55 protein-coding genes (2 of these 55 cut by a window edge) are annotated in these 54,860 nt (G+C 66.7%); 37 read left to right on the forward strand and 18 right to left on the reverse strand.

All coding sequences use genetic code 11. The features are described 5' to 3' along the window. From recO to G0Q01_RS21455, 5 genes are all read left to right on the forward strand, one after another. A protein-coding gene (gene recO, locus G0Q01_RS21435; RefSeq protein WP_164197630.1) for a DNA repair protein RecO crosses the window boundary here: on the forward strand, window positions 1–61 show its 3' portion. The gene continues 668 nt to the left of window position 1, outside the view; only the last 61 of its 729 coding nucleotides appear in the window; its start codon lies beyond the left edge, outside the window; its stop codon occupies window positions 59–61. A gap of 55 nt (window positions 62–116) precedes the next feature. After that, on the forward strand, window positions 117–782 hold the full coding sequence (gene pgsA / locus G0Q01_RS21440; protein ID WP_164197631.1) for a CDP-diacylglycerol--glycerol-3-phosphate 3-phosphatidyltransferase: 666 nt from the start codon (window positions 117–119) through the stop codon (window positions 780–782). Then, window positions 782–1,027 carry a molybdopterin converting factor subunit 1 gene (moaD, locus tag G0Q01_RS21445; RefSeq protein WP_095884164.1) on the forward strand — a complete coding sequence of 82 codons (246 nt, stop codon included), beginning with the start codon at window positions 782–784 and terminating at the stop codon, window positions 1,025–1,027. The genes pgsA and moaD overlap by 1 nt, the downstream gene beginning before the upstream one ends. A 4-nt stretch (window positions 1,028–1,031) precedes the next feature. Continuing rightward, a complete protein-coding gene (locus tag G0Q01_RS21450; RefSeq protein WP_164213848.1) occupies window positions 1,032–1,478 on the forward strand; it encodes a molybdenum cofactor biosynthesis protein MoaE in 447 nt (148 codons plus the stop codon). A gap of 97 nt (window positions 1,479–1,575) precedes the next feature. Then, entirely contained in the window at window positions 1,576–2,346 is a 771-nt protein-coding gene (locus G0Q01_RS21455) for a FadR/GntR family transcriptional regulator (RefSeq protein WP_164197633.1), read from the forward strand. Window positions 2,347–2,438: 92 nt separating this feature from the next. Here the strand turns inward: G0Q01_RS21455 and G0Q01_RS21460 are convergent, their stop codons facing one another. Next, window positions 2,439–2,813, reverse strand: a complete 375-nt coding sequence (locus tag G0Q01_RS21460) for a rhodanese-like domain-containing protein (RefSeq protein ID WP_164197634.1) — start codon at window positions 2,811–2,813, stop codon at window positions 2,439–2,441. 157 nt (window positions 2,814–2,970) lie between these two features. On the opposite strand from G0Q01_RS21460, the gene G0Q01_RS21465 reads away from it, so the two are divergent. The 8 genes from G0Q01_RS21465 (at window position 2,971) to G0Q01_RS21500 (ending at window position 9,898) form a co-directional block, all read left to right on the forward strand. Further along, a complete protein-coding gene (locus tag G0Q01_RS21465; protein WP_164197635.1) occupies window positions 2,971–4,026 on the forward strand; it encodes a bifunctional transcriptional activator/DNA repair enzyme AdaA in 1,056 nt (351 codons plus the stop codon). Window positions 4,027–4,065: 39 nt separating this feature from the next. Then, window positions 4,066–4,416 carry a YigZ family protein gene (locus tag G0Q01_RS21470; RefSeq protein WP_164197636.1) on the forward strand — a complete coding sequence of 117 codons (351 nt, stop codon included), beginning with the start codon at window positions 4,066–4,068 and terminating at the stop codon, window positions 4,414–4,416. Then, window positions 4,413–4,775 carry a DUF4186 domain-containing protein gene (locus G0Q01_RS21475; protein ID WP_164197637.1) on the forward strand — a complete coding sequence of 121 codons (363 nt, stop codon included), beginning with the start codon at window positions 4,413–4,415 and terminating at the stop codon, window positions 4,773–4,775. Before G0Q01_RS21470 ends, G0Q01_RS21475 begins: the two co-directional genes overlap by 4 nt. Then, the gene (locus G0Q01_RS21480) at window positions 4,772–5,248 is read left to right on the forward strand and encodes an aminoacyl-tRNA deacylase (RefSeq protein ID WP_164197638.1); all 477 of its coding nucleotides are present in this window, start codon (window positions 4,772–4,774) and stop codon (window positions 5,246–5,248) included. Before G0Q01_RS21475 ends, G0Q01_RS21480 begins: the two co-directional genes overlap by 4 nt. 63 nt (window positions 5,249–5,311) lie before the next feature. Beyond that, window positions 5,312–7,294: a DNA mismatch repair endonuclease MutL gene (gene mutL / locus G0Q01_RS21485; protein ID WP_164197639.1), complete on the forward strand. Its 1,983-nt coding sequence runs from the start codon at window positions 5,312–5,314 to the stop codon at window positions 7,292–7,294. Beyond that, entirely contained in the window at window positions 7,291–8,430 is a 1,140-nt protein-coding gene (locus tag G0Q01_RS21490; RefSeq protein ID WP_164197640.1) for a DNA recombination protein RmuC, read from the forward strand. Before mutL ends, G0Q01_RS21490 begins: the two co-directional genes overlap by 4 nt. A gap of 30 nt (window positions 8,431–8,460) precedes the next feature. Next, window positions 8,461–9,477 (forward strand): hypothetical protein, encoded by a 1,017-nt coding sequence (locus G0Q01_RS21495; protein ID WP_164197641.1) that lies wholly within the window; start codon window positions 8,461–8,463, stop codon window positions 9,475–9,477. Window positions 9,478–9,568: 91 nt separating this feature from the next. After that, on the forward strand, window positions 9,569–9,898 hold the full coding sequence (locus G0Q01_RS21500) for a DUF3775 domain-containing protein (RefSeq protein WP_108964367.1): 330 nt from the start codon (window positions 9,569–9,571) through the stop codon (window positions 9,896–9,898). Window positions 9,899–9,900: 2 nt separating this feature from the next. On the opposite strand, the gene G0Q01_RS21505 is transcribed toward G0Q01_RS21500, so the two are convergent. Next, window positions 9,901–11,154: a DNA polymerase IV gene (locus G0Q01_RS21505; RefSeq protein WP_164197642.1), complete on the reverse strand. Its 1,254-nt coding sequence runs from the start codon at window positions 11,152–11,154 to the stop codon at window positions 9,901–9,903. 75 nt (window positions 11,155–11,229) lie between these two features. Here G0Q01_RS21505 and G0Q01_RS21510 point away from each other — a divergent pair, with 75 nt between their 5' ends. Further along, window positions 11,230–11,631: an NUDIX domain-containing protein gene (locus G0Q01_RS21510; protein ID WP_235940312.1), complete on the forward strand. Its 402-nt coding sequence runs from the start codon at window positions 11,230–11,232 to the stop codon at window positions 11,629–11,631. A gap of 30 nt (window positions 11,632–11,661) precedes the next feature. Here G0Q01_RS21510 and G0Q01_RS21515 read toward each other — a convergent pair whose 3' ends face one another. Beyond that, window positions 11,662–11,970 carry a hypothetical protein gene (locus G0Q01_RS21515; RefSeq protein ID WP_164197643.1) on the reverse strand — a complete coding sequence of 103 codons (309 nt, stop codon included), beginning with the start codon at window positions 11,968–11,970 and terminating at the stop codon, window positions 11,662–11,664. 249 nt (window positions 11,971–12,219) lie between these two features. Between G0Q01_RS21515 and G0Q01_RS21520 the strand changes: the two genes are divergently transcribed. Both G0Q01_RS21520 and G0Q01_RS21525 read left to right on the forward strand, forming a co-directional pair. Beyond that, window positions 12,220–13,116, forward strand: a complete 897-nt coding sequence (locus G0Q01_RS21520; protein ID WP_164197644.1) for an SPFH domain-containing protein — start codon at window positions 12,220–12,222, stop codon at window positions 13,114–13,116. Then, a complete protein-coding gene (locus G0Q01_RS21525) occupies window positions 13,113–13,379 on the forward strand; it encodes a hypothetical protein (RefSeq protein ID WP_108964362.1) in 267 nt (88 codons plus the stop codon). The genes G0Q01_RS21520 and G0Q01_RS21525 overlap by 4 nt, the downstream gene beginning before the upstream one ends. 35 nt (window positions 13,380–13,414) lie before the next feature. Here G0Q01_RS21525 and trpS read toward each other — a convergent pair whose 3' ends face one another. From trpS to G0Q01_RS21540, 3 genes are all read right to left on the reverse strand, one after another. Further along, the gene (gene trpS, locus G0Q01_RS21530; RefSeq protein WP_370457331.1) at window positions 13,415–14,416 is read right to left on the reverse strand and encodes a tryptophan--tRNA ligase; all 1,002 of its coding nucleotides are present in this window, start codon (window positions 14,414–14,416) and stop codon (window positions 13,415–13,417) included. A 252-nt stretch (window positions 14,417–14,668) separates the two neighbouring features. Continuing rightward, the gene (gene pyrF / locus G0Q01_RS21535; protein ID WP_108964361.1) at window positions 14,669–15,400 is read right to left on the reverse strand and encodes an orotidine-5'-phosphate decarboxylase; all 732 of its coding nucleotides are present in this window, start codon (window positions 15,398–15,400) and stop codon (window positions 14,669–14,671) included. 126 nt (window positions 15,401–15,526) lie between these two features. Next, window positions 15,527–17,776, reverse strand: coding sequence for a transglycosylase domain-containing protein (locus G0Q01_RS21540; protein WP_164197645.1), 2,250 nt, complete (start codon window positions 17,774–17,776; stop codon window positions 15,527–15,529). A 274-nt stretch (window positions 17,777–18,050) separates the two neighbouring features. On the opposite strand from G0Q01_RS21540, the gene G0Q01_RS21545 reads away from it, so the two are divergent. Both G0Q01_RS21545 and amt read left to right on the forward strand, forming a co-directional pair. After that, a complete protein-coding gene (locus G0Q01_RS21545; protein ID WP_066103691.1) occupies window positions 18,051–18,389 on the forward strand; it encodes a P-II family nitrogen regulator in 339 nt (112 codons plus the stop codon). 34 nt (window positions 18,390–18,423) lie between these two features. After that, entirely contained in the window at window positions 18,424–19,761 is a 1,338-nt protein-coding gene (amt, locus tag G0Q01_RS21550; protein WP_164197646.1) for an ammonium transporter, read from the forward strand. A 272-nt stretch (window positions 19,762–20,033) separates the two neighbouring features. On the opposite strand, the gene G0Q01_RS21555 is transcribed toward amt, so the two are convergent. Further along, a complete protein-coding gene (locus tag G0Q01_RS21555; RefSeq protein ID WP_164197647.1) occupies window positions 20,034–21,434 on the reverse strand; it encodes an aspartate aminotransferase family protein in 1,401 nt (466 codons plus the stop codon). A 105-nt stretch (window positions 21,435–21,539) separates the two neighbouring features. Next, window positions 21,540–22,193 carry a GntR family transcriptional regulator gene (locus tag G0Q01_RS21560; RefSeq protein ID WP_164197648.1) on the reverse strand — a complete coding sequence of 218 codons (654 nt, stop codon included), beginning with the start codon at window positions 22,191–22,193 and terminating at the stop codon, window positions 21,540–21,542. Window positions 22,194–22,346: 153 nt separating this feature from the next. On the opposite strand from G0Q01_RS21560, the gene G0Q01_RS21565 reads away from it, so the two are divergent. From G0Q01_RS21565 to cobA, 14 genes are all read left to right on the forward strand, one after another. Continuing rightward, a complete protein-coding gene (locus tag G0Q01_RS21565; protein WP_108967473.1) occupies window positions 22,347–23,432 on the forward strand; it encodes a polyamine ABC transporter substrate-binding protein in 1,086 nt (361 codons plus the stop codon). Window positions 23,433–23,496: 64 nt separating this feature from the next. Then, window positions 23,497–24,618 (forward strand): ABC transporter ATP-binding protein, encoded by a 1,122-nt coding sequence (locus G0Q01_RS21570; RefSeq protein ID WP_164197649.1) that lies wholly within the window; start codon window positions 23,497–23,499, stop codon window positions 24,616–24,618. 3 nt (window positions 24,619–24,621) lie between these two features. Next, complete coding sequence (locus tag G0Q01_RS21575; protein WP_108964355.1) at window positions 24,622–25,512, forward strand: ABC transporter permease subunit; 891 nt, start codon at window positions 24,622–24,624, stop codon at window positions 25,510–25,512. Between the two features lie 70 nt (window positions 25,513–25,582). Further along, the gene (locus tag G0Q01_RS21580) at window positions 25,583–26,401 is read left to right on the forward strand and encodes an ABC transporter permease (protein WP_108964354.1); all 819 of its coding nucleotides are present in this window, start codon (window positions 25,583–25,585) and stop codon (window positions 26,399–26,401) included. A 13-nt stretch (window positions 26,402–26,414) separates the two neighbouring features. Then, window positions 26,415–27,737, forward strand: a complete 1,323-nt coding sequence (locus tag G0Q01_RS21585; RefSeq protein ID WP_164197650.1) for an FAD-binding oxidoreductase — start codon at window positions 26,415–26,417, stop codon at window positions 27,735–27,737. Window positions 27,738–27,932: 195 nt separating this feature from the next. Continuing rightward, a complete protein-coding gene (locus G0Q01_RS21590) occupies window positions 27,933–28,520 on the forward strand; it encodes an ANTAR domain-containing response regulator (protein ID WP_108964352.1) in 588 nt (195 codons plus the stop codon). After that, on the forward strand, window positions 28,517–29,692 hold the full coding sequence (locus tag G0Q01_RS21595; protein WP_164197651.1) for a CmpA/NrtA family ABC transporter substrate-binding protein: 1,176 nt from the start codon (window positions 28,517–28,519) through the stop codon (window positions 29,690–29,692). The genes G0Q01_RS21590 and G0Q01_RS21595 overlap by 4 nt, the downstream gene beginning before the upstream one ends. 272 nt (window positions 29,693–29,964) lie before the next feature. Further along, a complete protein-coding gene (locus tag G0Q01_RS21600; protein ID WP_164213849.1) occupies window positions 29,965–31,326 on the forward strand; it encodes a CmpA/NrtA family ABC transporter substrate-binding protein in 1,362 nt (453 codons plus the stop codon). Between the two features lie 111 nt (window positions 31,327–31,437). Next, on the forward strand, window positions 31,438–32,520 hold the full coding sequence (locus G0Q01_RS21605) for an ABC transporter permease (protein ID WP_164197653.1): 1,083 nt from the start codon (window positions 31,438–31,440) through the stop codon (window positions 32,518–32,520). Between the two features lie 5 nt (window positions 32,521–32,525). Next, a complete protein-coding gene (locus G0Q01_RS21610; protein ID WP_164197654.1) occupies window positions 32,526–34,208 on the forward strand; it encodes an ABC transporter ATP-binding protein in 1,683 nt (560 codons plus the stop codon). Between the two features lie 5 nt (window positions 34,209–34,213). Continuing rightward, window positions 34,214–36,649, forward strand: coding sequence for a nitrite reductase large subunit NirB (nirB, locus tag G0Q01_RS21615; RefSeq protein WP_164213850.1), 2,436 nt, complete (start codon window positions 34,214–34,216; stop codon window positions 36,647–36,649). Continuing rightward, window positions 36,646–36,978 (forward strand): nitrite reductase small subunit NirD, encoded by a 333-nt coding sequence (nirD, locus tag G0Q01_RS21620; RefSeq protein ID WP_164197656.1) that lies wholly within the window; start codon window positions 36,646–36,648, stop codon window positions 36,976–36,978. The genes nirB and nirD overlap by 4 nt, the downstream gene beginning before the upstream one ends. Continuing rightward, complete coding sequence (locus G0Q01_RS21625) at window positions 36,978–39,617, forward strand: nitrate reductase (RefSeq protein ID WP_164197732.1); 2,640 nt, start codon at window positions 36,978–36,980, stop codon at window positions 39,615–39,617. The genes nirD and G0Q01_RS21625 overlap by 1 nt, the downstream gene beginning before the upstream one ends. Window positions 39,618–39,627: 10 nt before the next feature. Then, entirely contained in the window at window positions 39,628–40,431 is an 804-nt protein-coding gene (cobA, locus tag G0Q01_RS21630; RefSeq protein ID WP_164197657.1) for a uroporphyrinogen-III C-methyltransferase, read from the forward strand. Between the two features lie 28 nt (window positions 40,432–40,459). Here the strand turns inward: cobA and G0Q01_RS21635 are convergent, their stop codons facing one another. From G0Q01_RS21635 to G0Q01_RS21655, 5 genes are all read right to left on the reverse strand, one after another. Beyond that, window positions 40,460–41,098, reverse strand: a complete 639-nt coding sequence (locus G0Q01_RS21635; RefSeq protein ID WP_164197658.1) for an aspartate/glutamate racemase family protein — start codon at window positions 41,096–41,098, stop codon at window positions 40,460–40,462. Beyond that, on the reverse strand, window positions 41,098–41,937 hold the full coding sequence (locus G0Q01_RS21640) for an ABC transporter permease (protein ID WP_164197659.1): 840 nt from the start codon (window positions 41,935–41,937) through the stop codon (window positions 41,098–41,100). Before G0Q01_RS21640 ends, G0Q01_RS21635 begins: the two co-directional genes overlap by 1 nt. 3 nt (window positions 41,938–41,940) lie before the next feature. Beyond that, entirely contained in the window at window positions 41,941–42,804 is an 864-nt protein-coding gene (locus tag G0Q01_RS21645; protein ID WP_164197660.1) for an ABC transporter permease, read from the reverse strand. 129 nt (window positions 42,805–42,933) lie between these two features. Further along, window positions 42,934–44,199 (reverse strand): PotD/PotF family extracellular solute-binding protein, encoded by a 1,266-nt coding sequence (locus G0Q01_RS21650; RefSeq protein ID WP_164197661.1) that lies wholly within the window; start codon window positions 44,197–44,199, stop codon window positions 42,934–42,936. 92 nt (window positions 44,200–44,291) lie between these two features. Next, window positions 44,292–45,275, reverse strand: coding sequence for an ABC transporter ATP-binding protein (locus tag G0Q01_RS21655; RefSeq protein ID WP_164213851.1), 984 nt, complete (start codon window positions 45,273–45,275; stop codon window positions 44,292–44,294). A 261-nt stretch (window positions 45,276–45,536) separates the two neighbouring features. Here G0Q01_RS21655 and G0Q01_RS21660 point away from each other — a divergent pair, with 261 nt between their 5' ends. Both G0Q01_RS21660 and G0Q01_RS21665 read left to right on the forward strand, forming a co-directional pair. Next, a complete protein-coding gene (locus G0Q01_RS21660; RefSeq protein WP_164197663.1) occupies window positions 45,537–46,250 on the forward strand; it encodes a GntR family transcriptional regulator in 714 nt (237 codons plus the stop codon). An 11-nt stretch (window positions 46,251–46,261) separates the two neighbouring features. Then, window positions 46,262–47,074 (forward strand): GNAT family N-acetyltransferase, encoded by an 813-nt coding sequence (locus tag G0Q01_RS21665; protein ID WP_235940314.1) that lies wholly within the window; start codon window positions 46,262–46,264, stop codon window positions 47,072–47,074. A 16-nt stretch (window positions 47,075–47,090) separates the two neighbouring features. Here G0Q01_RS21665 and G0Q01_RS21670 read toward each other — a convergent pair whose 3' ends face one another. Both G0Q01_RS21670 and G0Q01_RS21675 read right to left on the reverse strand, forming a co-directional pair. Then, window positions 47,091–47,306, reverse strand: coding sequence for a DUF2945 domain-containing protein (locus G0Q01_RS21670; protein ID WP_203595120.1), 216 nt, complete (start codon window positions 47,304–47,306; stop codon window positions 47,091–47,093). 58 nt (window positions 47,307–47,364) lie between these two features. After that, window positions 47,365–48,873, reverse strand: coding sequence for an MORN repeat-containing protein (locus G0Q01_RS21675; protein ID WP_164197665.1), 1,509 nt, complete (start codon window positions 48,871–48,873; stop codon window positions 47,365–47,367). Window positions 48,874–49,063: 190 nt separating this feature from the next. Here G0Q01_RS21675 and G0Q01_RS21680 point away from each other — a divergent pair, with 190 nt between their 5' ends. Then, window positions 49,064–50,722: an NAD+ synthase gene (locus tag G0Q01_RS21680; RefSeq protein WP_164213852.1), complete on the forward strand. Its 1,659-nt coding sequence runs from the start codon at window positions 49,064–49,066 to the stop codon at window positions 50,720–50,722. A gap of 5 nt (window positions 50,723–50,727) precedes the next feature. Next, window positions 50,728–51,783, forward strand: a complete 1,056-nt coding sequence (locus G0Q01_RS27410; RefSeq protein ID WP_164197667.1) for a glycosyltransferase family 4 protein — start codon at window positions 50,728–50,730, stop codon at window positions 51,781–51,783. A gap of 12 nt (window positions 51,784–51,795) precedes the next feature. On the opposite strand, the gene G0Q01_RS21690 is transcribed toward G0Q01_RS27410, so the two are convergent. Continuing rightward, window positions 51,796–52,185, reverse strand: coding sequence for a metallopeptidase family protein (locus G0Q01_RS21690; RefSeq protein ID WP_164197668.1), 390 nt, complete (start codon window positions 52,183–52,185; stop codon window positions 51,796–51,798). A gap of 182 nt (window positions 52,186–52,367) precedes the next feature. On the opposite strand from G0Q01_RS21690, the gene G0Q01_RS21695 reads away from it, so the two are divergent. Then, complete coding sequence (locus G0Q01_RS21695; RefSeq protein WP_108964333.1) at window positions 52,368–52,919, forward strand: 2OG-Fe(II) oxygenase; 552 nt, start codon at window positions 52,368–52,370, stop codon at window positions 52,917–52,919. A 45-nt stretch (window positions 52,920–52,964) separates the two neighbouring features. Here G0Q01_RS21695 and G0Q01_RS21700 read toward each other — a convergent pair whose 3' ends face one another. Together G0Q01_RS21700 and G0Q01_RS21705 are read right to left on the reverse strand one after the other, a co-directional pair. Beyond that, window positions 52,965–53,894 (reverse strand): MBL fold metallo-hydrolase, encoded by a 930-nt coding sequence (locus tag G0Q01_RS21700; RefSeq protein ID WP_164197669.1) that lies wholly within the window; start codon window positions 53,892–53,894, stop codon window positions 52,965–52,967. Window positions 53,895–54,062: 168 nt separating this feature from the next. Further along, window positions 54,063–54,860, reverse strand: the 3' portion of a protein-coding gene (locus G0Q01_RS21705; protein ID WP_164197670.1) for a 1-phosphofructokinase family hexose kinase. 156 nt of this gene lie beyond the right edge of the window; only the last 798 of its 954 coding nucleotides appear in the window; its start codon lies beyond the right edge, outside the window — the gene reads right to left on this strand; it ends in the stop codon at window positions 54,063–54,065.

The following is a 54,860-nucleotide window of genomic DNA, read 5'->3' on the forward strand; positions in this document are numbered from 1 at the left end:
CAGGCCCCTGCCGCAGGCCCGCGCCGCCTATGTCGAGAGATTTCGTCGCAGCACCGTGTGAGCTCTCCCGCGTGAGGCGTCTTTCCCCTCCTGAAAAAGCGCGCTACGTAAGTCGCATGCGCTGGAACCTGCCAAATATCCTCACCGCCCTCCGCCTGATCGCCGCACCCGGCGTGGCGGTGATGTTCCTGTACTTCTCGCGGCCGCTCGCCGACTGGTTCGCGCTGCTGCTCTTCGTCGGGGCCGCCGTCACCGACTGGTTCGACGGCTACCTTGCCCGCCTCTGGGGACAGGAAAGCAAGATCGGCGCCATGCTCGATCCCATCGCAGACAAGGCGATGGTGGTGATCGCGCTGATGGTGATCGTCGGCTATTCGTCGATGTCACCCTGGCTGGTGCTGCCCGCCACGATGATTCTCTTCCGCGAGGTGTTCGTCTCGGGGCTGCGCGAGTATCTCGGCGACACCGCGGGCACGCTCAAGGTGACCAAGCTGGCGAAGTGGAAAACCACCTTCCAGATGATCGCCATCGCCACGCTCTTTTCACAGGGCGTCTTCGAGCATTACCTTGCTCTCAGCGTCGAGGCGCTGGACCGGCAGACCGTGGCCCAGGCGCTCGACAGCGGCGGCGCCGATCCGCACGGGCTGCGCTGGCAAGAGACCGGGATGATCTGGACCGGGCACCTTGGCCTGACGCTGCTGTGGATCGCCGCCGCGCTGACACTGATCACCGGCTGGGACTACTTCGTGAAGGCCCTGCCGTTCCTGAAGGACGAGAAGTGATGGATCTGCTCTATTTCGCCTGGGTGCGCGAGCGCATCGGCCTGCCGAAGGAGCGCTACGAGACCGAAGCCGCCACGGTCAACGATCTTATTGAGGAGTTGCGTGGCCGCGAGGAGCGCTATGCCATGGCCTTCTCCGATCTTTCGGCCCTGCGCGTGGCCTTGGACCAGGAACTCTCCGAGTTCGACGCACCGCTTGCCGGCGTGCGCGAAGTCGCCTTTTTCCCGCCGATGACCGGGGGCTGAGACCATGTCGATCCGGGTGGTCGTGCAGGAAGAACCCTTCGACTTCGGTGCCGAGGCCGACACCTTCGCCGCGGGCCGCACCGACATGGGCGCCGTGGTGACCTTTACCGGCGTGGTGCGCGACGTCTCGGGCACGCTTGAGACGATGGAAATCGAGCACTACCCCGGCATGACCCAGAAGGCGCTCGAGGCGATCGCCGCCGAGGCCGAGGCACGCTGGGATCTCGGCGAGGTTCTGGTGATCCACCGCTACGGCCGCATGGGTCCGGGCGAGCGCATCATGATGGTCGCCACAGCCTCAAAGCATCGCGGCCATGCCTTCGAGGCCGCCGAGTACCTGATGGACTACCTCAAGTCCCGAGCGCCCTTCTGGAAGAAGGAAAGCGGCAGCGGCGGCACCTCCTGGGTGGCCGCCAAGGACGAGGACGAGGACGCGCTGTCGCGCTGGTGAGCGCCTCTTGCTATGCACCACTGTCCTCTTGTCGCGCTTGAGCCACGGCACGCGTGGTCATATGATATGACCAATTCCCGCCTGTCAGGACCCATTCATGCCCTTCCGCCCCGTGCAGTCCGAGAAACTATCCAGCGCCGTGGTGCGGCAGATCGAAGAGCTGATCCTGCGCGGCATCCTGCGACCGGGCGAGCGCCTTCCTGCCGAGCGCGAGCTGTCGGAACGGCTGGGCGTGTCGCGCCCAAGCCTGCGCGAGGCGGTGGCAGACCTGCAGGACCGCGGCCTCTTGGAGACCCGGGCCGGGGCCGGTATCTTCGTCACCGAGGTACTCGGATCGGCATTTTCCGACGCATTGATCCAGCTCTTTTCCAAACATGACGAAGCTGTGTTTGACTACCTCAGCTTCCGCCGGGACATGGAGGGTCTGGCGGCGGAGCGCGCGGCGCTGCAGGGGACGCCCTCGGATCTGAAGGTCATCGAGGCGCTCTTCGCAAAGATGGAAGCGGCGCATATGAAGCGCAACCCGGCCGAGGAAGCGCGGCTCGACGCCGACTTCCACCTCGCGATCATCGAGGCCAGCCACAACGTCATCATGCTGCACATGATGCGCTCGATGTATCAGCTGCTGCGCGAGGGAGTCTTCTACAACCGCTCGATCATGTTCAAGCAGCGCACCACCCGCGAGGCCCTGCTCGAGCAACACCGCGCCATCAACGCCGCGCTCCAGGCGCGCGACCCGGCGGGCGCAAAGGCGGCGGTGCAGGCGCACCTCGGCTACGTCGAGGCGGCGCTGATCGCCGACCGCAAGGCCGAGCGCGACGAGGACGTGGCCCGGCAGCGCTTCGACCGGGTGACCGGGCGGGGCTGAGGCACGCAAGGTGGCGCTGCCCCTCTTGGCCTGCGGCCAATTCACCCCCCAGCGTATTTTGACAGAGAAGAAGGCCCGGGGACGGAGACCGCTCAACTGATCGGGGTCGGAGCGCCGGTGGCCATGTTGGTGCCGATGTAGGGCTTGTGGCTGCCCTTCCACGCGCCGAAGCCGCCCTCCATATGCGCGACTCGCGCGAGACCGGCAGCGATGGCAGCGCGGGCGACCCGCTCGGAACGCGCGCCCGAACCGCAGTGGAAGACGATCCGCTTCTCGCCCTGCCCCGGCAGCTTCTCGGGCTTGAAGAAGGCCATGGGCATCAGCAGCGCGCCCTCGATGTGCTCGAACATGTATTCCTGCGGCGTGCGCACGTCGATCAGCACGATCTCGTTGCGATCAAAGGCCTCGGCGACCTCGTCGACGGACCACGTCTCCAGCAGGGCGGCGCCCACTTCCTCGGTCTTCATCGTTCGGCTCCTTTCATATATCGAAATTGCGATCTTTTATCACATGTGGGCTCGCCCGCCGCCTTGGCAAGAGCGGCGCGGCACTGCGCCGCCGGGAATGTGAATAGCCGCCCGATTTCCGGCGGCATGCCACACGCGGATCGGCTAGAGTCGGACCATGCTGTTTGCCCTTCCTGACCCCGACAAGCTCTACCGGGCGCTGCTCGACCGCGACCCGTCCTACGATGGCCGGGCCTTTGTCTGCGTCGCCTCGACCGGCATCTTCTGCCGGCTGACCTGCCCGGCGCGCAAACCGCTGCGCGCGAACTGCACCTTCCACGAGACCGTGGGGGAGTGCATCGCCGCCGGTTTCCGCCCGTGCAAGCGTTGCCATCCGCTGAACCCCATGGCCCAGAGCGACCCGGTGATCGCGCGGTTGCTGGACGCGCTGGAGGCGCGCCCCGCCTTCCGCTGGTCCGAGCCGGATCTCGTCGCGATGGGACTCGATCCCTCGACCGTGCGGCGCGCTTTCAAGCGGCAGTTCGGCATGACTTTCCTCGAAATGGCCCGGCAGCGGCGGCTGCGCGAGGGATTCACCGCGCTGGCCTCGGGCGCGCCGGTGATCGAGGCGCAGCTCGATGCGGGCTTCGAGAGCGCCTCAGCCTTCCGCGCGGGATTTGCCCGGGCGCTCGGCGTGGCGCCGGGGGCCTTGAAAGCCGATGCACTCCTGCGGGCGGACTGGATCGCCACGCCGCTCGGCGACATGGTCTCGGTCTGCTCGAAGAGCCACCTGCACCTGCTGGAGTTCATGGACCGCAAGGCGCTGCCACGCGAGCTCGAAAAGCTGCGCAAGGGCGCGGGCGGCGAGATCGGGGTCGGAAGGTTCGCGCCGTCCGATCAGATCCGCGCGGAGCTGGCGCGCTTCTTTGCCGGGGAGAGCGCGCAGTTCGACACGCCGCTGGCGCTGCATGGCTCGGAGTTCACCACCGCGGTCTGGCGCGCCCTGCGCGAGATCCCGGCGGGCGAGACGCGCAGCTACGGCGCTCTGGCGCAGGCGCTGGGGCGGCCCTCTGCGGTGCGGGCGGTGGCGCAGGCCAATGGTGCCAACCAGATCGCGCTGGTAATCCCCTGCCACCGGGTGATCGGTGCGGACGGGTCGCTCACCGGCTACGGCGGCGGGCTCTGGCGCAAGCAGCGGCTCTTGGAAATCGAGCGGGGCCATCTCGGGGGCTGAAGGCTTGCGCGCTGGCGCGGCGCGGCTTACCCCTCTGGCATGCGCATTCTCGAGAATATCATCAGCGACCGCGGCTCGAAATACGCGGTCTCGGGCGGACCTTGCACTTCGGAGCAAGAGGCCAAGGCCTTTCTCAAGGAGCTCAAGCGCAACAAAAGATTCGCCAAGGCAACGCACAACACCTGGGGCCTTCTGACCGACGAGGCGCCGATCAAGAACGACGATGGCGAGAGCGGCGCGGGAATGGTGATCCTGCGGATGCTGGAGCGCGAGGAGGTGCGCAACCACATCATCGTGGTGACCCGCTGGTACGGCGGCAAGCACCTTGGCGGCGACCGCTTCCGCCACGTTCAGGACGCCGTACGCACCTATCTCAAGAGCATGGAATGACAGCTCTGGATCAGCTGTTCGAGCGGCTGGCCCGCTCCAAGTTTCGCAGCCGATTCCGGCTTGGACCGAAGGAACGGGACTATGCCAACGCCAAGGGCCGCGCGGTGATCCTGTCGCATGCGCGGGATTTCATCTCCGAGCGGCTCGCCCCGGCAGAGCCGAGAAACGACGGCAAGCAGACACCCATGCGGGGCCACCCGGTTTTCGTCGCGCAGCACGCCACGGCGACCTGCTGCCGGGGCTGCCTTGCGAAGTGGCACGGGCTGGCGGCGGGGCGCGCTCTGAGCGACGACGAGCAAGCGCAAGTGGTAGCGGTCATCCTCACCTGGATCGACCGGCAGATGGGATATCGGGCATGAGCAAGGGCACACCGGCCACGCAGGCGCTGACGCGCGCCAAGGTGAGGTTCGAGCTGCTGGAGTATGACTACGTCTCCGGGCAGGCGCAGATCGGGCTGCATGCGGCCGAGCAGATCGGCTGGCCGCCGGAACAGGTGCTGAAGACGCTGATGGTCGAGGTCGATGGCAAGCCCTGCTGCGCCGCCATCCCCTCGGGCGCCACGCTGTCGATGAAGCGCGTCGCCAGCGCCTTCGGCGGCAAGTCGGCGCAGATGATGGACCCGGCCAAGGCCGAGCGGCTCACAGGCATGCACACCGGGGGAATCAGCCCCTTCGGTCAGAAGAAGCGCGTGCCCACGGTCTTCGAGGCGGCGGCGATGGCGGCCGAGCAAGTCGTGCTCAACGGCGGCAGGCGCGGATTGATGGTGGTGGTCACCCCACGGGACGCGCTAGAGGTTTCCGGCGGCAGGGCGGCCCCGCTGGCTGCGGACTGACCGCGCTGCGCTGCTTGGCGCTATCCGTTCCAGAATCGCGAAATCCCTGCTAGGTATGGTGGCATGAACACCCACAGCCCCAATATGCGTCCCGTCATCCGGCAGCTCGACGAGGCGGCCATCAACCGCATCGCCGCCGGCGAGGTGGTCGAGCGCCCGGCCTCGGCGGTCAAGGAACTGGTGGAAAACGCCATCGACGCCGGGGCGACTCGCGTCACGGTGGAAATCGCCGACGGCGGCAAGACGCTGATCCGGGTGAGCGACGACGGCTGCGGCATGGGGCCGGACGAGCTGCCGCTGGCGCTGTCGCGCCATGCCACTTCGAAGATCGACGGCTCGGATCTTCTGAACATCCACAGCTTCGGCTTCCGCGGCGAGGCGCTGCCCTCGCTGGGCGCCGTCGGGCGACTGAGCATCCAGAGCCGCGTCGCCGGGCAGGACGGAGCAGAGATCGCAGTCTCGGGCGGGCAGATGGGCGCGGTGAAGCCGGCAGCGCTGAACCCCGGCACCGTGGTCGCCCTGCGCGATCTCTTCTTCGCCACCCCGGCGCGGCTAAAGTTCCTGCGCACCGACCGCGCCGAGATGATGTCGATCTCGGACGTGATGAAGCGGCTCGCCATGGCCGAGCCTTCGGTGGGCTTCACCCTGCGCGACGTCTCGCAGGGCAAGGACCGGGTGAGCTTCCGCGCCGACGCCGTCTCGGGCGATCTCTTTGACGCGCTCCGGGGCCGGCTGGCGCAGGTGCTGGGCGCCGAGTTCACCGACAATGCGCTGGCCATCGACGCCGAGCGTGACGGCTTCCGCCTGACCGGCTACGCGGCTCTGCCGACCTATTCGCGCGGCTCTTCGGTGGCGCAGCATCTCTTCGTCAATGGCCGCCCGGTGCAGGACAAGCTGCTCTTCGGCGCGCTGCGCGGGGCCTATGCCGATTACCTCAGCCGCGACCGGCATCCGGCGGTGGCACTGTTTGTCGACTGCGACCCGCATCTCGTCGACGTGAACGTGCACCCGGCCAAATCCGAGGTGCGGTTCCGCGAGCCGGGCATCGTGCGCGGGCTGATCGTCTCAGCCTTGCGCCACGCGCTTGCCGACGCTGGGCACCGCGCCTCGAGCACCGTGGCCGCCGACACGCTGGCGGCCCTGCGCCCCGAGTTTCCGCGGCAGCTCGACACCGGGCAAGTCCCGCTGCACCAGCAACCCTCGCGCGACAGCACCTTCGGCGCCTACGGCGGCGGCGCGCCGCTCGGCGCGGCCCCGGCGGCAGCGCCCCACGCCCGCGTCTACCAGATGGACCGCCCCTCGGCGGGCGCGCGCAGCGCCGCCTATGCCGCGCAGGCGCCCGACCCCAATTTTGTCCCGGCGCCGCCGCGCGTCCCTCCGGCGCAGACGCAGGGCTTCGCCGAGATGCAGGGCAGCTGGTCGGGCCGGGTGGTCGAGGACGCTCCGGTCGAACCGGAGGCCGCACAGCTGCCGCTTGGCGCGGCGCGGGGCCAAGTGCACGAAAACTACATCATCGCGCAGACCGAGACCGGCATCGTGATCGTCGACCAGCACGCGGCGCACGAGCGGCTGGTCTATGAAAAGCTGAAACGCCAGATGGCCGAGCGCGGAGTCGCGGCGCAGGCGCTTCTGATCCCCGAGATCGTCGAGTTGTCGCAGGACGACCTGTCGCGAATCCTCGACATCTCCGACGACCTTGGCCGTATGGGCCTGTCGGTCGAGCCCTTCGGCGGCTCGGCGCTGGCGGTGCGCGAGACCCCGGCAATCCTCGGCGAGGTCAACGCCGAGGCGCTGATCAAGGACATCCTCGACGAGCTCTCGGACTACGGCAGCTCGCAGCTTGTGCAGGAGAAGCTCGAAGCGATCCTGAGCCGCGTCGCCTGCCACGGCTCGATCCGCTCGGGTCGCCGGATGCGCGCCGAGGAAATGAACGCGCTCCTGCGCGAGATGGAGGCGACGCCCCACTCCGGCCAGTGCAACCATGGCCGCCCCACCTACGTGGAGCTGAAGCTTTCGGATATCGAGAGGCTCTTCGGCCGCACATGATCGAGATCGCCGGGCAGACCATCGGCTTCGACGACCCGCGCCTCTGGGCCGCCGCGGGTGCAGCCGTGCTCGCGCTTCTGATGATCCTCGCGATCCGCGCCTCGAACCGCGCCGCAAGGCTCGGCTACCCGCTCAGCCAGCTCTCGCAGCGGGTGCAGGCGCTCTCCGAGGGGCAGGAACGGCTCGCCGGCGGGCTGCACCACGTCTCCGAGGCCCAGGTGAAAAGCCAGAATGCCATGCTGCAGCTAATGGAAAAGCGGTTGGCGCAGGTGCAGCAGAACATGTCCGAGAACCTGCACGGCACCGCGCGCCGCACCGCCCATTCGCTGGGCCAGTTGCAGGAGCGTCTGAAGACCATCGACGAAGCGCAGGAGAACATCACGAGGCTCTCGGGCGACGTGCTGTCGCTGCAGGACATCCTGTCGAACAAGCAGACCCGCGGCGCCTTTGGGGAAATCCAGCTCAACGACATCGTCTCGAAAGCGCTTCCGCCCGACAGCTATAAGATGCAGGCGACGCTTTCGAACGGGCGCCGCGCCGATTGCCTGATCAAGCTGCCCGAGCCTCCGGGCCATATCGTCATCGACGCCAAGTTCCCGCTTGAGGCCTACGAGATGTTGCGCCGCGCCGAGACGCCCGAGGGCAAGCAGCGCGCCTCCCAGGCCTTCCGCATCTCGGTGCGCAAGCACCTTCGCGACATTTCGGACCGCTACATCCTCGACGGCGAGACCGCCGACAGCGCGCTCATGTTCCTGCCCTCCGAAGCGGTCTACGCCGAGTTGCACGCCAGCTTTCCCGAGGTGGTGCGCGAGGGCTTTTCGCTGCGGGTCTGGATTGTCTCGCCGACCACCTGCATGGCGACGCTGAACACCCTGCGCGCGGTGCTCAAGGATGCCCGCATGCGCGAACAGGCCGGGGCGATTCGCCGCGAACTTGGCCTGCTGCACCAGGACATCGAGCGCCTTGAAGGCCGGGTCGAGAACCTTGACCGTCATTTCGGCATGGCCGCTCGGGACCTTTCGGAAATCCGCATCAGCGCCGAGAAAGCGGGCCGACGTGCTCAAAAACTCGACAATTTTGATTTTGAAGATCTGGCGCCCGAGGGGCGTATCGTGCCATTGCCACGGCAGACCTGACTTTTCGACCGACTCGCCAAGGAAAATCGGATGCTTGCCCGCCTGACCGGCCTCGCGCTTGCGGCCCTTCTTGCAGTTCCCGGCCATGCCGCGGGCGACAAGACCGGTGTCGGGGTCAGCAGCATGATCCGCCCAGAGGCGAACTTTGGCCGCGGCGTGTCGATGACCATCTGGTATCCCGCGCAGACCGGCGGCGGCGCCTCGGAACTGGTCGGCCGCAACGCCGTCTTCGAAGGCACCCCCGCGCAGCGCGAGGCCTCGCCGCTTCCTGGAAAGCTGCCTCTGGTTCTTCTCTCGCACGGCGGGCGGCGCTCGTCCGAGCAGAGCGGCGCCTGGCTGGCCGCGCGGCTGGCCGAGGGTGGCTATATTGTCGCCGAGGTGAGCGGCCAGCGCCCGCGCGATCCGGCCACCGCGCTCGGCGAGATCTGGCGCCGCCCGGCGGAGCTGGGGCAGGCGCTCGACCTGCTGCTCAACGATCCCGACTGGCAGATGCGCATCGACGAGACCCGTGTGGCGGTCGCCGGCGTGGCGCTCGGCGGCACCGCGGCGATGATGCTGGCCGGCGGCATGATCGATGAGGGCGCCTATGCGCGCAATTGCTGGACGGCGCATCCCTCGACGGACTGCGAGTGGTTTGCCTCCGGCGGCATCGATCCCGCGAGTGTCGACCCGCAGGCCCTGACCCTGTCCCGACAGGATCCACGGGTGCGCGCGGTCCTGGCCATCGCGCCCGAGTATCTTGCCGAGTTTCGCGCCGCCAGCCTGGCCGAGCGCGGCGCCCAGATGACGATCTTCGGCCTCGACCAACCCGCCCCGGGCGAGGCACGTCTCGCCGCCCAGGCCGGCATCGAGGTGCTGCCGCTGGAGGGCGCCGATCTTTACGATCTCTTCGCCCTCTGCACCCCCGGCGGTGCCAAGCTGCTGGAAGAGGAAGGCGGCGATCCGGCGCTCTGCGGCAGCACCGCCGAGGAACGCAGCGCCGTGCACGAACAGCTCGCCGAGAGCGCGCTCGACGTGCTTGGCCGCGCGCTGCTGCTTCCCTACTGACCTTCCGTTCCCGTCCACGCGCTTCTTGTCGCAGATCAAGGTCGGGGTGTACGCTTCTCGCCATGGTGTGTGGGACGAAAGGAGACGCGCCATGGAAGAAATCAGCGTCCGCACGGTTGCCGCCGTGATCCTGATGGCCCGCGAGATTGATCGGGCCGAGGGCGAGTTGCGCGGCTTCATCGACCGCATGAGCGAAGAGGAACAGGCCGCGCTGGTCGCGGTGATGTGGATCGGCCGCGAGGCCTTCGACGCCGACGAATGGGGTGAGGCTTACCGCACCGCCCTCTCGGAAGCCTCCACCCCGACCGCCGACTACCTGATCGGCACGCCGCATCTGGCCGACAACCTCGAGGCCGGGCTGGAGGCGCTCGGCTATGATCCCGAGGACGAAGAGGACGAGCTGCTGAGCCGCGGCAGCTGAGCTCAGCGCAGCGCCCGGCCTTTGACGATCGCCGTATCGCCGAAGCGGGCGCGGATCGCATCCGTCGCCCGCTCCGCCGCCGCGCGCTTGCCGGCGTCCGGGTCCAGCAGATCGCCCCCACGGTCCGCCTGCTCGGAGCTCACAAGCTCGGATATCCCCGCCCCCAAAAGCCGCCATGGGCCCTGCCGCTCCAGCCCGTCGAGCATACCCCGGGCCACGCGGTAGATACGGTCCGCCATCTGCGTGGCATCGCCGAGTGACTGCCGCCGGGTGATCAGCTTGAAGTCCGACCGCTTGACCTTCAGCGTCACCACCCGCCCCGCCAGCGCCTTGGCCTTGGCCCTGTCCGCGACCTTCTCGCACATCCGCCACAGATGCCCGTCGAGCAGGTCGTGATCGCCGGTGTCCTCGTTGAAGGTGGTCTCGTTCGAAATCGACTTGATCGGCGCGTTGCGCATCACCCTCCGCGTGTCCTCACCCCGGGCGAGGTGGTAGAGCCGCTGCCCCATCGAGCCGAAGCGCGCGATCAGATCGCGCTGCTCCCAGCGCAGCAGGTCCTCGAAGATGCGGATTCCTGCGCGCTCCAGCGCCTCCTGCGAAGCCATGCCGACCCCCCAGATCATGCGTACCGACTTCGGGCGCAAAAACTCCGCCGTCTCCACCTTGCCGATCACCGAAAACCCGTGCGGCTTGTCGAGATCCGAGGCGATCTTGGCGAGGAACTTGTTGTGAGAAAGTCCGACAGATCCTGTCACGCCCAGCTCTTCGCGCATGCGCTTTACAAGCCGCGCCATCATTACCGCCGGCGGGTGACCATGCAGCCGAGCGGTGCCGGTGAGATCGAGAAAGGCCTCGTCCAGCGACAGCGGCTCGATGGAGGGGGTCAGCTCCTCCATCAGCGCGCGTATCTGCCGCGAGACCTCGACGTAAAGCTCCATCCGCGGCTTGATGACCACCGCGTCGGGGCAGAGCTTCAGCGCCTGGAACATCGGCATCGCTGAGCGCACGCCGCGAATGCGCGCGACATAACAGGCGGTCGAGACCACCCCGCGCTTGCCGCCTCCGACGATCACAGGCTTGTCGGCCAGTTCGGGATTTTCGCGTTTCTCCACCGTGGCGTAGAAGGCGTCGCAATCCATATGCGCGATCGAAAGGTCCCAAAGCTCGTCATGGCGCACGATCCGCGGGCGTCCGCAGTTCGGGCAGCGCGTTCCGTGTTCGAATTCGGCGAGGCAATCGCGGCAAAGCGCGGGCATGGGTGGCAATTCCGGCAACAGGTGTTACCTCGGCACTATAAGCCTTCCCCAGTAGCAGTGCCATTGCCCGGAGACATGATGGAATTCAGAGGCGCCAAGCTCATCCTCTTTCTCGGCAGCGATCTGCTGATCCTGCGGCGCGACCATACCGAAGGCATCCCTTGGCCCGGCTATCTCGACTTTCCCGGCGGCACACGCGAGCCCGGCGAGACCGGTCTCGAATGCGCTCTGCGTGAGACGGTCGAGGAGGTCGGGCTCGACCTTCCCCCCGGCGCGGTGAGCTGGGAGCAGCTGCACGACGGCCTGTGGTACTACGCGGCACATTTGCCCGCCGAACTCGCCCGCGACGTGGTTTGGGGCGGCGAGGGCGAAGGCTGGATGATGATGCCCCCCGAGGAGTTCATCTCCCGCGAGGATGCCATCCCGCATTTCCGCGCTGTACTGCGCCGCTACATGGAGAGCCACGCCGCCGAGTGACGGCATCAGCCCGCGCGCGGTGCCAAGATGTCAGGCTGCGCGGAACAGCGACAGCCAGCCCGGCCTCGCCCGCTGCAGCGCCACGTCGCGCGGGCGCCGCACCCTCTCCGACGGCAGGGGCGGCGTACGCGCCATCAGAGCGTCATTGCGATCGAGCAGCGCACGGGCGCGCGAGACGAGCACCTGCTCGGCAACGTCGGGCTGGGTGGTCACCGGTGCCTTGAAGCTGCTGGCCACACGGGTGCGCCCGGCGCTTGAATGAAAGGTCACAAGGGCTTCGAATTGTTCCTCGGCGGCGTTGTAGCGCATCTCGCCGATCTGTGTCTGCATCTCGGTCATGGCATGTCTCCTGTTGGGCAAGAAACGCAAACATCCGCCGCGCAGTTCCCCGCCCGGCCCGGCACGGTCCCGTGCAAACCCCGTGAGCGCTGTCTGCGCGTGCGCTTTCCAAGCCCCTTTCCCAGCGGCAGAGGCCGGGGCATAGTCGGCGCAAGGCGCTCTGTTCTGTGCGGAATTTTCGCGGGGACGAGGCGCAGCGGCGCCGGTCATGCGGCGGCCTAGCATGCAGGAAGGAAAAGGGGACGTGCAGTGAGCCTGGACGAGTTGTTGCTGGATCTCATAGGTGGAAATCTCGTGGTGTTATTGCTCGCGGGCTTCCTGGTTCTCTGCGTGCTGCTCGGCGTGCGCATCGTACCGCAATCCGAGAAACACGTGGTCGAGCGTTTCGGCCGACTGCGCGCGGTGCTCGGGCCGGGGATAAACTTCATCGTGCCCTTCCTCGACCGGGTGGCGCACAAGGTCTCGATCCTCGAGCGGCAACTGCCCAATGCCAGCCAGGATGCGATCACCGCCGATAACGTGCTGGTGCAGGTCGAGACCTCGGTCTTCTACCGCATCCTCGAGCCGGAGAAGACCGTCTACCGGATCCGCGACGTTGACGCCGCCATCGCCACCACTGTCGCCGGTATCGTCCGCGCCGAGATCGGCAAAATGGAGCTCGACGAAGTGCAGTCGAACCGAGCGGCGCTGATCTCCACCATCAAGGGCAATGTCGAGGACGCGGTAGACAACTGGGGGATCGAGGTGACGCGGGCCGAGATCCTCGACGTGAACCTCGACCAGCAGACCCGCGATGCCATGCTGCAGCAGCTCAACGCCGAGCGTGCCCGCCGCGCGCAGGTGACCGAGGCCGAGGGCCGCAAGCGCGCCGTCGAGCTGGCCGCCGACGCCGACCTCTACGCCACCGAGCAGGCGGCCAAAGCGCGCCGCGTCTCAGCCGAGGCCGAGGCCTATGCGACGCAGGTGGTGGCCGAGGCCATCGCCAAGAACGGGCTCGAGGCGGCGCAGTACCAGGTGGCCCTAAAGCAGGTCGAGGCATTGGTGGCGCTTGGTGCTGGGGACGGCAAACAGACCATCGTGCTGCCCGCAAATGCGCTCGACGCCTTCGCCGACGCCTTCACCCTGCTCACGGGACGCAAGCCATGATTCAGCTCTGGTGGGTCTGGATGGCGGCCGCCCTGGTCCTGCTGGTCCTCGAGGTGCTCAGCCCGGCCTATGTCTTTCTCGGCTTCGCCATCGGCGCGGGGGTGGTGGGTGTGCTGCTACTTTTCGGCCTTTCCACCGGCTGGCCAATGCTGCTCTTGATCTGCGCCGTGGTCGCCGCCCTCGCCTGGGCGCTGCTGCGGCGCGTCATGGGGGTGCGCAAGGGCCAGACCAAGGTCTGGACCCGCGACATCAACGAGGACTGAGGGGGGCCTCCCCCGCCCCTCACCCCCCACCTTGCTCAGAGCCGGAACAGCCCCAGCGCGTCCATCACCTCGCGCTTGGTCGCCTCGGTGACCTCGCGCGCGGCCTGTGTGCCCTCTGCAATGATCCGGTGCATCTGCGCAGGATCGGCGGCCGCCTCGGCCCGCCGCGCCCGAATCGGTGCCAGCAGCGCCTGCAGAAGGTCCTCGAGCCGCCGCTTCAGCACCGCATCGCCAAGCCCACCCCGGCGGTATTGGTCCTTCAGCGCCGCCACCTCGGCTTTCTCCGAGTCGAAGGCGTCGAGATACGTGAACACCACATTGCCCTCGACTTTGCCGGGGTCCTCCACCCGCAGGTGGCCCGGATCGGTGAACATGGCGCGCACCGCCCGGCTGATCTCGTCCTCCGAAGCGGACAGGGTGATCGCATTGCCGCCCGACTTGCTCATCTTGGCGCGCCCGTCGATACCCGGCAGGCGGCCTGCCTCGGGGATCAGCGCCTCTGCCTCCGGCACCACCTCACGCCCCGCCGCCGCGTTCACCCGGCGGGCGATCTCGTTGCATTGCTCGATCAGCGGCGCCTGGTCCTCGCCCACCGGCACCACGGTGGCCTTGAAGGCGGTGATGTCCGCGGCCTGCGCGGCGGGATAGCAGAGGAACCCGGCGGGAATGTCGCGGCCGAAGCCGCGGGCGCGGATCTCGTCCTTGATCGTCGGGTTGCGCTCGAGCCGGGCGACGGTGACGAAATTGAGGTAGAGCATCGACAGTTCGGCCAGCGCCGGCAGGTGCGACTGCAGGCAAATCGTTGTCTTGGCGGGGTCTATGCCGACGGCTAGATAATCGCAGGCGACTTCGAGCACGTTGCGCCGCACCTTGCCGATGTCATGGGCGTTGTCGGTCAACGCCTGCGTGTCGGCGAGCAACAGGAACTGTCGGTGCGTGTCCTGCAGCGCCAGCCGGTTCTTCAGCGAACCGGCGTAATGGCCGATGTGCAGCGGGCCGGTGGTGCGGTCGCCGGTGAGGATGACCGGCTTGGCCACAGCAGTCATGTCGGTCTCGGGGCGGGTCAGGGTGGTCTGGTCCATGGGGATCTCCTTGTCTGGACAGGAGGTCGCCGCATGGGGAAGTTGATGGGTATTTTCATCAAATAAGGCCGCCCGATGCGGCGGCCTCATTGGAAAACATGATACGTCGGGCCGCCTATGTCAGGCGGGCCACCAGAGAGTCGCAAGGGGCATCGGACGTATCATGTCGTCTGGTTAGCCCCCCGCGGGCCCCGGATCAAGCCCGGATCACCCCCTGTTCGGGCGCTGCGCCTGCGGCGAGGCCAGCTCTGCATTGATCGCCAGCGCCGCAGCGCGCGGCGAGGGCGCGCGCCAGACCGGCCGACCGACGACGATGTGATCGGCGCCCGCGGCAATGGCGCTGGCCGGAGTCGCGATCCGCTTCTGGTCGTCATCGGCGCTGCCCGCCGGGCGGACGCCGGGAGTGACGATGAGCTTTCCCTCGGCCTCGGGCAGCGCGCGGATACGGGCGGCCTCGTTGGGCGATGCGATGATGCCGTCGGCCCCGGCCTCGAAAGCACGGGCCGCGCGCTCCACCACCAGATCATCGATATCGCCGGGCAGGATCAGGCTGGCATCGAGATCGCCACGGTCGAGCGAGGTGAGGATGGTGACCGCAAGGATTTTCAGATCCTTGCCCGCGGCACCCTCCTTTGCGGCGCGCACCACATGCGGGTCGCCATGCACCGTGAGAAAGTCGAGATCGAACTGCGCGATGCCGCGCACCGCGTTCTCGACCGTCTGGCCGATGTCGAAGAACTTCATGTCGAGGAAGATGCGCTTGCCGTGCTCCTGCTTGAGCTCATTGGCCAGCGCCAGCCCGCCGCCCGTCAGCATGCCAAGACCGATCTTGTAGAAGGAGACGGCGTCACCGATCTCCTCGGCAATTCTCAGCCCCTCGAGGGCATTGGGCACGTCAAGGGCAACGATCAGGCGGTCGTCGGACACGGCTGCGGACATGGGGGCGTCTCCTTTTGCGGGATTTCGCCTCTCATGTCCGCGCCGGGCGCTCAGGTCAAGCCTAGGTGCAAAAGCGGTCGAGGGCTTTTGCGCCTTCGTTCGCAGGAAGGTGTCGCCCCCCGCGCGTCATCCGCCCCCGAGCAAGTCGCGGATGACCTGTTGGATGATGTTGTCGCGGCGCTGCCGCTCGGGCTGGCGTTGCGGCTGGGGCTGGGGCTGCGCCACCTGTCGCGGCGGCTCCGGCGCGATGGCGGGCAGTGGCTTGGCCTCGGTGCCCTCGGTGACGCGCAGCATGGTCTCGCGCCAGATTTCCGCCGGCAGACCGCCGCCGGTCACCCCGGTGAGCGGCGAGTTGTCGTCATTCCCCATCCAAACACCGACCACGTAATCGGCGGTGAAGCCGATGAACCAAGCGTCGCGCGCGTCATTCGAGGTGCCGGTCTTTCCCGCAACCTCGCGGTCAGGCAGTTTTGCCCGCCCGCCGGTGCCACCATTGACCACATCCTCCATCATCCAGATCAACTGGCCGGCCGCCTCGGGCTGGATCACCCGCTCGCGGATGCCGCCGCCGGTGCCCATGAGCACTTCGTCGTCGCCCTTCAGCCGTAGGTCGACCAGCCCGTAGGGGGTCACCGCCGAACCGCCGTTGAGGATGCCCGCATAGGCACCGGTCATCTCGAGCAGCGACGCCTCGGAGGTGCCAAGCGCCATGGCCGGCGAGCTGTTCACCTCGGATTTGATGCCGAAGCCCGTGGCCACCTTGGCAACGAGGTCGCGCCCGACGGATTCCGAGATCTTCACCGCCGGGATGTTCAGCGAATGCGCCAGGGCATCGGTCAGCGTGACCTTACCCTTGTAGTTCCTCGAGTAGTTCTGCGGGCACCATTGTCCCGATCCCGGCACGTTCATGCAGAAGGGCTCGTCCACAACGGTATCATAGGGCGAATGGCCCAGCTCGAGCGCCGTGGCGTAGATGAAAGGCTTGAACGCCGATCCGGTTTGGCGCTTGGCCTGTGTCGCCCGGTTGAACACCCCCGACACGCCGGTCTTGCGCCCGCCGACCATGGCGCGGACAGCACCATCCGCAGACATGACGACGATCGCCGCCTGCGCCTTCGAGCCTTCCTTGACCTTGTTGGCGTAGACCTCGTTCATCGCGTCCTCGGCCGCCTTCTGCAGCTTCGGATCAAGCGTGGTGCGGATCACCACGTCTTCCATCGTGTCGCGGGTGAAATATTCCGGCCCGGTCGACATCACCCAGTCGGCGAAATACCCGCCGGTCTTGCTTTGTGCCTCCTCCGAGAGGGTCGCGGGATGCGCCTGCGCCTGCTGCTCTTCGGCGGCGCTAAGGTAGCCCTGGTCGCGCATCAGCCGCAGCACCGTCGCGGCGCGGTTTTGCGAGCGCTCGAGATCGCTGGTCGGCGCCAGGGTCGAGGGCGCGGTCAACAGCCCGGCCAGCATCGCCGACTCCTGCGGGCTGAGCGTGGCCGAATGCTTGCCGAAATAGCGCTCTGCCGCGGCCTCTGCACCGTAGGCACCGCCGCCCATGTAGGCGCGGTTGAGGTAGATCGAGAGGATCTCGTCCTTGGTGTATTTCAGCTCCATCGCCATGGCGTAGAGCGCTTCCTTGCCCTTGCGCGCCAGCGAGGACTCGCGGCAGTCGGCCACGTAGTCGGCCTCGGACTTCCAGACCTTGGGGTCATACTCGACGCCAATGCAGAGCAGCTTGGCGGTCTGCTGGGTGATCGTCGAGCCGCCATGGCCCGAGAGCGGCCCCCGCCCCTCGGCAAGGTTGATACGGACGGCGCTGGCCACACCGCGCGGCGAGACGCCGAAATGGTGGTAGAAGCGCTTGTCCTCGGTGGCAATCACCGCGTTCTTGAGGTGCTTGGACACGCTGGTCGCGGTGACCGCACCGCCAAACTGGTCGCCACGCCAAGCAAAGATGGCGCCATTGCGGTCGATCAGCGTGACCGAACCGCGCGCGCGCCCGTCCAGCAGTTCGGTAACCGGTGGCAGCTTTGTATAGAAATAGCCCACCCCGAGGGCGAGAAGGAGCGCCACCACCGCGGTCACCCGCCACGTGATGCGCCAGACGATGCTCAGCATGAAAGACACGACGCCCAACACGAAGGCGACGAGAAAGTTCCGCTTCTTCGCCGGTCGGCGCGCAGGTTTGCGCGGCGCGGTGCGGCGGCGTCCCTGTGTGCTTCCATGTTTGCCGCCGTGACCGCTGCCATTTCCTGAGCCGCTTCCGCCTCCGGAGACGGGTTTCCCCTGTCCCTTGCTCGTCGGTTTTCGATTGCCCGTTGGGCCACCATTGGGATAGCGGCGATCGGCCACCAGACGGCCTTTGCCGCGCCCTGAATCACTCATTTTGCCCTGCCCGGCCTATCTGCGTTTTGGGGGAGGATAACGGCTTTGCGGCCTGATGTTGACCGAGAAACGGTCACATATTTGTCTTTTTGGATGGCCTAAATTTTAATCAATTAGCGTTTTTCTGCCTGATTTGTGACCTCCATAGGAGGGCATCCGGAGGGGCACAAGGGGCTTTCCCTTCCCATGTCGCGCGGGCAGCGGCTTTCTGCCCATGCACAAACGAGGAGATGCGGTGCGCAGCTGCGAGCCGCACGAACCGAAAGGGACCAAGGTGAAACTGATCATTGCAACGATCAAGCCGTTCAAGCTCGAGGAGGTGCGCGAGGCGCTCACCGCAATCGGCGTGCGCGGCATGATGGTCACGGAAATCAAGGGCTTCGGCTCGCAGTCCGGTCACACGGAAATCTATCGCGGCGCCGAATACGCGGTGAACTTCGTTCCGAAGATCAAACTCGAGATCGTGGTCGCCGGCTCCATGGCCGACCAAGTGGTCGAGACGATCACCAGCACCGCTCAGACCGGCAAGATCGGTGACGGCAAGATTTTCGTGCTCGACGTGCAGCAGGCCGTTCGCGTGCGGACGGGCGAGACCAACGCGGACGCGCTCTGAGAGCTGCGGAACGACAGATAGGGACAAGAAAGACATGAAACTTCTCAAGACGCTGGCTCCGGTCGCCGCGCTGATTGCGCTGCCGAGCCTCGGCCTCGCCCAGGACGAAGGTCCTGTGGCCGGGGTGAATGCCTCGACCGACTCGGTGTTCATCTTCAACTCGCTGCTGTTCCTCATCGGCGGTTTCCTGGTGTTCTGGATGGCTGCGGGCTTTGCGATGCTCGAGGCCGGCCTTGTGCGCTCCAAGAACGTCACCATGCAGCTGATGAAGAACGTCGCGCTCTTCTCCTTCGCCGCGATCTTCTACTACCTGATCGGCTACAACCTGATGTACCCGCTCGGAACCTGGTCGATTGACGGCGTTCTGTCGGGCGTCTGGGGCACCGCGGTTCTCGAAGCCGTGGGCGTGACCGCCGACGCCGCCGACGACTACGGCTACGCCTCGACCGGCTCTGACTTCTTCTTCCAGCTGATGTTCTGCGCCACCACCGCCTCCATCGTTTCGGGCACCCTGGCGGAGCGCATCAAGCTCTGGCCCTTCATGGTCTTCATCGTTGTGCTGACCGCGATCATCTACCCGCTCCAGGCGTCCTGGAAATGGGGCGGCGGCTTCCTCGACGCGGCAGGTTTCCTCGACTTCGCAGGCTCGACCGTCGTGCACTCCGTGGGTGGCTGGGCCGCTCTGGCTGGCGCGCTGCTGCTCGGGCCGCGGATCGGCAAGTACAAGGATGGCCGCGTGACGCCGTTCCCGGGCTCGAACCTGGCGCTCGCAACCCTCGGCACGTTCATCCTCTGGCTCGGCTGGTTCGGCTTCAACGGCGCATCGCAGCTTGCCATGGGCACTGTGGGTGACGTCGCCGACATCAGCCGCATCTTCGCAAACACCAATGCCGCAGCCGCAGGCGGTGCCGTGGCCGCGATGATCCTGACCCAGCTTCTCTACAAGAAGCCCGACCTCACCATGGTGCTGAACGGCGCGCTGGCTGGCCTCGTGTCGATCACCGCAGAGCCGCTGACCCCGACGCTTGGCGCAGCCACGATCATCGGCGCAATCGGCGGTATCCTCGTGGTCTTCGCGGTTCCGTTCCTCGACAAGATCAAGATCGACGACGTGGTCGGCGCCATCCCGGTGCACCTGATCTGTGGCATCTGGGGGACCATCGCGGTGGCCTTCACCAACCCCGATGCCTCCTTCGGCACCCAGATCTACGGCATCGTCGTGGTCGGCATCTTCACCTTCGTGGTGTCGCTGGTCCTGTGGTTCCTCCTCAAGATGATCTTCGGCATCCGCGTATCGGAAGAAGACGAGATCAACGGGCTCGACATGGCCGAACTGGGCATGGAGGCATACCCGGAGTTCTCCAAGGGCTGATTTCCTCCTTCCTATCAGCTTTTGACCAACTGGCCCGGGCGCTTGCGCCCGGGTTTTTTCGTGTCCCGGGGACTGGCGGCGCTGCCGTGGCGTTCCGCCAGCCAAGACCGTCGCACGGCCCGGCCCGGTTGGACGCGCGGCCACCCCTCGGGTATTTCCGCCTGGAAGAACCGAAAAGGCCGGGAGCATGCGCGCTCCCGGCCTTTCCTACGGCATCAAGTGTCCCGGGGCTCAGCCCGGAGGGCAAGGACGCAGCGCCCCCTCTTCCGTGCTCAGCGGGTGCCGGCCTTCATCAGGCCCTGCGCCTTGAGCTCGGCATGCGCCTCGTCCAGCGCCTTCCAGGCGCGCGAGATCATCACGTCGATCTCTTCCTTCGAGATCACCAGCGGCGGCGAGATGATCATCCGGTCGTAGACGTGGCGCATGATCAGGTTGTTGGCAAAGCAGCGCTCGCGGGTGATGTAGCCGGCGGTGCCCGCCTCGGCGGCGAAGGGCGCGCGCGCCGATTTGTCCGGGGTCAGCGCGATCGAGCCCATCATGCCGGCGATCTTCGCCTCGCCGACCAGCGGGTGGTCGGTGAGGCTCTCGAACTTCGCCTTGAGGTAGGGGCCGGTCTCCTCGCGCACCCGCTCGACGATCTTCTCTTCCTCGAGGATGCGCAGGTTCTCCAGCGCCACGGCGCAGGCCACCGGGTGGCCCGAGTAGGTATAGCCGTGGTTGAACTCGGTCTTGGCGATCACGCTCGCGACCTCGTCCGAGAGGATCGAACCGCCGATCGGCTGGTAGCCGGAGCTGAGGCCCTTGGCGATGGTCATGATGTCGGGCTCGATGCCCATGGTCTGCGAGCCGAACCAGTTGCCGGTGCGCCCAAAGCCGCAGATCACCTCGTCGGCGATCAGCAGGATGCCGTATTTCTTCACGATGCGGGTGATTTCCGGCCAGTAGGTCTCGGGCGGGATGATGACGCCGCCAGCGCCCTGGATGGGTTCCGCGATGAAGGCGCCGACGCGGTGCGGGCCGATCTCCTCGATCGCCGCTTCCAGCTGGCGGGCGCGCTCGAGGCCGAACTCCTCGGGAGACATGTCCCCGCCCTCGGCGTACCAATGTGGCTGGTCGATGTGATGGATGCCGGGAATGGGCAGGCCACCCTGCGCGTGCATGCCCTTCATCCCGCCGAGCGAGCCCGAGCCCACCGAGGAGCCGTGGTAGCCGTTCCAGCGGCTGATGATCACGTCGCGCTCGGGCTGGCCTTTCTCGGCCCAGTAGGTGCGCACGAGGCGGATATTGGTGTCATTCGCCTCGGAGCCCGACGATGCGTAGAACACCGTGTTCAGATCGCCCGGCGCCAGCTCGGCGATCTTGGCCGAGAGCTGGATCACCGGCACGTGGGTCGTCATGAAGAAGGTGTTATAATAGGGCAGCTCTTCCATCTGGCGGGCGGCGGCCTGCGCCAGTTCCGTGCGCCCGTAGCCGGCGTTCACGCACCACAGGCCGGCCATGCCGTCGAGGATGCGTTCGCCTTCGCTGTCGGTCAGCCAGCACCCCTCGGCGCGAGTGATGACCCGTGCGCCGCGGCGCGCGAGATCCGAGCCCGTGGTGAAGGGGTGCATGTGATGCGCCGCATCCAGAGCCTGCAGCTCGGAGGTCGGCGAGTTCACGGAGATGAGCGTCATGGCGGACACCTTTCGATTGTTCGGGTCGACTGTTCGGAAAGCTGCCGCCGATAATATGATCAAATTATTCCGCGTCAATCGCCCTCGCGCGATCCGCCCCTCGAATCAGGCCAGTCCCTCGCGGATCTGGGTCATGCCCTGAACCACGTCACCTTCCATTGCGTCAGCCGCCGCCTCGGCATCGCCATGCTGCAGCGCCGTGAGAAGATCCTTGTGACGGTCCGGTAGGTTGCGCGTGCCGAACATGCCGCAGACCACCCGCAGCGAAGGTCCGAAGCGCAGCCAGAGCCCCTCGACCAGTTCGGTCAGGATCGGCGCATCCGCAATGGCGTTGAGTTCGGCGTGGAAGCGGTGATTCTCTTCGAGATAGCCGCGCACGTCGCCGCGCGCGATGGCGTGGTCGAGCCGCGCATCGGTGTCGCGCAGCCGGGCAATGTCCTCGGGGGAACAGCGCTCGGCGGCGCGGCGGGCGAGCTGCGGTTCAAGCGCGACACGGGCCAGCAGGAGTTGCTCCACCGCCTCCGCGTCAAGCACCGGCACCATGATCCGGCGGTTGCCGCGAAAGGCCAGCGCCCCTTCCGAGATCATCCGGCGCAGCGCTTCGCGCACCGGGGTCATCCCCGCGCCGAGCTGTTCGACGAGCCCCTGGATGGTCACCGCCTGCCCCGGCTCCAGTTCGCCGAAGAGCACCATCTCGCGCAGACGCCGGTAAACCTGTTCATGGACCGGGGGGCCCGCGCCTTCTGCCCGAACATTCATCGGTTGCCTTTCATTTGATCACTTCTGCCGCCACGTTATCTTGCACGCTGTTGCGGCTCGTGGAAACATCCGAGATGTTGCCAAGAGATGCAACATTTGATCAAATTCGGGGAACCGGGGCGTCGAAGACCCCGCAACCAACGGGAGCACATGATGAAGACATCTCTTCTCACTTTCACCGCGGGCCTTGCGCTTGCGGCCGCCTCGGCCCAGGCCGAAGAAGTCCGCGTCTACAACTGGTCCGACTACATCGACGAATCGCTGCTCGAGAAATTCGAGCAGGAGACCGGCATCGACCTGATCTACGACGTTTTCGACAGCAACGAGGTCCTCGAGACCAAGATGCTCGCCGGCGGCTCGGGCTATGACGTGGTCGTCCCCACCGGCACCTTCCTGCAGCGGCAGATTGCGGCGGGCTCGTTCCAGAAGCTCGATAAGTCGAAGCTGCCGAACCTCGAGAACATGTGGGACGTGATCTCCGAGCGGACCTCCAAATACGACCCCGGCAACGACTACGCGATCAACTACATGTGGGGCACCACCGGCCTTGGCGTGAACGTGCCCAAGGTGCAGGAAATCCTCGGCGAAGACGCCCCGATCGACAGCTGGGATCTGGTGTTCAAGCCGGAGAACATGGAAAAGCTGGCAGACTGCGGCGTCTACTTCCTCGACGCGCCCTCCGAGATGATCCCGGCCGCGCTGAAGTACATCGGCGAGGAACCGGACAGCCACGATCCTGACGTGATCGCCAAGGCAGAGCCGGTCTACATGGCCATCCGCCCCTACATCCGCAAGTTCCACTCCTCCGAGTACATCAACGCGCTGGCCAACGGCGAGATCTGTGTGGCCGTGGGCTGGTCGGGTGACATCCTGCAGGCGCGCGACCGTGCTGCCGAGGCCGAGAACGGCGTCGAGGTGGCCTATAACGCGCCCAAGGAAGGCGCGCAGATGTGGTTCGACGAAATGGCCATCCCGGTTGACGCACCGAACCCGGACGGCGCTCACAAGTTCCTGAACTTCATCATGGATCCCGAGAACATGGCGGCGGCGTCGAACTACGTCTACTACGCCAACGGCAACAAGGCCTCGCAGGAGTTCCTGGCCGAGGACGTGATCGGCGACCCGGCGATCTACCCGTCGGAAGAAGCGCTGAACAACCTCTTCACCACCACGCCCTATGAGCCGAAGGTGCAGCGCGTGGTCACCCGCCTCTGGACCAAGATCAAGTCCGGCTCCTGAGCCTGACACATCCGGCCCGCCTCTCCCCGAGGGGCGGGCCATTTTCATGACAGGATCCCTCCGTATGGCTCAGACCGCCTTCGAACCCTGGACCGACCCGGACCAGAAACCGATCATCGAGTTTCGCAACGTCACCAAGAAGTTCGGCGACTTCACCGCGATCCACGATCTATCGCTGAACATCTACGAACGCGAGTTCTTCGCCCTTCTTGGCCCGTCGGGCTGCGGCAAGACCACGATGATGCGGATGCTCGCGGGCTTCGAGACGGCCACCTCCGGACACATCTTCCTGTCAGGCAAGGACATCGGCCACGTGCCGCCGAACCAGCGCCCGGTGAACATGATGTTCCAGAGCTACGCGCTCTTCCCGCATCTGTCGGTCTGGGACAACATCGCCTTCGGCCTGCGCCGCGAGAGCAAGGACAAGGCCTTCATCGGCGACCGCGTCGAGGAGATGCTGCGCCTCACCCGCCTCACCAAGTTCGCCAGGCGCAAGCCGCACCAGATTTCCGGTGGCCAGCGCCAGCGCGTCGCGCTGGCCCGCTCGCTCGCCAAGGCGCCGAAGCTGCTGCTGCTCGATGAGCCGCTCGGCGCACTCGACAGGAAACTGCGCGAGCAGACCCAGTTCGAGCTGATGGACATCCAGGAAAAGACCGGCACTACCTTCGTCATCGTCACCCATGACCAGGAAGAGGCGATGACGGTCGCCTCGCGCATCGCGGTGATGGACGAGGGCAACCTCGTGCAGGTCGCCACCCCGGCCGAGATCTACGAGGCGCCGAACTCGGTCTACGTGGCCGACTTCATCGGCGACGTGAACATCATCGAGGGGCGCGCCACCCAGCCCGGCACCAAGACCGGCATCGCCTGGGCCGAGGGTCAGCCGCCGATCCTCGCCACGCCCGCGAAAAGCGTCGAGGCCGGCCAGAGCGTGCATTTCGCCATCCGCCCCGAGAAGGTCACCATCGACGTCGAGAAGCCCGACCGCCCCAACACCTTCCGCGGCAAGGTCATCGACATCGCCTATCTCGGCAACATCTCGACCTACCACGTCGAACTCGCCGGCGGTAAGATGATCAAGGCGCAGATGGTCAATGCCCGCCGCCTCGCCAACCGCCCGATCACCTGGGAAGACGAGGTCTGGGTCGGCTTCACCGACACCGCCGGTGTTGTGCTCGAGGAGTAAGCCATGCGCCGCCTCACCCTCATCGCGATCCCCTACCTGTGGCTCTTGGCGCTGTTCCTGGTGCCCTTCCTGATCGTCCTGAAGATCTCGCTCTCTGACATCGCGCTGGCCCGACCGCCCTACACGCCGCAGCTCGATTTCGCCGCCGGCTGGGAAGGGCTGAAGACCTTCTTCTCCGAGCTCGACTTCGAGAATTTCACCTTCCTGACCACCGACGATCTCTACTGGAAGGCCTACCTCAGCTCGCTGAAGATCGCCGCGATCTCGACCTTTCTGACGCTGCTGGTCGGCTACCCGGTGGCCTACGCCATGGCCCGCGCCCCCGAGGAATGGCGCCCGACCCTGCTGATGCTGGTAATCCTGCCGTTCTGGACCTCCTTCCTGATCCGCGTCTACTCGTGGATGGGAATCCTGTCGAACGAGGGTGTCCTCAATCAGCTGCTGCTGTGGCTCGGGATCATCGACACGCCGCTGCAGATCATGAACACCACCACCGCCGTCTACATCGGCGTGGTCTACACCTACCTGCCCTTCATGATCCTGCCGATCTACTCGGCGCTGGAAAAGCTCGACGGCTCGCTGCTCGAGGCAGCCGAGGATCTCGGCTGCTCGCGCTTCGCGGCCTTCTGGCTGGTCACCTGGCCGCTGTCGCGCAACGGCATCATCGCCGGCTGTTTCCTGGTGTTCATCCCCACCATCGGCGAATTCGTCATCCCCTCGCTGCTTGGCGGGTCCGACACGCTGATGATCGGCAAGGTGCTTTGGGAAGAGTTCTTCTCGAACCGAGACTGGCCGGTGGCGAGCGCCGTGGCCGTGGTGCTGCTGTTGATCCTGATCATCCCGATCATCCTCTTCCAGCGCAACGAACAGAAGCAGCGGGAGGCCGAAGGATGAGCGCCGCCCCCTTCTTCTCTTTCCAAATACGCACCCGCCGCACCGCCGGCCGCACCAAGGGAGGCCGGGCATGAGACGCTTCAGCTGGTTCAACACGGTCTCGCTGACCCTCGGCTTCGCCTTCCTCTACCTGCCGATGGTGCTGCTGGTCTTCTACAGCTTCAACGAAAGCCGTCTCGTCACCGTCTGGGCGGGTTTCTCGACCAAATGGTACGGCGAGCTCCTGCGCGATCAGGCCTTCCTCGACGCCGCGTGGGTGACGCTGAAGGTGGCGGTCTTTTCCTCGACCCTCGCCACGATCCTCGGCACAATGGCCGCCTACGTTCTGGTCCGTGCCGGGCGCTTCCACGGGCGCACGCTGTTCTCGGGGATGATCTACGCGCCTCTGGTGATGCCCGAGGTGATCACCGGCCTCGCGCTGCTGCTGCTCTTCATCGGCATCAATCTCGACCGCGGCGTCTTCACCATCGTGCTGGCGCATACCACCTTCTCCATGTGTTACGTCTCGGTGGTGGTCTCCTCGCGGCTGACCACCTTCGACCGCTCGCTGGAAGAGGCGGCGCTGGATCTCGGCTGCTCGTCCTTCGAGGCCTTCCGGTTGGTCACCCTGCCGATCATCGCACCTGCGGTGATCTCGGGCTGGCTGCTCGCCTTCACCCTGTCGCTCGACGATCTGGTGATCGCCAGCTTCACCACCGGCCCCTCGGCCACGACCCTGCCGATCAAGATCTTCTCGGCGGTGCGCCTCGGCGTCAGCCCGCAGATCAACGCGCTCTCGACGATCATGATTGCCATCGTGACCATCGGGGTCATCACCGCCTCGATCCTGACCAAGCGGGCGGCGGTGGCGCAAAAGCGTGACGAACAGGCGGCCATCCGCGCCGAGTAACCGAAAGACAGCCATGCAACGCATATACGAAGCTGCGGCCTACGGGCCGCAGGGCGCCTGCTTCTGGGCCGACACCGTGCCGCCGATGGACTGGGCCGCGCCGAGCGCTCCGCGCCACGTCGAAGTGGCGGTGATCGGCGGCGGCTTCACCGGGCTTTCCGCCGCGCTGCATCTCGCGCAGGACGGCGTCGAAGTGGCGGTGCTCGAGGCCGACCACCCCGGTTTCGGCGCTTCCGGGCGCAACGGCGGCTTCTGCTGTCTCGGTGGCGCCAAGGCGCCCCATGCGCTGCTGCGAAAGCGGTTCGGCGAGGAGGGCCTGCGCGCCTGGTGCCAGACCGAGCGCGCCGCCATCGACACCGCGGCTGGCCTCATCTCTGCGTACGGCATCGCGGCCGACACCCATTCCGAAGGCGAGACGCTGCTCGCCCATACGCCCCGCGCATGGGCGTCTTTAAAGACCGACGCCGAGACGATGCCCGCGCTCTACGGCGTCACACCCCGGCTCACCCCGCAGGAGGGCTTGGCCGCCGAGGGGCTCGGCGGGCCCTTCTACGGCGCCATGACCACACCGCTCGGCTTCGCGCTGAACCCGCGCAAGTACCACGCCGGCCTCGCCCGCGCCGCCCAGACAAAGGGCGCCACGCTGCACGGGCACAGCCCGGTCACCGCGCTGCGCCGAGAGGGCGGCAAATGGAACCTCAGCACGCCGCAGGCGACGCTCACGGCGGACCGCGTGATTCTCGCCACCAATGGCTACTCGTCCGAGGACCTTCCCGACTGGCTGCGGGGGCGCTACATGCCGGTGCAGTCGAGTGTCATCGTCACCGAGCCGCTCACCGAGATGCAGCGCGCCGCCGCAGGCTGGACCTCGCGCCAGATGGCCTATGACACCCGCCAGCTGCTGCACTATTTCCGCCTGCTGCCCGACAACCGCTTCCTCTTTGGCATGCGCGGCGGGCTTACCGCCACGCCCCGTGCGCAAAGGGCGATCAGCGCGAGGATCCGCCGCGAGTTCCACGCCATGTTCCCCGCCTGGAGGGACGTGACGATCAGCCACGAATGGGCCGGCCTCGTCTGCCTGATGGCGCGGCTTACCCCTTTCGTCGGTGCGGTCCCCGATCACCCGGGGCTTTTCGCCGGCATGGGCTTTCACGGCAACGGCGTCGCCATGGGCAGCCACGCCGGCCTGATGCTGGCCGATCTCGTGCAGGGCAAATCCCCCCGCACCCCCTATCCCGTGGCGCTGCAGACGCCGCCGAGCCGCTTCCCCCTTGGCCGATTCCGCCGCGCCCTGCTCGCCCCCGCCTATCTCGGCGCCGCGCTCTTCGATCTCTGACTCGCTGCGTTTTCTAGGCGGCGCTATTCGCCGGGGGTGGGCGCCGTGCGCGACGCGGGCAGTGCCCTCGCGGCCCCGTCGCTGACAGACCCGCGGCGCCCAACCGCCCAATATTTCATCGGCTGCCCATTTCATACCACCTTCCGCGCGTGCGCCAGCTTTACAACCCCCGCGCCGGCGTGGCCGATAGGAGCCATGTCCTCCGCCTCACTCTCCATCGCCATCGTGGAAACCGACCGGGAACGCGCCCTGCTGATCCAGCAGAGCCTGCGCGAAGCCGGCGAGTTCGACATCCACGTCGTTTCGGAAATCCCCGGCCTTGCCCGGCGCATCCAGCAGCTCAGCCCCGACGTGGTGCTGATCGATCTGGAAAGCCCCTCGCGCGATATGCTCGAGGAGCTGGCGCTCGCCTCCGGCCCGCTCGAGCGCCCGGTCGCGATGTTCGTCGACCGCTCCGGCGACGGGCTCACCGACGCGGCGATCGAGGCGGGGGTTTCGGCCTATGTGGTCGACGGGCTGACGCCGCAGCGGGTGAAGCCGGTGCTTGACGCCGCCATCGCCCGCTTCCGCATGTTCCAGCGGATGCGCACCGAACTGGCCGAGACCAAGCGCGCGCTCGAAGAGCGCAAGGTGATCGACCGCGCCAAGGGCATGCTGATGAAGGCCAGAGGCGTCGGCGAGGACGAGGCCTATGCGCTCTTGCGCAAGGCCGCGATGGACCAGGGCAAGCGTGTCGCCGACGTGGCGCAAGCGCTGGTGACCGCGGCGGGGCTGCTGGGATGAAGACCACCACGCTGTCTGTCGGGTTCATTCCCCTCACCGATTCCGCGCCGCTGATCATCGCGCAGGAGATGGGCTATGCCGCCGAGGAAGGCATCGCCCTCGACCTCAAGCGCGCCCCCTCGTGGTCGAGCCTGCGCGACATGCTCAGTTTCGGGCGGGTGGATGCCGCCCACATGCTCTCGCCGGTGCCGGTGGCGAGCGCGCTGGGTCTTGGCGGCGCCGGTGTGCCGCTCTCGGCGGTTTCGGTGCTCTCGGTCAATGGCAATGTCATCGGCGTCAGCAACGCACTGGCCGAGAAGCTGCGGGCGCAAGGCCACGACTTCGGCTTCGACGACGCCCGCGCCGCGGGCGAGGCGTTGATCGCCGCCACCGACGAAACCTTGCGCATCGGTGTGCCCTTCCCCTTCTCGATGCATGCCGAGTTGCTCTACTACTGGCTTTCCGCCCTTGGCCTGTCGGTGCCCGAGGCGCTGCAGGTGCGCACCGTTCCGCCGCCGCTCATGGCCGATGCTCTGGAGGCGGGCGAGATCGACGCTTTCTGCGTCGGCGAGCCCTGGGGCAGCATCGCGGTAGAAAACGGTGTCGGCGCGCTCTTGCTGCCGGGCACCGCGATCTGGTCCTTCGCCCCGGAAAAGGTACTGGCGATCCGCAGCGACTGGGCCGAGACCGAGCAGTCCTTGCTGAGCCGGCTGATCCGCGCCACCTGGCGCGCCGGCCGCTGGCTCGCGGAGCCCGCCTCGCGCTCGCTCGCCTCCGAGATCCTCAGCCGCCCCGACTATCTCGGCCTGCCCGCCGAGGTGCTCGACCGGGCGCTCACCGGGCGCATGGTCATCTCGGCGCAGGGCGAGGAGCGGCAGGTCCCGCGGATGCTCGAATTCCACGACGGCGCCGCCACCTTCCCCTGGCGCAGCCAGGCCGAATGGATCGGCCGCCAGCTTGCCGCCCGCGCGCGGCTCGACCCCGAGGCCGCGGCTGGGGCCGCCCGAGCCACCTTCCGCTCGGACCTGCATCGCGCCGCGCTGGCCGGAACCAGCGCCGATCTGCCCGGCGCCTCGTCGAAGCTCGAGGGAAGCCTGACTACAAGGCTCCCCGTCGCCTCGGAATCAGGCCGGCTGTTTCTCGGCCCTGACGAATTCTTCGATGGCCGCATTTTTGAGCCGCGCGGAGGCTGATGCCGCGATTTTGCGCATGCAGCAAGGAGGCTGCGCAAAATACCCTGACTCCAGCGCAGGAATAGGGATTTCCCTTTGATCCACGGTCTCCACTGAGGCACACAGAGTCTCACGGTCAGGCAATGGCGCCCGACCCGAAGATTTCTCCCAATGCCTGGGATCCATGAGCAAAGCCGCTCGACCCCGTGACATCCGTCACGGTGAGTCAGCGGCTTTTTGTCTTGGTCCGGGCGCATCCCATTCCGGACCTTCCAACAAGGGACGGAACGAACATGAAGAAACTTCTCATCGCTCTCGCCACCTCCACCGCGCTGATCTCCCCGGCCATGGCCCAGGAGCTGGAAAAGGACGAGCTGACCTTCGGCTTCATCAAGCTGACCGACATGGCGCCGCTCGCGGTAGCCTACGAGCAGGGTTACTTCCTCGACGAGGGGCTCTTTGTCACGCTCGAGGCGCAGGCCAACTGGAAGGTGCTGCTCGACGGGGTGATCGGCGGCACCCTCGATGGCGCCCACATGCTGGCTGGCCAGCCGCTCGCCGCCACCATCGGCTATGGCACCGAGGCGCATATCATCACGCCCTTCTCGATGGACCTGAACGGCAACGGCATCACCGTGTCGAACGAGGTCTGGGAGATGATGAAGCCGAACATCCCGGAAACCGACGCCGGTCTGCCGCAGCACCCGATCAGCGCCGAGGCGCTGGTGCCGGTGGTCGAGAAGTTCAACTCCGAGGGCAAGCCTTTCAACATGGGCATGGTGTTCCCCGTCTCGACCCACAATTACGAGCTGCGCTACTGGCTCGCCGCCGGCGGCTTGAACCCGGGCTTCTATTCCCCGGAGAACATCTCGGGCCAGATCGGCGCCGACGTCATGCTCTCGGTCACCCCGCCGCCGCAGATGCCCGCCACGCTCGAGGCCGGCACCATTTCGGGCTACTGCGTGGGCGAGCCCTGGAACCAGCAGGCGGTGTTCAAGGGCATCGGCGTGCCGGTGATCACCGACTACGAGCTGTGGAAGAACAACCCTGAGAAGGTCTTCGGCATCACCGCCGAGTTCGCCGAGGAAAACCCCAACACCACCAAGGCCGTGGTCAAGGCGCTGATCCGTGCTGCCATGTGGCTCGACGAGAATGACAACGCCAACCGCATGGAAGCGGTGCAGATGCTGTCGAAGCCGGAATACGTGGGCGCCGACGCCGAGGTGATCGCAAACTCGATGACCGGCACCTTCGAGTATGAGAAGGGCGACGTGCGCGAGGTGCCGGACTTCAACGTCTTTTTCCGGCACAACGCCACCTACCCCTACTACTCGGATGCCGTCTGGTACCTCACGCAGATGCGCCGGTGGGGCCAGATCGCCGAAGCCAAGCCCGACAGCTGGTACGACGAGGTGGCGAAGTCGGTCTACAAGCCGGAGATCTACCTCGAGGCCGCCCGCGCGCTGGTCGACGAGGGGCTGGCCAAAGAGGCCGACTTCGATTGGGCCAGTGACGGCTACAAGGCGCCGACCCCGTCCGAGGACATCATCGACGGCATCGCCTACGACGGCAAGGCGCCCAATGCCTATCTCGAGAGCCTGCCGATCGGCCTGAAGGGCGACCAGAAGGTCATCGGCAACGAAGTCCAGGGCTGACCCCGCCTGCCCCCCTCTGGGCCGGGCGCCACGCGTCCGCCCCCCCCTCCCTCTTCCTCATCCCGATGCGCGCCGCTCCCCCCCGCGCCATCCAGACCAAGGACCGGACAAATGACCACCGTCGACCCCGATTTCGCCCGAGACGCCGAGCGCGAGGCTCGCCGGGCGCGTCTCTTCACCCGCATCAACAAGGCGGATGCCTGGTTCAAGGTGCTCGGCCTCGCCTGGATCACCCCGCTGCTCAAGGCCGCCGCCGGCGACAACCCCCGCGCCCAGATGAAGGATGTCTGGCGCCTGCTGGGTGTGCCGCTTGTCGCCATCGCCGCCTTCCTCCTGCTCTGGGGCACGCTGGCACCGCAGGTACAGACCTCTCTCGGCGCGGTGCCCGGCCCGGCGCAGGTCTGGTCCGAGGCGGTGAACCTGCACCATGATGCGCAGGCCAAGGCCGCCAAGCAGGCCAAGTTCGAAACCATGGTGGCGCAGCGCAACGAAAAGCTGATCGCCGCAGGCAAGCCCGATCAGGTCAAGGACGTTGCCTACACTGGCGCGCCGAGCTACTACCAGCAGATCTGGACCTCGATCAAAACCGTCTTCTTCGGCTTCCTGATCGCCTCCGCCGTCGCCATTCCGCTGGGAATCTGCGCGGGCCTCTCGCCCACCGCCAATGCCGCGATCAACCCGCTGGTGCAGATCTTCAAGCCAGTCTCGCCGCTGGCCTGGCTGCCGATCGTAACCATGGTGGTCTCGGCTGCCTATGCCACCAACGACGGCATGTTCTCCAAATCCTTCCTGATCTCGGCGATCACTGTGACGCTCTGCTCGCTCTGGCCGACGCTGATCAACACCGCACTTGGCGTGGCCTCGATCGACAAGGATCTGGTGAACGTCTCGAAGGTGCTCAAGATGAACACCTACACCAAGATCACCAAGCTGGTGCTGCCCTCGGCCCTGCCGCTGATCTTCACCGGTCTGCGCCTGTCGCTCGGCGTGGGCTGGATGGTGCTGATTGCCGCCGAGATGCTCGCCCAGAACCCAGGCCTCGGCAAGTTCGTCTGGGACGAGTTCCAGAACGGCTCGTCGTCGTCGCTGGCCAAGATCATGGTCGCGGTCTTCACCATCGGCATCATCGGCTTCCTGCTGGACCGCGTGATGTATGCCCTGCAATCCCTCTTCACCTTCTCGAGCAACCGGTGAGCGCAATGGCCATCCTTGAGTTCCAGAACGTCTCGAAAAGCTTCGGCGAGGGCACCCAGGCGACCCACGTGCTGAAGGACATCAACCTGACTGTCGAGGAGGGCGAGTTCCTTGTCATCCTCGGCTTCTCCGGCACCGGCAAGACCACGCTTATCAACCTGATGGCCGGGCTCGAGACGCCGAGCAAAGGCCGCGTCGCCTTCAAGGGCTACGACATCGAGGGCCCCGGCCCAGAGCGCGGCGTGATCTTCCAGAACTACTCGCTGATGCCCTGGCTCACGGTGGAGGGCAACGTGCGCCTCGCGCTCGACGCGGTCTTCCCCGAGATGACCAAGACCGAGAAATCGAAGAAGACCGCCCATTACATCAAGATGGTCGGCCTCAGCCACGCCGCGCACCGCCGTCCTGCCGAGCTCTCGGGCGGGATGCGCCAGCGCGTCAACGTCGCCCGGGCACTGGCCATGTCGCCCGAGATGCTGTTGCTCGACGAGCCGCTCTCGGCGCTCGACGCGCTGACCCGCGCCAACCTCGCCGACGAGATCGAGGCGATCTGGGAGCAGGACAAGAAGACCTGCGTGCTGATCACCAACGACGTCGACGAGGCGATTACCCTCGCCGACCGGATCATCTCGCTGAACCCCGACGGCACGCTGGGCGCCGAATTCCGCGTCGACATTCCCCGCCCGCGCGAACGCAGCGAGATGAACCACCACGAGGGGTTCAAGAAGCTGCGCGCCGAGGTCACCGGCTACCTGATGGACGTCGGCATCAAGGCAAAGGTCGAGGGCTCGCGCATCCTGCCAAACGTCACCCCGATCCACGCCGTGCCCGCTGCGGTGCAGAAGGCGCAGGAAGGAATGATCGACGAGCGTTTCCTCGACTTCAGCCAGCTGCACAAAATCTACCCCACCCCCAAGGGCCCGCTGACGGTGGTCGAGGACTTCAACCTCAAGGTCAACCGCGGCGAGTTCATCTCGCTGATCGGCCACTCGGGCTGCGGCAAGTCCACCGTGCTGACCATGGCCGCCGGGCTCAACGGCATCTCGAAGGGCGCGATCAAGCTCGATGGCCGCCACGTCGAAGGGGCCGATCCCGAGCGCGCCGTGGTGTTCCAGTCGCCGAACCTCTTCCCCTGGCTCACCGCCCGCGAGAACTGCGCCATCGGCGTCGACAAGGTCTATCCCAAGGCCAGCCAGGCCGAACGTCAGGACGTTGTGGAATACTACCTCGAACGGGTCGGGCTGGCCGATGCCATGGACCGCGGCGCCGCCGACATGTCCAACGGCATGAAGCAGCGCGTCGGCATCGCCCGCGCCTTCGCGCTCTCGCCCAAGCTGCTGCTGCTCGACGAGCCCTTCGGTATGCTCGACAGCCTCACCCGCTGGGAGCTGCAGGAAGTGCTGATGGAGGTCTGGAGCCGCACCAAGGTCACCGCGATCTGCGTCACCCATGACGTCGACGAGGCGATCCTGCTGGCTGACCGCGTGGTGATGATGACCAACGGCCCGCAGGCCACCATCGGCAAGATCACCGATGTGAACCTGCCCCGCCCGCGCACCCGCAAGGCGCTGCTCGAGCACGCCGACTACTACGCCTACCGCCAGGAAGTGCTCGATTTCCTCGAAGAATATGAACACGGCGCCAAGCCCAAACCCCAACCGGCCGCCAAGGCCATCGCAGCGGAGTGACCAAGATGGCGAAGAAACTCATCGTGATCGGTGCCGGCATGGCCTCTGGCCGCATGCTGGAACATCTGATCGACGAGGCGCCCGGCGCCTATGACATCACGCTCTTCAACGCCGAGCCGCGCGGCAACTACAACCGGCTGATGCTCTCGCCAGTGCTGTCGGGTGAAAAGACCTACGAGGACATCGTCACCCATGACGCCGCTTGGTACGAAGAGCGGGGCGTGACCTGCCGCTTCGGCGAGAAGGTCGTGGCGATCGACACCGCTGCAAAGGTGGTTACCGGCGAGAAAGGCACCCTGCCCTACCACAAGCTGGTCATCGCCACCGGGTCGAACCCCTTCATCATCCCGCTTCCGGGACATGACCTGGAGGGCGTCATCCCCTACCGCGACCTTGAGGACACCGAGGCGATGATGGCGCTTGGCGCGGCCAAAAGGGCGGTTGTCATCGGCGGCGGCCTTCTGGGGCTGGAAGCCGCCGCCGGCATGGCCGCACGCGGCACCGAGGTCGACGTGGTGCACATCATGGGCCACCTGATGGAGCGCCAGCTCGACGAGGCGGCGGGCTACTTGCTGCGCAAGTCGCTGGTCGACAAGGGCATCCGCATCCACTGCAAGGCCAACTCCAAGCAGATCCTCGCGGACGACCGCGGCCATGTCCGCGCGCTGCAACTGGATGACGGCACCGAGCTGCCCTGCGACCTGCTGGTCATGGCCGTCGGCATCCGCCCGAGCACCGCGCTCGGCAAGGCGGCGGGGCTTGAGGTGAACCGCGGCATTGTCGTCGACGACCAGATGGTCACCTCGGACCCCGATGTTCTGGCGCTTGGCGAATGCGTCGAGCACGCCGGGGCGATCTTCGGCCTTGTCGCGCCGCTTTACGATCAGGCCAAGGTGCTGGCCAAGACCCTGCTCGGGCAGGAGGCGAGCTTCTTGCAGAAGGAAGTTGCCACCAAGCTCAAGGTCACCGGCTGCGATCTCTTCTCGGCGGGCGATTTCGCCGAAGGTGACGGCCGCGAGGACATTGTTTTCCGCGACCCGGCCCGCGGCGTCTACAAGCGGCTGATCCTCAAGGGCAATCGCCTGATCGGCGCGGTCATGTATGGCGACACCGCCGACGGCGCGTGGTTCCACGGCCTTATCAAGGACGCCACCGACGTCGAGGAGATGCGCGAGACGCTGATCTTCGGACCGGCCTACCAGGGGGGGGCCGCTGCGGACCCTATGGCGGCCGTTGCAGCCTTACCGCGTGACGCGGAGATCTGCGGCTGTAACGGCGTCTGCAAGGGACAGATCGAAGATGCCATCCTCACCGGCGCGACCGACCTCGGGGCGATCCGCGCCACCACCAAGGCGAGTGCCTCCTGCGGCACCTGCACCGGGCTGGTCGAGCAACTGCTCGGCGCAACGCTGGGCGATGACTTCGTCATCCCCGCCGCGCGATCCATCTGCGGCTGCACCGATCTCAGCCATGAGGACGTGCGCCGCCTGATTAAGTCGCAGGAGCTTAAATCGCAGGAGGCGGTCTGGCAGGAACTCGGCTGGACCACGCGCAACGGCTGCCATGTCTGCCGCCCGGCGGTGAACTTCTACCTGCTCGCCGACTGGCCGCTCGACTACGTGGACGACCCGCAGAGCCGCTTCGTCAACGAGCGCAACCACGCCAACATCCAGAAGGACGGCACCTATAGCGTGATGCCCCGCATGTGGGGCGGCATGACCACCCCGCAGGAATTGATGGCCATCGCACAGGCGGCCGAGAAATACGGCGCCACGGTCAAGGTCACCGGCGGCCAGCGCATCGACCTTCTGGGGGTGAAAAAGGAAGACCTGCCCGCCATCTGGCATGACCTCAATCAGGCCGGCATGGTCTCGGGCCACGCCTACACCAAGGGTCTGCGCACGGTGAAGACCTGCGTGGGCAGCGACTGGTGCCGCTTCGGCACGCAGGATAGCACCGGGCTCGGCATCGCGCTCGAGCGGAGGCTGTGGGGCTCTTGGACGCCGCATAAGGTCAAGCTCGGCGTCTCGGGCTGCCCGCGCAACTGCGCCGAGGCCACCTGCAAGGACGTCGGCATCGTCTGCGTCGACTCTGGCTTCCAGATCGGCGTCGCCGGGGCCGCGGGCATGGACGTGAAGGAGACCGAGCGTCTGGTGGACGTGCGCACCGAGGAAGAGGCGATGGAATGGACCGTCGCCTTCATCCAGCTCTACCGCGAGCACGCCAAGTATCTCGACAGGCCCTACAAATGGGTCGCCAAGGTGGGGCTCGACTGGGTGAAGGAAACCCTCGCGGATGCCGCTGAGCGGCAAGCGCTGGTCGAGCGTTTCGACCTGTCGCAATCCGTCTACCAAAAGGACCCCTGGGCCGAGCGGGCCAAACCGGAGGTGGCGCGCCGCTTCCACCCGCTCGCCGATCTCACGCTGGAGGCTGCGGAATGAGCTGGATCGACATCGGACATATCGACGACATCCCCCTGCGCGGGGCGCGGCTGGTAAAGACCCCCGTGGGCTGCGTGGCGATCTTCCGCACCGCCGAGGCGGAGGTTTTCGCCGCCTCCAACGCCTGCCCGCACAAGGCGGGGCCGCTCTCGGAGGGCATCGTGCACGGCCAGAAGGTTACCTGCCCGCTGCACAACTGGGTGTTCGACCTCCACACCGGTGAGGCGCAGGGCGCCGACGAGGGTCGCATCGCCACCTACCCGGTGCGGCTCGAGGGGGCGCGTATCCTGCTCGACGGCCATGCCGTCGGAAAGCGGAGCGCCGCGTGATGGACGGCTCGGGCCTGCCTGAAATCCGCTCGACCTGCGCCTATTGCGGCGTCGGCTGCGGCGTGCTGCTGCGCCCCGACGGGGCGGGCGGGCTCGTCGTGCGCGGCGACCCCGCGCACCCGGCCAACAAGGGGCGCCTCTGCTCCAAGGGCTCGCAATTGGGCGAGACGGTGGGGCTTGAGGGCCGGTTGCTGAAGCCGCGGGTCAACGGGCTCGACAGCGAGTGGGATGCCGCGCTCGACCTCGTCGCCCTGCGCTTCCGCGAGACCATCGCCGAGCACGGGCCGAACAGCGTGGCCTTCTACGTCTCGGGTCAGATGCTGACCGAGGATTACTACGTCGCCAACAAGCTGATGAAGGGCTTCATCGGCTCCGCCAACATCGACACCAACTCGCGACTCTGCATGGCCTCGACCGTGGCAGGCCACAAGCGCGCCTTCGGCACCGACACCGTGCCCGGCAGCTACGAGGACCTCGAAGAGGCCGATCTGGTGGTGCTGGTGGGCAGCAACCTTGCGTGGTGCCACCCGGTGCTGTTCCAGCGCGTCGTCGCTGCGAAGAAGGCGCGCCCGGGCATGAAGGTCGTCGTGGTCGATCCGCGCCGCACCGCCACCTGCGACGCCGCCGACCTGCACCTGCCGCTGAAGGCCGGAACGGATGTGGCGCTGTTCAACGGACTGCTGACCGAGATCGCCGCGCAGGGCGCGGTGGACGCAGATTTCATCACCCATGTCGAGGGTTTCGAAGCCGCGTTGGGATCGGCCTCGGACGATGATCCTGCCCGCACCGGGCTCGACACCGCCACGCTGCGGCGGTTCTACGATCTCTTCGTGCGCACCAAGAAAGTCGTCACCGTTTTCTCGCAGGGCGTGAACCAGTCCTCCTCGGGCACCGACAAGGTCAATGCGATCCTCAACTGCCACCTCGCCACCGGGCGCATCGGCAAGCCGGGCATGGGGCCGCTTTCTGTCACCGGCCAGCCCAACGCCATGGGCGGGCGCGAGGTCGGCGGGCTGGCGAACATGCTGGCCTGCCATCTAGATATCGAGAATATTTCCCACCGCTCCGCCGTGCGCGAATTCTGGTCCGCGCCCACCATCCCCGACACGCCCGGGCTGAAGACGGTGGACCTTTTCCAGGCCGTGGGCGAGGGCCGGATAAAGGCGCTCTGGGTGATCCACACCAACCCCGCCGTCACCATGCCCGACGCCGACCGGGTGCGTGACGCGATCAAGGACTGCCCCTTCGTGGTGGTCAGCGACATCACCGCCGCCACCGACACCGCCCGGCTTGCGGATGTGCTGCTGCCCGCCACCGCTTGGGGCGAGAAGGAGGGCACCGTCACCAATTCCGACCGCACCATCTCGCGCCAGCGCGCCGCCCTGCCCGCGCCCGGCGCGGCAAAACCCGACTGGGAAATCCTCTCGGAAGTGGGAAGGCGCATGGGCTGGCATTCGGCTTTCGACTATGCCTCCCCCGCCGAGATCTTCCGCGAGCACGCCGCGCTTTCGGGCATCGCCGGCGGTTTCGGCAAGGATTTCGACATCTCGGGCCATGCCGATCTTTCAGACGCAGCATACCACGCGCTCGCGCCCTTTCGCTGGCCCTACGCCGGAGCGCGCAGGGGCGGGCGGTTCTTTGGCGACGGCGCCTTCTACACCGAGAGTGGCCGCGCCCGCATGGTGCCGGTGAAATGGAAGGACTTCGCTCAGAAGACCGCACGTCGCTTCCCCTTCCGCTTCAACACCGGGCGTATCCGCGACCAGTGGCACACGATGACCCGCACGGCGCGCTCGCCGCGGCTGTCGGCGCATCTCGCCGAGCCCTTCGTCGAGATCCATCCCGAGGACGCGGCGGCGCTGGCGATCGCGCCCGCCAGCCTCGTGCGGGTCACCTCCACTCACGGAACGGCCCTCCTGCGGGCCCTCATCACCGACAAGGTGCAGCGCGGCGAGGTCTTTGCCCCCATACACTGGACCGGCGAGACCGCGCCCGCCGCCCGCATCGACGCGCTCGTGCCCCCCATCACCGACCCGATCTCGGGCCAGCCCGAGAGCAAGGGCGCGGTGGTCGCGCTCGCGCCCTTCAGCGCCAAGTGGTACGGCTTTGCCGTTTCCTGCACCGAGATGGCGCCCGAAAGCGACTATTGGGCGGTCGCCCGCACCGAGAGCGGCTGGCGGCTCGAGATGGCCGGGAGCGAGGCTCCCGAAGACTGGGAGGCCGAGGCGCGCCGCCTCTTCGACCTGCCGCGCGCCGAGGCTCAGGTGGTCAGCGATCCGCGCCGTGGTTCGGTCCGCATCGCCTTTCACGCCGAGGGCCGGCTGCGCGCCGCGCTCTTCGTCTCGCCCGAGCCGGTGGGGGTGATGCGCAGCCATGTCGCCACGCTGCCCGGTGAAGAAGCGCCGCATGTGCTCACCGGACGCGCCCCCGCCGACCAGCCCGATCCTGGTCCGGTGGTCTGCGCCTGCTTCAACGTCGGGGTGAACACCATCCTGGACGGCATCGAGACGCAGGGGCTGATGAGTGTCGACGCCATCGGCGCGGCGCTGCAGGCGGGCAGCAACTGCGGCTCCTGCCGCCCCGAGCTCGCGGCCCTGCTGTCCCGCGCCAAGACCTTGACCCCCGAAGCCGCAGAATGAGGAGCCCGAGATGAGCGTTCTTCCCAGCTTTCACATCGCCACGCCGGACGAGATGCCGGCCAAGGGGACCATCGCCCTCGTCGGGGCTGGCCCCGGCGCGGCGGATCTGCTGACCCTGCGGGCGGCGGCGCGTCTTCAGACAGCCGATGTGATCTTCTATGACCGGCTCGTCGATCCCGAGGTGCTGGCGCTGGCCGGGCCGCGCGCCGAGCTGGTCTTCGTCGGCAAGGAGGTCGGCGCCCACGCCTGGCCGCAGGAGCAGATCAACGCCGTCATCGTTGCCGCCGCCCTGCGGGGGCGCAATGTCGTGCGTCTCAAGTCCGGCGATCCCGGCATCTTCGGACGCGCCGCCGAGGAACTCGAGGCCGCGCGGATGCACGGCATCGAGACCGAGATCGTCCCCGGGGTGACCGCTGCCATGGCCGCCGCCGCCCGCGCCGGCATCCCGTTGACGACGCGCGGCGAGACCGATGCGCTGGTGCTGGCCACTGGCCACGCCCGCGCCGGCGATCCCCTGCCCGACTGCGCCCGCCACGCCCGGCCCGGCGTCGCGCTGGCGCTCTACATGGCGGTGAGCCAGGCCGAGCGGATCACCCGGTCGCTGCTGGAGACGGGGATGCCCGAGGATGCGCCGCTGACCATCGCGGTGGAGGTCTCGAAGCCGGGCGAACGGATCATCATCGGGCGGCTCGTGGACCTTCCGGCGCTGCTCGTCCAGCACAGGGTAAAGGGCTGCGCGGCGATCCTCGCGAGCTGGCCGAAGATGGCGAAGGCCGGGGTGTGCGAGGGAGCGACAGGCAAGGCGCTGGCCTGAGCCATCCTCTTGACGATAGCTCGGCGGATCAGAGCACCGAGATCAGCCGCGCCGCGCTTTCCACGCCGTCGATCACCGGCTTGTCGAACCGTTCCCGCAGGTGTGCCGTCAGCTTCGCCATGCCGGCGCAGCCGAGGATCACGCAATCCACACCGTCGCCCGCCATGGAACGCGCGGTCTCGGCGGCCACCGCCTCGGTCGCCGCCTCGGGATCTTCCTCAAGCGCCAGAACCGGCACGTCGGAGGCGCGCACCTTGCCCAGCAGGTGCTCGAAGCCATAGCGGATGACGTTCTCCTCGAGGATCGGCACCGAAACCGCCAGCGTAGTGACCACTGAGAAGCTCCAGCCGCGCAGGGCGGCGGCGTGATAGGCCGCCTGCCCGATGCCGATCACCGGCACCTTCGAGCGGGCCTGCGCCTCGGCCAGCGCGGTGTCGTCGAAACAGGCGATGATGATGCCCTCGAAGCCCTCGGCATTGGCCTTGTCGATCAGCCCCAGCAGCGGCGGCGCAGCCTTCAGCCCGTCGGCGTGACCCTGGATGGCGGGCGGGCCGTCGGCATTCGTCCAGCCCTCGAGGGTCAGCCCCGGCACCGAGGCGCGGGCGACCTCCAGCATGGCCTCGGTCATCGCGGCGGTGCTGTTGGGGTTGATAATGAGGTAGGCCATCAGATCATGCCCTTGCCGGCATCCGACCCCTGCTTCGCCCGCCGCTTGTTCATCGACCAGACGGTGATCAGGAACACCCCGATAATCACCAGCGAAAACGCCGTGGTCAGCGTGCCGAGCGCAAAGATCACCGGCGTGGTGACATTGGTGGTCATGCCGTAGATCTCGAGCGGCAGCGTGTTGTAGCTGCCCGCGGTCAGCAGGGTGCGGGCGAACTCGTCGTAGCTGAGCGTGAACCCGAAGAGCGCGACGCCGATCAGCGAGGGCGCGATGATCGGCAGCACCACGTGGCGCAACGCCTGCCAGTTGCTCGCGCCCTGATCGCGGGCCGCCTCCTCGTAGGATTTGTCGAAACGGTTGAACACCGCGAACATGATCAGCAAGCCGAAGGGCAGCGTCCATGTCAGCTGCGAGCCGAAGCCGGAGCTGGCCCAGTGGATCTTCAGCCCGGCCTGGCTGAAGATCAGCCCGACCCCGAGCGAGACCAGGATCGAGGGGATCACCAGCGCGGTGATCACCAGGTAGAACAGCACCACGTTGCCGGCGAAGCGCTTGCGGAAGGCCAGCCCGCCCATCACCGAGACGATGACGGTGGTGACCATGACCATGAGCCCCAGCACGAAGCTGCGGCGGAAGCTGCCCCAGATGTCGCCCACCGCCTGCTGCTGGAAGAGGTCGAAGAACCAGTGCAGCGACGCGCCGCGCATCGGGAAGGTGAGGCCGCCCTGTGGCCCTTGGAAGCTGAGGATCGCGATGGTGAAGGTCGGCCCGTAGAGGAACAGCAGGAACAGCACGAAGAAAGCGCCGAGCACGTAGAAGGAGCGGGGGCGGGTTTCCATGGATCAGAGCTCCTTGCGGATGTCGACGAAGCGCAGAAGGATGCCGATGACCATCAGCACGGTGACCAGCAGCACCACCGCCGTGGCCGAGGCCGAGGGGTACTGCAGCAGCGCGATGTCGTTCTGGATGAGCCGGCCGACGTTGGCCGATTGCGAGCCTGACATGAATCGGACCGTAACGAAGTCGCCCATCACCAATGTGACAACGAAGATCGTGCCGATCATGATGCCCGGCTTGCACAGCGGGATGATCACGTTGGTCAGCGTCTGGAACCCGCTGGCGCCGCCGTCATAGGCCGCCTCGATCAGCGATTTGTCGATGCGCATCATGGTGTTGAAGATCGGCACCACCATGAACAGCGTGTAGAGATGCACGAAGGCCAGGATCACCGAGAAGTCCGAGTAAAGCAGCCAGTCCAGCGGCTCGTCGGTGATGCCCGCCGAGATCAGCGCCGAGTTGGCCAGCCCGTTGCGCCCGAGAAAGGGGATCCACGAGATCATCCGGATGATGTTCGAGGTCCAGAACGGGATGGTGCAGAGCAGGAAGAGCGCGATCTGCCACGTTTGAGTGCGCACGTGGAAGGCGAGGAAATAGGCGACGGTGAAGCCGATCCCAAGGGTGAAGGCCCAGACGATCAGCGCATATTTGATGGTGTTGCCGAACACCCGGTAGGTCACCGGCGAGCCGAAGAGGAAATCGTAATTTTCCCAGCTGAAGGCCGGGATGATCGAGAATTCCGTCGCCTGCCAGAAGCTGACGACGACGATCATCGCGATGGGCAGCACGAGGAAGAGGATCAGGACGAGCGTCAGGGGCGAGGCCAGCAGCCAGCCGGTCAGGTGTCGGTTCGTTTCGCCAGCGCGCATGGGGCCTCCGGTCGTTGTGTCCTGCGGCTGCACCGCATCATGGGCCGCGCCCCGGGCACATCCGGGGCGCGGCGGTCTCGGTCAGGACCAAGGTGTGAAGGTCAGACCCGAGGGATCAGGCCGAGAAGATCAGGCCGCGATGAACTCGTTCCACTTGCGGACCATGTACTGGTTCTCGTCCATGACCGCGTTCCAGCAGGCGACGGAGCCCATGCGCTCCTCGAAGGAACCGCCGTCGCGCACCTCGCCGGCCTGTGCCATGGCGTCGCCGAAGGGGTTGGTGATGGTGTCGGTGGCTTCCTTGCCCTCGAACCAGTAACCCCACTCGTTCTCGGTCATGTAATCCTTTGAGGTTTCCGGGACCGCCGAGTAATAGCCCTGGCGCATCAGGAAGCCGCCGACCCAGCCATCGAGGTACCAGTTGATGTACTCGTAGGCCGCGTCGAGCTCGAGCCCCGAGAGGTTCTTCGACAGGCCGATGCCGCCGCCCCACGAGCGGTAGCCCTCCTTCAGCGGCTGGTAGACGCAATCGATGCCACGCGACTTGACGGCCGTGATCGCCGGCGACCACATCGACTGGATCACCACCTCGCCCGAGGCCATCAGGTTGACGCTCTCGTCGAAGGTCTTCCAGAAGGCGCGGAACTGGCCGGCTTTCTTGGCCTCGGTGAAGATCGCCATGGTCTTGTCGATCTCTTCGCGGGTCATGTTGCCCTTGTCGCCATAGGCGATCTCGCCCATCGCTTCGCAGACCATGGCGGCGTCCATGATGCCGATCGAGCTAATGTCGAGGATCGAGGCCTTGCCCTTGAACTCGGGGTTCAGAAGCTCGGCCCAAGTGTCGATCGGGCGACCGATGAGGTCGGGGCGGATGCCCAGTGTGTCGGCGTTGTAGATCGTCGGGATGAGGGTCATCCAGTTGGTCTGTTCCGAGGCGAACGTGGTGCCGTCGGGACCGTCGGTAAAGCCCACGGTATGCGGCGCGGTGCCCTGCGCGATGGTCGACTCGGGCGTCAGCTTGCCGTCCTTGAAGATACCGACGATCTTGTCGTAGTTCTTGATCTTGCTGACATCCATGGCCTGCAGGTTGCCGGTCGGCCAGACCTTCTTGCAGATCCAGTACTCGATGTCGGCGATGTCGAAGCTGCCGGGCTGGGTGGCGGCCCGCTGGGTCACCGCGTCGGAATCCAGCGCGGTCATCTCGAGCGTGAAGCCAAGGTCTTCCTTCACCTTCTGGCCCACCTCGTTGAGGTTCGACACGCCGGTGCCGAATTGGCGCAGAGTGACATCCTTGATGTTCTGCGCCCAGATCATCGGCGCCGGGAAGGCGCTGGCCGCACCTGCGGCGGCGGCGCCCTTCAGAAGCGTCCGCCGGCTGAGGGTCTGTTTGGTCATGGTGGTCTCCCTGTCTGTTGTTTTTCTGGTTTGCGGTCTTTGGAAATGCGTATTTGGAAAGAGAAGAAGGGGCAGCGCCGCGCGCGGCGCGGTCAGGCCGAAAGCGGATGCAGCGCCCGGTCGTCCCAGCTGAGGCCAACCCCGTCGCCGGGGGATTTCGGATCGGAGAAGAACTGCGCTTCCGGCACCCAGGCCGTGACATCCTGATCGCCGGCCGCGAGGACGGTCACCGCCACATGCGCGCCCTGGAACTCCACCGAGGTGACCCGCCCGCCCAGAGGCGCGCCGGTCTCGGGGGCGATGCGCGTCAGGTCATTGCGGATGGCGAAACGGCCCTGCGGCAGCGCCAGCACGTTGTGCCCCCCCATGAACCGGGCGACGAACTCTGTCTTCGGCGCATTGAACACGTCGCGCGGGGGGCCCGCCTGCTCGATCACGGCGTTGTTCATCACGACGATCTCGTCGGCCAGCGCCAGGGCCTCGTCCTGGCCGTGGGTGACATGCACGAAGGTGATGCCAAGCTCGCGCTGCAGGCGCTTCAGCTCGGCGCGCATGCGGATGCGCAGGAACGGGTCCAGCGCCGAGAGCGGCTCATCGAGCAACAGGATCTGTGGCTCGGTGATCAGCGCCCGTGCCAGCGCCACGCGCTGCTGCTGCCCGCCCGAGAGCTGCGAGGGCAGGCGCTCTGCATAGGGCGTCATGTCGACGAGCGAGAGCATCTCCATCGCCGAGTTGCGGCGTGTGGCGGCGTCGACGCCCTTCATCTTCAGGGAGAAGGCGACGTTGTCGGCCACCGACAGGTGCGGAAAGAGCGCGTAGCTCTGGAACATCATCGCCGTGCCGCGCTTCGCAGGCGGCAGGTAGGAGATGTCAGCCCCGCCCAGCACGATCGAGCCGTCGCTGACCGTCTCGTGCCCGGCGATCATCCGCAGAGTCGAGGATTTGCCGCAGCCCGAGGGGCCGAGCAGGCAGGCATAGACGCCCGAGCCGAAATGGTGGTTGATCGCGTCCACCGCGACAGTGTCGCCGTAGCGCTTGGTCAGGCCGACGAGTTCAAGATCGAGTCCTTGGCGCATGTGTCCCCCGTTGTTCCGGCCTCAGCTCCGCCGCAGCGGCTGCCTCCAGATCGTGTCCCCGGGGCGCGCGAAAAACGAAGCGCGGGCGACGATGGGGAAGGCCAGAAACTGGTGTCCGCTTAAATTTTCACCAATGTTCATGACCTCTGTGCGCTTTTTGACTTCATATTGTATACGATCCTCGAAATCATCCCGTGCGATCCCCGCACCACTTGTGCGCACAGAGGCTCTGGGGGAACAGTGAAGCGAAAGGAGACACGCGTGAGCTCAGGAGCGGAAAACCCGGGAAGAACCGCAGAACGCGCCAAGGGCTCCAAGGCCCGGTCTGTCGCAGATGCGCTGACCTTGGCGGTGCACGAGCACCGTCTGGCGCCGGGCCTCAAGCTGAACGAGGACGAAGTCGGTGAGATCTTCGGCGTGGGGCGGACAATCGTTCGCTCGGCGCTACAGATGCTGGCGCATGATCAACTCGTCACGATCGAGCCCAACCGCGGCGCCTTTGTCGCGGAGCCGTCGATCCGCGAGGCCCGCGAGGTCTTCGAGGCCCGCGCGCTGCTCGAGCCGCGCACGGCCCGCTCGGCCGCCGAACGCATCACAGCAGAGGGCGTCGCCCGGCTGCGCGCCCACAACAGGGCCGAGCACGCGGCGCTCGACAGGGGCGACTACGGCACCGCGCTGCGGCTCTCCGGCGAGTTCCACATCAAGATCGCGCGCATTGCCGACCAGTCCACCATCGCCGAATTCATCACCCAGCTCATCGCAAGATCTTCTCTGGTCATCGCTCTTTACTGGCGCAGACCCGAGGCAATGTGCGAAACTCATGCGCATGAGGCGCTGCTGTCCGCCCTTGAACGGGGCGACGGCGCCACGGCGGAGGAGATGATGAAGGGCCACCTGCTCGATCTGCTGTCGTCGCTCGATCTGCGCGAGGCCCCGCCTCCGCCGCAGAGCTTGCGCGACGCCCTGCGGCCATGATGCTGCGAACCATGACCCGGGCCGATCTCGGCCGGGCGCTCGACTGGGCCGCCGAGGAGGGCTGGAACCCGGGGCTCGAGGATCTCGAGGTCTTTCATGCAACCGACCCGAGCGGCTTTTTCTGCGCCGAGCTTGGCGGCAAGATGGCGGCGGCGATCTCGGTGGTGAACCATTCTCCCACGCTTGCCTTCCTGGGGCTCTACCTCTGCGCACCGGCGTACCGCGGCCAGGGCATCGCCCATGCGCTCTGGCTGCACGCGCTGAGACACGCCGGCGACCGCACGGTCGGGCTCGACGGCGTACCGGCGCAGCAGGAGAACTATCGAAAGTCGGGCTTCGTGCTGGCCGGACAGACCAGGCGCTACGCCGGGAGGTTGCACGCTGGGCACGGCAAGGGGGTGACCTCGGCCTCGGCGGCGGACCACCCGCTGCTGATGGAGCTGGAGCGCCGCGCCTGCGGCTATGCCAAGCCCGCCTTCTGCGCCGCCTGGCTTGAACCGGCGCAAAGCCGCTACACGCTGGTACACCGGATCAATGGCGCGCCGGATGGGTTCCTCACCCTGCGGCGGTGCCGCGAAGGCTGGAAGATCGGCCCGCTCTGCGCGCCGGATCTGCAGGTTGCAAGCACGCTGCTAGAGGCTGCGGCCCAGCACACCGAGGACGAGCCGGTGATGATCGACCTGCCGCAGGGGTCGGCGCCGCTGGCCGCGCATTGCCTCGAGATGGGGCTCGAGCAGATGTTCCACACCGCCCGCATGTATCGGGGCCCCGCTCCACTGCCCGGACCCGGCCTGCACGCGGTGGCGACTCTGGAGCTCGGCTGAGGCCGGGCTCGCTGGCTCAGACTTTGGAGAGCTCACTCTCGAGTTTCAGCACCCGGCCGCCGTCTTCCTGCTCAATGAGGAAGGCAGGCGTGTCCGAAGAGCCATTGCGGGTGATCTCCTGGCCCTTGATCTTTCGCGTGACCCTGCGCTCGAAGCGATCTGCGATCTTGCCCTTGGCTCTGCCATCGCCCCAATTCCACTCTACGATTTCGCCGACTTGAAACTTGCTCATCATGTGCCTCCCTGGATTACCTTGGGGAAACACGCATTCAAGCTTGGAGGTTCCTGCGTTACTCGGAGGTCGCGGCGCCCGGCTCCGCCGGAAGCGCCTCGCCCTCGGTCGGATCGGCCCCTTCGTCCGGCGCCTCCGCAGGGGTCTCGCTGTCCTGCACGGGCGTGTCGGTGGTCAGAACGCCGTTCACCCATGTGCCGGTGCTCTGCTCGCCGGTGGCATAGCGCATGGTGCCCTCGCCCTGTCGCTTGCCGTCCTTGAAGTTGCCCTCATAGACATCGCCGTTGGCATAGGTCGCCACGCCCGCACCCTCGATCTCGCCGTTGACCCAGCCACCCTCGTAGCGGAAGCCGTCGGGCATGGTGATCGTGCCCTGCCCGTGGCGCTGCCCGTCGCGGAAGGCGCCTGTATAGACCGTGCCATCAGGATAGGTGGCGGTGCCCTCGCCGTGGCGCTGACCATCCTTCCAGTCGCCCTCGTAACGGTAGCCGTCGGGGTAGGTCATCACCCCCTGCCCATCGTTGCGGGCGTTCTTGAACGTCCCCTCGTAGACCAAGCCGTTGGCGTAGCGAGCCACGCCCTGCCCCTCGATCACGCCGTCGACCCAATCGCCCTCGTAGGTGGAGCCGTCGGGATAGGTGATCTTGCCGGTCCCGTTGGCGAGATCGCCAAGGAAGGCACCCTCGTAGACAGACCCGTCGGGATAGGTAACCTTGCCCTGCCCCTCGATCTGCCCCGAGACCCAGTCACCCTCGTAGCGGTAGCCGTCCTCGCCGATGAAGGCGCCTTTGCCCTGCCGCTGGTCGTTGTCAAACTGGCCCTCGTAGACATCGCCATTGGCGTAGGTGACCTTGCCCTGCCCCTCGCGGCGGCCGTCGACCAGTTCTCCCTCGTAGACATCGCCGTTTGGCTGAGTCAGCTTGCCGATCCCGTCGATCTGACCTTCGCGCCATGTGCCCTCGTAGATCAGACCGTCCGGCATGGTCAGCTTTCCCTGGCCATCGCGCAGCCCGTTGGCAACGCGGCCCTCGAAGACCGATCCGTCGGGATAGGCGATCTCGGCATTGCCCTGCTTGACGCCGTTCACCCAGTCGCCCTCGTAGCGGTAGCCGTTGGGCCCGGTCATCACGCCGCGTCCGTGGTGCAGCGCGTTGCGGAAGGCGCCCTCGTAGCGCATGCCGTTGGCGTATTGCATGACGCCCTTGCCAGTGATCTTGCCGTCGAGCCACGACCCCTCGTAGGTCCCGCCGTCGGCAAAGACGATGCGGCCGATGCCCTCGGGCTTGCCCTTGGCGAACTGGCCCTCGTAGACCGAGCCGTTCGGGAAGCGCGCGACGCCCTCGCCGCGGATCTCGCCCTCGGCCCATTGGCCGGTGTATTCGTAGCCATTCGGCAGCCGGTAGGTGCCGGTGCCATGCTGCAGCCCGTTCTGGAAGGTGCCCTCGTAGACCCCGCCATCGTCGTATTGCTTGGTCTGGACCTCGCCGCCCTCGACCTGCGCCAGCGCGGGATAGGTCAGCGCCGCGATCGCCACTGCCGTAAGGATGGTTCTGCCTGAGAGCTTCATGCGCTTTCCTTGCCGGACCTTGCCGGATGCCTGTTGGTCTGCCCCGAAAATCGACCTGAAAACGGGCCTTCTGCCGCCGCGAAACTAAACAACACCCCCTTGGCTGACAATCTCTTTTGCCCCCAGCTTCTTCCCCTCCGGCGTGGTTCTGCTATGTGGGCACGCGGATGTGACCAAAAGGACGTGGCTCATGGGTGACCGTTTCCGCCTGACCCTCGCGCAGCTCAACCCGACCGTGGGCGATCTTGCCGGCAACGCTGCCAAGGCGAAAGACGCCTGGGAGAAGGGCCGCGAAGCGGGGGCCCAGCTCGTCGCCCTGCCCGAGCTCTTCATCGCCGGCTACAACCCGCAGGACCTGCCGATGAAGCACGCCTTCACGCTGGACTGCATGGAGGTTGCACGCAAGCTGGCCGAGGATTGCGCCGACGGCCCGGCGCTGGCCATCGGCTGCCCCTGGATCGAAGGCACGGAGCTCTACAACGCCTATCTCATCTGCCGGGGCGGGCGGATCGTCACCCAGGTCTTCAAGCACCACCTCCCGAACTACGGCGTCTTCGACGAGGTCCGGGTCTTCGACAGCGGCGCCATCGGCGGACCCTACGCGGTGGGCAATGTGCGCATCGGCTCGCCGATCTGCGAGGATGCCTGGTACGAGGACGTGGCCGAGACCCTCGCCGAGACCGGCGCCGAATTCCTGCTGGTGCCCAACGGCTCGCCCTACCGCCGCAACAAACACGACACCCGGCTCAACAAGATGGTGGCGCGGGTCATCGAAACCGGCCTGCCGCTCATCTACCTCAACATGGTGGGCGGGCAGGACGACCAGATCTTCGACGGCGGCTCCTTCGTGCTGAACCCCGGCGGCCAGGCGGCGCTGCAGCTGCCGGTTTTCGAGGAGGAGATCGCGCAGGTCGATCTGGTGCGCACCCCCGAAGGATGGCGCGCCGAGGCCGGGCGTTTCGTGCAGCACCCGAGCGAGATGGAACAGGACTACCACGCCATGGTGCTGGCCCTGCGCGACTATTGCCGCAAGACCGGCTTCGGAAAGGTGCTGCTGGGCATGTCGGGCGGGATCGACTCGGCGCTGGTTGCCACCATCGCCACCGACGCGCTTGGCGCCGAGAACGTGCGCTGCGTGATGCTGCCGTCGGAATACACCTCCGAGCACTCGCTCGAAGATGCCAAGGCCTGCGCCAAGAACCTCGGCTGCCACTACGACTTCGTGCCCATCGCCGAGGCGCGGGCTGCGATCACCAACACTCTGGCGCCCCTCTTCGAGGGTCGGCCCGCCGACCTGACCGAGGAGAACATCCAGTCGCGCCTGCGCGGGCTGCTGTTGATGGCGCTCAGCAACAAGCGTGGCGAGATGCTGCTGACCACCGGCAACAAGTCCGAGGTCGCGGTGGGATACGCCACGATCTACGGCGACATGGCGGGCGGCTACAACCCGATCAAGGATCTCTACAAGACCCGCGTCTTCGAAATCTGCCGCTGGCGCAACGAGAACGCGCGCCCTTGGATGAAGGGCCCCGAGGGCGAGGTGATCCCCGAGCGGATCATCACCAAGCCCCCCTCCGCCGAGCTGCGCGAGGACCAGAAGGACAGCGACAGCCTGCCCGACTACCCGGTGCTTGACGGCATCCTCGAGATCCTCGTGGACCGGGACGGCTCGATCTCCGATTGCGTTGCCGCCGGCTACGACCGCGCCGACGCCAAGAAGGTCGAGCACTTGCTCTACATCTCCGAATACAAGCGCTTCCAGTCCGCCCCCGGCGCGCGGCTGTCGCAAAAGGCCTTCTGGCTTGACCGGCGCTACCCGATCGCCAACCGCTGGCGCGACAACGGGTGAGCGCGGTGCGGCCCCGGATCCTCTTCGTCGTCGAACGGTTCCACACGAACCTCTGGGAGGCGACGCGCGCGCTGAACGCAGCGGAGATCGACGTGGCGGTCTGGGGCAGTGGCAGCGGCAAGACCGAGGACCACAGCGTCGTCGCGCCGCGGCTCTTTCCCCAAGATGCCGACCCCGGCGCATTCCGTGCCGCCTGGGACGCGCTGCAGCCGGACCTGGTGATCCTGCGCAACGTCGCGCGGCACCGCCGGGCGGTGGCCCGGCTGGCGCGTGCCAGCGGCACGCCGATGTGGTTCTACGACCTCAATCCCTACCACTGGCGCGAGCCGCTGAAGCGCCGGCTGACGCGCCGCTTCCAGGGCCTGCCGCTGCGCCGGGTGACGCCCGTGCTGGGGCTCGACGCGACCATCCCCCCGAACCGCGACGCCCGCTACATCCCCTGGCCCGTCATGGCGGCGCCGGACGCCGCGCCCTGCGACGCCGACACCCGGAACGGCCGAGAGGTCACGGTTCTCTGCGTCGCCAAGCTTCACAACCCGCGCAAGAACCACGGCATGGTGATCGACGCGCTGCGGGCGCAGGGCCGTGCGGGCAAGGTGCGGCTGCTGCTGGCGGGCACCATCGGCGATCCGGTGCAACACGCCGCGCAGGTTGCCGCGCTGCAAGAGGTGGCCTCGGCCGAGCCTTGGCTCGAGCTGCACGCCAATGTGCCCTTCAAGCAGATGCCCGAGCTCTACCGGCGGGCAGACATCTGCATCCTGCCTTCGGTGCGCGAGCCGCTCGGCTTCGCCCCGGTGGAATCCATGGCCTATGGCTGCGTGCCGGTGATCTCGACCGATGCCGGCTCGGCGGGCTACGTGCGGCACGGCGAGAATGGGCTGCACGTCGACGTAACCCGCACCGGCGCAGTGGAAGATGTGCTGGCCTCGCTCCTCGACGACGCCGCGCTCCGGCATCGCCTCGGCGCCGCCGCGCTCGCAACCGCGCAGGGAGACCTCGGCGCCGAGCGCTTCGTCACCCGGATGCGCGCGCTGCTGCAGGAGAGCGGCGTCACCCCCTGAGCTTGCGCCTGCTCACTCCCACCAGCGGTCGATGCGCGCGATGTCGTCGTCGGACCAGCCGAAATGATGCGCGAACTCGTGCACCGTCACGTGGATGACGAGCTCCTCCAGCGTCACGTCATCCCGCTCGCGCCACTCCTGCAGGATCGGCTCGCGGAACAGCCAGACCGTGTCGGGATAGGGTGAGGGCCAGCTCGAGGATTTCTCGGTCATCGGGATGCCCTCGTAGAGACCGGTCAGCTCGAGCGGGTCGTCGATCTCCATCTCGTCGAGAATCTCCTCCGGTGGCCAGTCCTCGACGCGCAGCACGACCTCGGCGGCGGCGGCGCGGAAGGGCGCAGGCAGGGCATCGACCGCGGCACGGGCCATGGTCTCGAAGGCGGCGAGATCCGGAGTGTTCATGCAGCGGATATGGCGTGCCGGAGGGCGCGGGAAAAGAGGGAACCGCGGCGCGCTGCGGCCCGGCGCGGCGGAGTTCTCACAATGACGCAAAGACAGGTCGCTTTTGGGAATCCATGTCGCAAACGGTACAGATTTTCCCCGCCCCCGCTCTTAGCTGCGCGCTCCGTTTGCAGGAGAGTCGCATGATCACCGTCCACAGCATCCCCGAGGCCTTCTCCGAGACCGACTGCGCCCGTCTCATCGAGATCGCGCGCACCGCAGAGGCCTCGGACGCGCGGCTGGTGGGGCAGCAGCGCGCGCACAACCTGCGCCGGGCCGATCTGGTATGGCTCGACGATGTCGCGGGCGCGGAGTGGGTCATGGACCGGATTATCGAACTGGTGCGCGACGCCAATCGCAGCGCCTATGACTTCGCGCTTGACGCCTTTGACGAGAGCGCCCAGATCGCCCGCTACGGTGCCGAGCGCGAAGGGCATTTCGACTGGCATTCGGACATCGGGGAAGGCCGCCTCGCCGCGCGTCGCAAGCTGACCATGGTTGTGCAACTCTCGGACGAGGACGACTACGAGGGCGGCGCGCTGGAAGTCATGCCGTCGAACCACATCGTCACGGCAGGAAAAGAGCGCGGCACCGCCACGCTCTTCCCGTCCTACATGCTGCACCGCGTGACCCCGGTGAGCAGCGGCGAGCGTCACTCGCTGACCATCTGGGCGCACGGGCCGGCCTTCCGCTGAGGCCCGCGCGCCTCGGGCGCGCAAGCCAGACCCTTTCGGGCCCGCTCAGCTCAGCAGCAGCTGGTAGCTGTGCGGCACGTAGCGGAAGCCGTCGTCCTCGGCCTCGACGTAGCCGATCGCCGGGAAGGGCATGTGATAGCCGATGAAGGGCGTCTTGTCCTCGGCCAGGGTGCCGAAGATCTTGCGTCGCGACGAGGCGGCGAGCTCCTTGTCCATGTCGAAGCGCACTTCCCAGTCGGGCTTGCCCACCGACCAGACATAGTGGTTGGCCAGATCGGCGGTCAGCATCAGCTTCTTGCCACCACTTTCGAGCATGAAGCACATATGGCCCGGCGTATGCCCGGGCGCCAGAACGGCAGTGATCCCCGGCGCCACCTCGGCGCCGTTGCCGAGGAAGCTGAAGCTTCCCTCCAGCGGGCGCACCTTGCCGTCGAAGGTCTCGTTGCCGGCGGAGGACCAGTGATCCCATTCCTCCTGCCCGGTGAGCAGCGCGGCATTGGCGAAGGTTGGCGTGCCATTCTCCGAGAGCCCGCCGATGTGGTCGCCATGCATGTGGGTGATCACCACGTGGCTCACGTCCTCCGCGGCATAGCCCGCCGCCTCGACCGCGGCGACGATACCCGCCGGGTCGAGCCCGGTGTCGAAGAGGATCAGTGCGTTGCCGGTATTGACCAGCGTCGGCGTGAAGAAGAACTGCGCCTTGTCCGTCGGGATGTTGGCGGCCTCGGAGACCTCGGCGAATTCCTCGGCGCTGGCGTTCATGCCGAAGGTGCCCTGTGGGTCAGGCACGGTGCGAGTGCCGGTCATCATCGCGGTGACTTCGAAATCGCCCAGCGGCACGCGGTAGGTCCGCGGCACCTGCGGACCCTGCGAGTCCTGCGCCCGGGCTCTCGTGGCACCGCCAAGAGTGGCGCCAAGCGGCAACGCGGCAGCGCAGGTCAGCGCCGTGCGGCGGGTGATCTTGTCCTTGTCCATTGTCGTCTTCCTCTCTTGTTGCCCTGCAGGCGGTCTTCCTGTGCGAAAGGATAGCGCCCCCGCGTCATTCGGCCACAGGGCACGGGCTGGCGCATCATCACATCCTTGTATTTGCGCGGGATTGACCGAACTCTTCGTAGGCTGCGCCGCTGCCCGGCCGCAGTGCTGTCAGGCTCGGATTTCGCGCGCGCCGCATTGCGCGAGCAGCCCGCGCACCATGGCCCGCGTGCAGAGCGTCGTGCCCGGCGTCGTCACCGTCGCGCTGGCCGCGGCCGCGCCGAGCGCCAGAGACTCCGGTGCGCTCAGGCCAGAGGAAATCCCGAAGGCATAGGCTCCGACGAAACTGTCCCCCGCCCCCACCGCCGAGAGCACCGTGACCTTGGCCGCGCTCACCTGCCAGAGCCCGTCCGGCCCCGCCATGACCGAACCATCCGCGCCGCGCGCAAGGATCACCCGCTCGGCCGCGCCCCGCGCCACAAGCTCGGCAGCGAAGCGGGCGGAGTCGGCCCGGGTCATCAGCGGCCGACCCGCCAGGTCCTCGGCCTCGAGACTGTCCATCCGCAGCACCGCCGGCGCCGGATCGGTGCCCTTGGCCAGAAGCTCGAGCACCGGCCCCGAGGTGTCGACGATCAGATAGGCGCCGCGCTCACGCAGCGCGCGGGCAAGCTCGATCGGGAAATCACTCGGCACCCCCGGCGGCTGGCTGCCGCTGAGCACCACGATGCCGCCCTCGTGCACGGTGCTGGCAACCGACGAAAGCGCGTCGTGCACGTCCCCCTCGCTCCAGACCGGCCCGGGCATGACGAAGCGGTATTGTTCGCCGTTGTGGCGGTCGTGCACGGCGAGGCTCTCGCGCGTTTCGCCCGGGGCGCGCATCCGCACCAGCGGCAATCCGAGTTCTTCCAGCGCCGCCTCGAGCCGCATCCCCGTCGGCCCGCCGAGTGCCAGAAACGCCCGTGCGGGGCC

The organism is Salipiger sp. PrR007 (assembly GCF_010499845.1).
Classification (GTDB): Bacteria; Pseudomonadota; Alphaproteobacteria; order Rhodobacterales; family Rhodobacteraceae; genus Salipiger; species Salipiger pacificus_A.

Excerpts from the sequence above, each read along its gene's own strand:
- pgsA (WP_164197631.1), top strand. The coding sequence starts at position 117 with ATGCGCTGGAACCTGCCAAATATCCTCACCGCCCTCCGCCTGATCGCC.
- moaD (WP_095884164.1), top strand. The coding sequence starts at position 782 with ATGGATCTGCTCTATTTCGCCTGGGTGCGCGAGCGCATCGGCCTGCCG.
- G0Q01_RS21450 (WP_164213848.1), top strand. The coding sequence starts at position 1,032 with ATGTCGATCCGGGTGGTCGTGCAGGAAGAACCCTTCGACTTCGGTGCC.
- G0Q01_RS21455 (WP_164197633.1), top strand. The coding sequence starts at position 1,576 with ATGCCCTTCCGCCCCGTGCAGTCCGAGAAACTATCCAGCGCCGTGGTG.
- G0Q01_RS21460 (WP_164197634.1), bottom strand. The coding sequence starts at position 2,813 with ATGAAGACCGAGGAAGTGGGCGCCGCCCTGCTGGAGACGTGGTCCGTC.
- G0Q01_RS21465 (WP_164197635.1), top strand. The coding sequence starts at position 2,971 with ATGCTGTTTGCCCTTCCTGACCCCGACAAGCTCTACCGGGCGCTGCTC.
- G0Q01_RS21470 (WP_164197636.1), top strand. The coding sequence starts at position 4,066 with ATGCGCATTCTCGAGAATATCATCAGCGACCGCGGCTCGAAATACGCG.
- G0Q01_RS21475 (WP_164197637.1), top strand. The coding sequence starts at position 4,413 with ATGACAGCTCTGGATCAGCTGTTCGAGCGGCTGGCCCGCTCCAAGTTT.
- G0Q01_RS21480 (WP_164197638.1), top strand. The coding sequence starts at position 4,772 with ATGAGCAAGGGCACACCGGCCACGCAGGCGCTGACGCGCGCCAAGGTG.
- mutL (WP_164197639.1), top strand. The coding sequence starts at position 5,312 with ATGAACACCCACAGCCCCAATATGCGTCCCGTCATCCGGCAGCTCGAC.
- G0Q01_RS21490 (WP_164197640.1), top strand. The coding sequence starts at position 7,291 with ATGATCGAGATCGCCGGGCAGACCATCGGCTTCGACGACCCGCGCCTC.
- G0Q01_RS21495 (WP_164197641.1), top strand. The coding sequence starts at position 8,461 with ATGCTTGCCCGCCTGACCGGCCTCGCGCTTGCGGCCCTTCTTGCAGTT.
- G0Q01_RS21500 (WP_108964367.1), top strand. The coding sequence starts at position 9,569 with ATGGAAGAAATCAGCGTCCGCACGGTTGCCGCCGTGATCCTGATGGCC.
- G0Q01_RS21505 (WP_164197642.1), bottom strand. The coding sequence starts at position 11,154 with ATGCCCGCGCTTTGCCGCGATTGCCTCGCCGAATTCGAACACGGAACG.
- G0Q01_RS21510 (WP_235940312.1), top strand. The coding sequence starts at position 11,230 with ATGATGGAATTCAGAGGCGCCAAGCTCATCCTCTTTCTCGGCAGCGAT.
- G0Q01_RS21515 (WP_164197643.1), bottom strand. The coding sequence starts at position 11,970 with ATGACCGAGATGCAGACACAGATCGGCGAGATGCGCTACAACGCCGCC.
- G0Q01_RS21525 (WP_108964362.1), top strand. The coding sequence starts at position 13,113 with ATGATTCAGCTCTGGTGGGTCTGGATGGCGGCCGCCCTGGTCCTGCTG.
- pyrF (WP_108964361.1), bottom strand. The coding sequence starts at position 15,400 with ATGTCCGCAGCCGTGTCCGACGACCGCCTGATCGTTGCCCTTGACGTG.
- G0Q01_RS21540 (WP_164197645.1), bottom strand. The coding sequence starts at position 17,776 with ATGAGTGATTCAGGGCGCGGCAAAGGCCGTCTGGTGGCCGATCGCCGC.
- amt (WP_164197646.1), top strand. The coding sequence starts at position 18,424 with ATGAAACTTCTCAAGACGCTGGCTCCGGTCGCCGCGCTGATTGCGCTG.
- G0Q01_RS21555 (WP_164197647.1), bottom strand. The coding sequence starts at position 21,434 with ATGACGCTCATCTCCGTGAACTCGCCGACCTCCGAGCTGCAGGCTCTG.
- G0Q01_RS21560 (WP_164197648.1), bottom strand. The coding sequence starts at position 22,193 with ATGAATGTTCGGGCAGAAGGCGCGGGCCCCCCGGTCCATGAACAGGTT.
- G0Q01_RS21565 (WP_108967473.1), top strand. The coding sequence starts at position 22,347 with ATGAAGACATCTCTTCTCACTTTCACCGCGGGCCTTGCGCTTGCGGCC.
- G0Q01_RS21570 (WP_164197649.1), top strand. The coding sequence starts at position 23,497 with ATGGCTCAGACCGCCTTCGAACCCTGGACCGACCCGGACCAGAAACCG.
- G0Q01_RS21575 (WP_108964355.1), top strand. The coding sequence starts at position 24,622 with ATGCGCCGCCTCACCCTCATCGCGATCCCCTACCTGTGGCTCTTGGCG.
- G0Q01_RS21580 (WP_108964354.1), top strand. The coding sequence starts at position 25,583 with ATGAGACGCTTCAGCTGGTTCAACACGGTCTCGCTGACCCTCGGCTTC.
- G0Q01_RS21585 (WP_164197650.1), top strand. The coding sequence starts at position 26,415 with ATGCAACGCATATACGAAGCTGCGGCCTACGGGCCGCAGGGCGCCTGC.
- G0Q01_RS21590 (WP_108964352.1), top strand. The coding sequence starts at position 27,933 with ATGTCCTCCGCCTCACTCTCCATCGCCATCGTGGAAACCGACCGGGAA.
- G0Q01_RS21595 (WP_164197651.1), top strand. The coding sequence starts at position 28,517 with ATGAAGACCACCACGCTGTCTGTCGGGTTCATTCCCCTCACCGATTCC.
- G0Q01_RS21600 (WP_164213849.1), top strand. The coding sequence starts at position 29,965 with ATGAAGAAACTTCTCATCGCTCTCGCCACCTCCACCGCGCTGATCTCC.
- G0Q01_RS21605 (WP_164197653.1), top strand. The coding sequence starts at position 31,438 with ATGACCACCGTCGACCCCGATTTCGCCCGAGACGCCGAGCGCGAGGCT.
- G0Q01_RS21610 (WP_164197654.1), top strand. The coding sequence starts at position 32,526 with ATGGCCATCCTTGAGTTCCAGAACGTCTCGAAAAGCTTCGGCGAGGGC.
- nirB (WP_164213850.1), top strand. The coding sequence starts at position 34,214 with ATGGCGAAGAAACTCATCGTGATCGGTGCCGGCATGGCCTCTGGCCGC.
- nirD (WP_164197656.1), top strand. The coding sequence starts at position 36,646 with ATGAGCTGGATCGACATCGGACATATCGACGACATCCCCCTGCGCGGG.
- G0Q01_RS21625 (WP_164197732.1), top strand. The coding sequence starts at position 36,978 with ATGGACGGCTCGGGCCTGCCTGAAATCCGCTCGACCTGCGCCTATTGC.
- cobA (WP_164197657.1), top strand. The coding sequence starts at position 39,628 with ATGAGCGTTCTTCCCAGCTTTCACATCGCCACGCCGGACGAGATGCCG.
- G0Q01_RS21635 (WP_164197658.1), bottom strand. The coding sequence starts at position 41,098 with ATGGCCTACCTCATTATCAACCCCAACAGCACCGCCGCGATGACCGAG.
- G0Q01_RS21640 (WP_164197659.1), bottom strand. The coding sequence starts at position 41,937 with ATGGAAACCCGCCCCCGCTCCTTCTACGTGCTCGGCGCTTTCTTCGTG.
- G0Q01_RS21645 (WP_164197660.1), bottom strand. The coding sequence starts at position 42,804 with ATGCGCGCTGGCGAAACGAACCGACACCTGACCGGCTGGCTGCTGGCC.
- G0Q01_RS21650 (WP_164197661.1), bottom strand. The coding sequence starts at position 44,199 with ATGACCAAACAGACCCTCAGCCGGCGGACGCTTCTGAAGGGCGCCGCC.
- G0Q01_RS21655 (WP_164213851.1), bottom strand. The coding sequence starts at position 45,275 with ATGCGCCAAGGACTCGATCTTGAACTCGTCGGCCTGACCAAGCGCTAC.
- G0Q01_RS21665 (WP_235940314.1), top strand. The coding sequence starts at position 46,262 with ATGACCCGGGCCGATCTCGGCCGGGCGCTCGACTGGGCCGCCGAGGAG.
- G0Q01_RS21670 (WP_203595120.1), bottom strand. The coding sequence starts at position 47,306 with ATGAGCAAGTTTCAAGTCGGCGAAATCGTAGAGTGGAATTGGGGCGAT.
- G0Q01_RS21675 (WP_164197665.1), bottom strand. The coding sequence starts at position 48,873 with ATGAAGCTCTCAGGCAGAACCATCCTTACGGCAGTGGCGATCGCGGCG.
- G0Q01_RS21680 (WP_164213852.1), top strand. The coding sequence starts at position 49,064 with ATGGGTGACCGTTTCCGCCTGACCCTCGCGCAGCTCAACCCGACCGTG.
- G0Q01_RS21690 (WP_164197668.1), bottom strand. The coding sequence starts at position 52,185 with ATGAACACTCCGGATCTCGCCGCCTTCGAGACCATGGCCCGTGCCGCG.
- G0Q01_RS21695 (WP_108964333.1), top strand. The coding sequence starts at position 52,368 with ATGATCACCGTCCACAGCATCCCCGAGGCCTTCTCCGAGACCGACTGC.
- G0Q01_RS21700 (WP_164197669.1), bottom strand. The coding sequence starts at position 53,894 with ATGGACAAGGACAAGATCACCCGCCGCACGGCGCTGACCTGCGCTGCC.